The sequence below is a fragment of the Acinetobacter sp. YH12112 genome (assembly GCF_013418945.1).
Classification (GTDB): Bacteria; Pseudomonadota; Gammaproteobacteria; order Pseudomonadales; family Moraxellaceae; genus Acinetobacter; species Acinetobacter indicus.
Genome location: NZ_VPBA01000017.1, coordinates 1 through 57,242 on the forward strand (window position 1 = coordinate 1; position 57,242 = coordinate 57,242).

General features: G+C 42.9%; 59 protein-coding genes, 2 tRNA genes and 3 pseudogenes (1 of these 64 running past the window's edge). 26 read left to right on the top strand and 38 right to left on the bottom strand.

Translation table 11 applies throughout. The features are described 5' to 3' along the window. The first annotated feature begins 287 nt into the window (after positions 1–287). Both FTU50_RS07940 and FTU50_RS07945 read left to right on the top strand, forming a co-directional pair. The gene (locus FTU50_RS07940) at positions 288–896 is read left to right on the top strand and encodes a hypothetical protein (protein WP_127800678.1); all 609 of its coding nucleotides are present in this window, start codon (positions 288–290) and stop codon (positions 894–896) included. Between the two features lie 119 nt (positions 897–1,015). Further along, positions 1,016–2,014, top strand: a complete 999-nt coding sequence (locus FTU50_RS07945) for a pirin family protein (RefSeq protein ID WP_180046629.1) — start codon at positions 1,016–1,018, stop codon at positions 2,012–2,014. 191 nt (positions 2,015–2,205) lie between these two features. On the opposite strand, the gene FTU50_RS07950 is transcribed toward FTU50_RS07945, so the two are convergent. From FTU50_RS07950 to FTU50_RS08000, 11 genes are all read right to left on the bottom strand, one after another. Next, the gene (locus FTU50_RS07950; protein ID WP_180046631.1) at positions 2,206–2,688 is read right to left on the bottom strand and encodes a DUF2846 domain-containing protein; all 483 of its coding nucleotides are present in this window, start codon (positions 2,686–2,688) and stop codon (positions 2,206–2,208) included. Between the two features lie 135 nt (positions 2,689–2,823). Next, the gene (locus FTU50_RS07955; protein WP_005181432.1) at positions 2,824–3,243 is read right to left on the bottom strand and encodes a F0F1 ATP synthase subunit epsilon; all 420 of its coding nucleotides are present in this window, start codon (positions 3,241–3,243) and stop codon (positions 2,824–2,826) included. 26 nt (positions 3,244–3,269) lie between these two features. Next, entirely contained in the window at positions 3,270–4,664 is a 1,395-nt protein-coding gene (atpD, locus tag FTU50_RS07960) for a F0F1 ATP synthase subunit beta (RefSeq protein WP_005181429.1), read from the bottom strand. A 26-nt stretch (positions 4,665–4,690) separates the two neighbouring features. Next, positions 4,691–5,560: a F0F1 ATP synthase subunit gamma gene (gene atpG, locus FTU50_RS07965; protein WP_005181426.1), complete on the bottom strand. Its 870-nt coding sequence runs from the start codon at positions 5,558–5,560 to the stop codon at positions 4,691–4,693. Positions 5,561–5,646: 86 nt separating this feature from the next. Further along, positions 5,647–7,191 carry a F0F1 ATP synthase subunit alpha gene (gene atpA, locus FTU50_RS07970; RefSeq protein ID WP_005181412.1) on the bottom strand — a complete coding sequence of 515 codons (1,545 nt, stop codon included), beginning with the start codon at positions 7,189–7,191 and terminating at the stop codon, positions 5,647–5,649. Between the two features lie 46 nt (positions 7,192–7,237). Further along, entirely contained in the window at positions 7,238–7,774 is a 537-nt protein-coding gene (locus tag FTU50_RS07975; protein ID WP_075168156.1) for a F0F1 ATP synthase subunit delta, read from the bottom strand. A gap of 12 nt (positions 7,775–7,786) precedes the next feature. Then, on the bottom strand, positions 7,787–8,257 hold the full coding sequence (locus FTU50_RS07980) for a F0F1 ATP synthase subunit B (protein WP_005181403.1): 471 nt from the start codon (positions 8,255–8,257) through the stop codon (positions 7,787–7,789). Between the two features lie 40 nt (positions 8,258–8,297). Continuing rightward, a complete protein-coding gene (gene atpE / locus FTU50_RS07985) occupies positions 8,298–8,543 on the bottom strand; it encodes a F0F1 ATP synthase subunit C (RefSeq protein WP_000424060.1) in 246 nt (81 codons plus the stop codon). A gap of 86 nt (positions 8,544–8,629) precedes the next feature. Beyond that, complete coding sequence (gene atpB / locus FTU50_RS07990) at positions 8,630–9,505, bottom strand: F0F1 ATP synthase subunit A (RefSeq protein ID WP_004970145.1); 876 nt, start codon at positions 9,503–9,505, stop codon at positions 8,630–8,632. A gap of 101 nt (positions 9,506–9,606) precedes the next feature. Next, entirely contained in the window at positions 9,607–10,005 is a 399-nt protein-coding gene (locus FTU50_RS07995) for an ATP synthase subunit I (protein ID WP_005181400.1), read from the bottom strand. Between the two features lie 171 nt (positions 10,006–10,176). After that, positions 10,177–11,016: a metal ABC transporter solute-binding protein, Zn/Mn family gene (locus tag FTU50_RS08000; protein ID WP_016658982.1), complete on the bottom strand. Its 840-nt coding sequence runs from the start codon at positions 11,014–11,016 to the stop codon at positions 10,177–10,179. A gap of 136 nt (positions 11,017–11,152) precedes the next feature. Between FTU50_RS08000 and FTU50_RS08005 the strand changes: the two genes are divergently transcribed. The 3 genes from FTU50_RS08005 to znuB are packed head-to-tail and all read left to right on the top strand — an operon-like array spanning position 11,153 to position 13,218. Then, positions 11,153–11,650: a transcriptional repressor gene (locus FTU50_RS08005; RefSeq protein WP_005181393.1), complete on the top strand. Its 498-nt coding sequence runs from the start codon at positions 11,153–11,155 to the stop codon at positions 11,648–11,650. After that, positions 11,623–12,414, top strand: a complete 792-nt coding sequence (znuC, locus tag FTU50_RS08010; protein ID WP_016658981.1) for a zinc ABC transporter ATP-binding protein ZnuC — start codon at positions 11,623–11,625, stop codon at positions 12,412–12,414. Before FTU50_RS08005 ends, znuC begins: the two co-directional genes overlap by 28 nt. 3 nt (positions 12,415–12,417) lie before the next feature. Then, complete coding sequence (znuB, locus tag FTU50_RS08015) at positions 12,418–13,218, top strand: zinc ABC transporter permease subunit ZnuB (RefSeq protein WP_016658980.1); 801 nt, start codon at positions 12,418–12,420, stop codon at positions 13,216–13,218. 67 nt (positions 13,219–13,285) lie between these two features. Here the strand turns inward: znuB and FTU50_RS08020 are convergent, their stop codons facing one another. Beyond that, the gene (locus FTU50_RS08020; protein ID WP_005181385.1) at positions 13,286–13,906 is read right to left on the bottom strand and encodes a LysE family transporter; all 621 of its coding nucleotides are present in this window, start codon (positions 13,904–13,906) and stop codon (positions 13,286–13,288) included. Between the two features lie 158 nt (positions 13,907–14,064). Between FTU50_RS08020 and FTU50_RS08025 the strand changes: the two genes are divergently transcribed. Beyond that, positions 14,065–14,985 (top strand): Dyp-type peroxidase, encoded by a 921-nt coding sequence (locus FTU50_RS08025; protein WP_005181383.1) that lies wholly within the window; start codon positions 14,065–14,067, stop codon positions 14,983–14,985. Between the two features lie 97 nt (positions 14,986–15,082). Here FTU50_RS08025 and FTU50_RS08030 read toward each other — a convergent pair whose 3' ends face one another. The 6 genes from FTU50_RS08030 to FTU50_RS08055 all read right to left on the bottom strand — a co-directional run bounded on the left by FTU50_RS08030 (position 15,083) and on the right by FTU50_RS08055 (position 23,019). Further along, a complete protein-coding gene (locus FTU50_RS08030) occupies positions 15,083–15,481 on the bottom strand; it encodes a hypothetical protein (RefSeq protein WP_034598110.1) in 399 nt (132 codons plus the stop codon). Beyond that, positions 15,474–15,722 carry a hypothetical protein gene (locus FTU50_RS08035; protein ID WP_180046633.1) on the bottom strand — a complete coding sequence of 83 codons (249 nt, stop codon included), beginning with the start codon at positions 15,720–15,722 and terminating at the stop codon, positions 15,474–15,476. Before FTU50_RS08035 ends, FTU50_RS08030 begins: the two co-directional genes overlap by 8 nt. A 233-nt stretch (positions 15,723–15,955) precedes the next feature. Further along, the gene (locus FTU50_RS08040; RefSeq protein WP_180046635.1) at positions 15,956–16,660 is read right to left on the bottom strand and encodes a hypothetical protein; all 705 of its coding nucleotides are present in this window, start codon (positions 16,658–16,660) and stop codon (positions 15,956–15,958) included. Further along, positions 16,647–18,257 (bottom strand): glycoside hydrolase family 19 protein, encoded by a 1,611-nt coding sequence (locus FTU50_RS08045; protein ID WP_104511416.1) that lies wholly within the window; start codon positions 18,255–18,257, stop codon positions 16,647–16,649. Before FTU50_RS08045 ends, FTU50_RS08040 begins: the two co-directional genes overlap by 14 nt. Then, the gene (locus tag FTU50_RS08050; protein WP_180046637.1) at positions 18,254–21,148 is read right to left on the bottom strand and encodes a type VI secretion system Vgr family protein; all 2,895 of its coding nucleotides are present in this window, start codon (positions 21,146–21,148) and stop codon (positions 18,254–18,256) included. Before FTU50_RS08050 ends, FTU50_RS08045 begins: the two co-directional genes overlap by 4 nt. Before the next feature lie 170 nt (positions 21,149–21,318). Further along, a complete protein-coding gene (locus FTU50_RS08055; RefSeq protein ID WP_180046639.1) occupies positions 21,319–23,019 on the bottom strand; it encodes an NAD-dependent malic enzyme in 1,701 nt (566 codons plus the stop codon). 366 nt (positions 23,020–23,385) lie between these two features. Between FTU50_RS08055 and FTU50_RS08060 the strand changes: the two genes are divergently transcribed. Then, positions 23,386–23,991, top strand: a complete 606-nt coding sequence (locus FTU50_RS08060) for a hypothetical protein (protein ID WP_180046641.1) — start codon at positions 23,386–23,388, stop codon at positions 23,989–23,991. A 3-nt stretch (positions 23,992–23,994) separates the two neighbouring features. On the opposite strand, the gene FTU50_RS08065 is transcribed toward FTU50_RS08060, so the two are convergent. Next, entirely contained in the window at positions 23,995–24,273 is a 279-nt protein-coding gene (locus FTU50_RS08065) for a DUF2798 domain-containing protein (RefSeq protein WP_005181365.1), read from the bottom strand. 184 nt (positions 24,274–24,457) lie between these two features. On the opposite strand from FTU50_RS08065, the gene argS reads away from it, so the two are divergent. Next, positions 24,458–26,248 carry an arginine--tRNA ligase gene (argS, locus tag FTU50_RS08070; RefSeq protein ID WP_180046643.1) on the top strand — a complete coding sequence of 597 codons (1,791 nt, stop codon included), beginning with the start codon at positions 24,458–24,460 and terminating at the stop codon, positions 26,246–26,248. 85 nt (positions 26,249–26,333) lie between these two features. Then, positions 26,334–26,954, top strand: a complete 621-nt coding sequence (locus tag FTU50_RS08075) for an SPOR domain-containing protein (RefSeq protein ID WP_005181359.1) — start codon at positions 26,334–26,336, stop codon at positions 26,952–26,954. 45 nt (positions 26,955–26,999) lie between these two features. Here the strand turns inward: FTU50_RS08075 and FTU50_RS08080 are convergent, their stop codons facing one another. Both FTU50_RS08080 and FTU50_RS08085 read right to left on the bottom strand, forming a co-directional pair. Beyond that, on the bottom strand, positions 27,000–27,659 hold the full coding sequence (locus FTU50_RS08080) for a glutathione S-transferase family protein (protein ID WP_180046645.1): 660 nt from the start codon (positions 27,657–27,659) through the stop codon (positions 27,000–27,002). A gap of 131 nt (positions 27,660–27,790) precedes the next feature. After that, positions 27,791–28,738: a pirin family protein gene (locus FTU50_RS08085; RefSeq protein ID WP_168382056.1), complete on the bottom strand. Its 948-nt coding sequence runs from the start codon at positions 28,736–28,738 to the stop codon at positions 27,791–27,793. 318 nt (positions 28,739–29,056) lie between these two features. Between FTU50_RS08085 and FTU50_RS08090 the strand changes: the two genes are divergently transcribed. Then, positions 29,057–30,325 (top strand): GGDEF domain-containing protein, encoded by a 1,269-nt coding sequence (locus tag FTU50_RS08090; RefSeq protein WP_016658966.1) that lies wholly within the window; start codon positions 29,057–29,059, stop codon positions 30,323–30,325. Positions 30,326–30,361: 36 nt separating this feature from the next. Here the strand turns inward: FTU50_RS08090 and FTU50_RS08095 are convergent, their stop codons facing one another. The 3 genes from FTU50_RS08095 to FTU50_RS08105 all read right to left on the bottom strand — a co-directional run bounded on the left by FTU50_RS08095 (position 30,362) and on the right by FTU50_RS08105 (position 33,683). After that, positions 30,362–31,294, bottom strand: a complete 933-nt coding sequence (locus FTU50_RS08095) for a restriction endonuclease (RefSeq protein WP_104472473.1) — start codon at positions 31,292–31,294, stop codon at positions 30,362–30,364. 183 nt (positions 31,295–31,477) lie between these two features. Next, the gene (guaA, locus tag FTU50_RS08100; protein ID WP_016658965.1) at positions 31,478–33,046 is read right to left on the bottom strand and encodes a glutamine-hydrolyzing GMP synthase; all 1,569 of its coding nucleotides are present in this window, start codon (positions 33,044–33,046) and stop codon (positions 31,478–31,480) included. A gap of 220 nt (positions 33,047–33,266) precedes the next feature. Beyond that, the gene (locus FTU50_RS08105) at positions 33,267–33,683 is read right to left on the bottom strand and encodes a DoxX family protein (protein WP_168382057.1); all 417 of its coding nucleotides are present in this window, start codon (positions 33,681–33,683) and stop codon (positions 33,267–33,269) included. 193 nt (positions 33,684–33,876) lie between these two features. Here FTU50_RS08105 and FTU50_RS08110 point away from each other — a divergent pair, with 193 nt between their 5' ends. Then, on the top strand, positions 33,877–34,515 hold the full coding sequence (locus tag FTU50_RS08110; RefSeq protein ID WP_005181345.1) for a DedA family protein: 639 nt from the start codon (positions 33,877–33,879) through the stop codon (positions 34,513–34,515). Here FTU50_RS08110 and FTU50_RS08115 read toward each other — a convergent pair. The 5 genes from FTU50_RS08115 to FTU50_RS08135 form a co-directional block, all read right to left on the bottom strand. After that, the gene (locus FTU50_RS08115; RefSeq protein WP_168391291.1) at positions 34,512–35,105 is read right to left on the bottom strand and encodes a LysE family translocator; all 594 of its coding nucleotides are present in this window, start codon (positions 35,103–35,105) and stop codon (positions 34,512–34,514) included. The two genes, FTU50_RS08110 and FTU50_RS08115, sit on opposite strands and share 4 nt — an antisense overlap. A 219-nt stretch (positions 35,106–35,324) precedes the next feature. Then, positions 35,325–35,717 carry a hypothetical protein gene (locus FTU50_RS08120; protein ID WP_005181343.1) on the bottom strand — a complete coding sequence of 131 codons (393 nt, stop codon included), beginning with the start codon at positions 35,715–35,717 and terminating at the stop codon, positions 35,325–35,327. A gap of 7 nt (positions 35,718–35,724) precedes the next feature. After that, positions 35,725–36,567, bottom strand: coding sequence for a ParA family protein (locus FTU50_RS08125; RefSeq protein WP_005181342.1), 843 nt, complete (start codon positions 36,565–36,567; stop codon positions 35,725–35,727). Between the two features lie 80 nt (positions 36,568–36,647). Continuing rightward, entirely contained in the window at positions 36,648–37,040 is a 393-nt protein-coding gene (locus FTU50_RS08130; RefSeq protein ID WP_180046647.1) for a SirB2 family protein, read from the bottom strand. A 32-nt stretch (positions 37,041–37,072) separates the two neighbouring features. After that, positions 37,073–37,381 carry a BolA family transcriptional regulator gene (locus FTU50_RS08135; RefSeq protein ID WP_016658959.1) on the bottom strand — a complete coding sequence of 103 codons (309 nt, stop codon included), beginning with the start codon at positions 37,379–37,381 and terminating at the stop codon, positions 37,073–37,075. A 232-nt stretch (positions 37,382–37,613) separates the two neighbouring features. Here FTU50_RS08135 and FTU50_RS08140 point away from each other — a divergent pair. Next, positions 37,614–37,689, top strand: a tRNA-Gly gene (locus tag FTU50_RS08140). 45 nt (positions 37,690–37,734) lie between these two features. Beyond that, positions 37,735–37,810 (top strand) — tRNA-Gly (locus FTU50_RS08145). Between the two features lie 325 nt (positions 37,811–38,135). On the opposite strand, the gene FTU50_RS08150 is transcribed toward FTU50_RS08145, so the two are convergent. Continuing rightward, on the bottom strand, positions 38,136–38,363 hold the full coding sequence (locus tag FTU50_RS08150; RefSeq protein WP_004895349.1) for a helix-turn-helix transcriptional regulator: 228 nt from the start codon (positions 38,361–38,363) through the stop codon (positions 38,136–38,138). A 115-nt stretch (positions 38,364–38,478) separates the two neighbouring features. Here FTU50_RS08150 and FTU50_RS08155 point away from each other — a divergent pair, with 115 nt between their 5' ends. The 6 genes and pseudogenes from FTU50_RS08155 to FTU50_RS08180 form a co-directional block, all read left to right on the top strand. Further along, positions 38,479–38,688 (top strand): hypothetical protein, encoded by a 210-nt coding sequence (locus FTU50_RS08155; RefSeq protein WP_000122748.1) that lies wholly within the window; start codon positions 38,479–38,481, stop codon positions 38,686–38,688. A gap of 19 nt (positions 38,689–38,707) precedes the next feature. Further along, on the top strand, positions 38,708–39,889 hold the full coding sequence (locus tag FTU50_RS08160) for a site-specific integrase (protein ID WP_163169909.1): 1,182 nt from the start codon (positions 38,708–38,710) through the stop codon (positions 39,887–39,889). Next, on the top strand, positions 39,882–40,130 hold the full coding sequence (locus FTU50_RS08165) for a hypothetical protein (RefSeq protein WP_156188726.1): 249 nt from the start codon (positions 39,882–39,884) through the stop codon (positions 40,128–40,130). Before FTU50_RS08160 ends, FTU50_RS08165 begins: the two co-directional genes overlap by 8 nt. Before the next feature lie 68 nt (positions 40,131–40,198). Continuing rightward, positions 40,199–40,735: a DUF1376 domain-containing protein gene (locus tag FTU50_RS08170; RefSeq protein ID WP_180046649.1), complete on the top strand. Its 537-nt coding sequence runs from the start codon at positions 40,199–40,201 to the stop codon at positions 40,733–40,735. Positions 40,736–40,745: 10 nt separating this feature from the next. Continuing rightward, positions 40,746–41,489: an ATP-binding protein gene (locus FTU50_RS08175; protein ID WP_168382060.1), complete on the top strand. Its 744-nt coding sequence runs from the start codon at positions 40,746–40,748 to the stop codon at positions 41,487–41,489. Positions 41,490–41,608: 119 nt separating this feature from the next. Beyond that, positions 41,609–41,725 (top strand): annotated as a pseudogene (locus tag FTU50_RS08180) (IS5/IS1182 family transposase); the annotation flags it as partial. A 41-nt stretch (positions 41,726–41,766) separates the two neighbouring features. Here the strand turns inward: FTU50_RS08180 and FTU50_RS08185 are convergent. The 7 genes and pseudogenes from FTU50_RS08185 to FTU50_RS08210 all read right to left on the bottom strand — a co-directional run bounded on the left by FTU50_RS08185 (position 41,767) and on the right by FTU50_RS08210 (position 50,237). Then, entirely contained in the window at positions 41,767–44,643 is a 2,877-nt protein-coding gene (locus FTU50_RS08185; protein WP_163169906.1) for a type I restriction endonuclease subunit R, read from the bottom strand. Between the two features lie 40 nt (positions 44,644–44,683). Then, positions 44,684–45,610, bottom strand: coding sequence for a GIY-YIG nuclease family protein (locus tag FTU50_RS08190; protein ID WP_023897594.1), 927 nt, complete (start codon positions 45,608–45,610; stop codon positions 44,684–44,686). A gap of 10 nt (positions 45,611–45,620) precedes the next feature. Beyond that, positions 45,621–46,358 (bottom strand): annotated as a pseudogene (locus tag FTU50_RS15715) (restriction endonuclease subunit S); the annotation flags it as partial. Next, positions 46,341–46,811: pseudogene (locus FTU50_RS15720) on the bottom strand (restriction endonuclease subunit S); the annotation flags it as partial. The pseudogenes FTU50_RS15720 and FTU50_RS15715, both read right to left, overlap by 18 nt. Continuing rightward, on the bottom strand, positions 46,811–48,379 hold the full coding sequence (locus FTU50_RS08200; protein WP_180046653.1) for a type I restriction-modification system subunit M: 1,569 nt from the start codon (positions 48,377–48,379) through the stop codon (positions 46,811–46,813). The gene FTU50_RS08200 and the pseudogene FTU50_RS15720, both read right to left, overlap by 1 nt. A gap of 203 nt (positions 48,380–48,582) precedes the next feature. After that, entirely contained in the window at positions 48,583–49,644 is a 1,062-nt protein-coding gene (locus tag FTU50_RS08205) for an HNH endonuclease (protein ID WP_180046655.1), read from the bottom strand. 2 nt (positions 49,645–49,646) lie between these two features. Continuing rightward, entirely contained in the window at positions 49,647–50,237 is a 591-nt protein-coding gene (locus FTU50_RS08210) for a bifunctional 2-polyprenyl-6-hydroxyphenol methylase/3-demethylubiquinol 3-O-methyltransferase UbiG (RefSeq protein ID WP_016658949.1), read from the bottom strand. A gap of 151 nt (positions 50,238–50,388) precedes the next feature. Here FTU50_RS08210 and FTU50_RS08215 point away from each other — a divergent pair, with 151 nt between their 5' ends. Together FTU50_RS08215 and FTU50_RS08220 are read left to right on the top strand one after the other, a co-directional pair. Next, entirely contained in the window at positions 50,389–50,718 is a 330-nt protein-coding gene (locus tag FTU50_RS08215) for a DUF4236 domain-containing protein (protein WP_104489241.1), read from the top strand. 100 nt (positions 50,719–50,818) lie between these two features. Further along, complete coding sequence (locus FTU50_RS08220; protein WP_168419270.1) at positions 50,819–51,133, top strand: hypothetical protein; 315 nt, start codon at positions 50,819–50,821, stop codon at positions 51,131–51,133. Positions 51,134–51,202: 69 nt separating this feature from the next. On the opposite strand, the gene FTU50_RS08225 is transcribed toward FTU50_RS08220, so the two are convergent. Beyond that, entirely contained in the window at positions 51,203–51,466 is a 264-nt protein-coding gene (locus FTU50_RS08225; RefSeq protein ID WP_168406779.1) for a hypothetical protein, read from the bottom strand. 121 nt (positions 51,467–51,587) lie between these two features. On the opposite strand from FTU50_RS08225, the gene FTU50_RS08230 reads away from it, so the two are divergent. From FTU50_RS08230 to FTU50_RS08250, 5 genes are all read left to right on the top strand, one after another. Beyond that, positions 51,588–51,869, top strand: coding sequence for a type II toxin-antitoxin system RelB/DinJ family antitoxin (locus tag FTU50_RS08230; protein ID WP_071850378.1), 282 nt, complete (start codon positions 51,588–51,590; stop codon positions 51,867–51,869). Continuing rightward, positions 51,869–52,189, top strand: coding sequence for a type II toxin-antitoxin system PemK/MazF family toxin (locus tag FTU50_RS08235; protein ID WP_071850377.1), 321 nt, complete (start codon positions 51,869–51,871; stop codon positions 52,187–52,189). Before FTU50_RS08230 ends, FTU50_RS08235 begins: the two co-directional genes overlap by 1 nt. A gap of 388 nt (positions 52,190–52,577) precedes the next feature. Beyond that, positions 52,578–53,075, top strand: coding sequence for a hypothetical protein (locus tag FTU50_RS08240; RefSeq protein ID WP_163170502.1), 498 nt, complete (start codon positions 52,578–52,580; stop codon positions 53,073–53,075). After that, a complete protein-coding gene (locus FTU50_RS08245) occupies positions 53,072–55,252 on the top strand; it encodes a hypothetical protein (RefSeq protein ID WP_163169901.1) in 2,181 nt (726 codons plus the stop codon). Before FTU50_RS08240 ends, FTU50_RS08245 begins: the two co-directional genes overlap by 4 nt. Then, on the top strand, positions 55,249–57,242 hold the 5' portion of the coding sequence (locus tag FTU50_RS08250; RefSeq protein WP_180046659.1) for a site-specific integrase. The gene runs 964 nt beyond the window's last position; 1,994 of the gene's 2,958 nt are visible here — the first part of the coding sequence; the start codon lies at positions 55,249–55,251; the stop codon falls past the right edge of the window. Before FTU50_RS08245 ends, FTU50_RS08250 begins: the two co-directional genes overlap by 4 nt.

Sequence of the window (57,242 nt, forward strand, 5' to 3'; positions counted from 1 at the left end):
AATAATTCAAGTGAATTTGTTTGAAAGAAGAACTTTAAAAGCTTTATTTTCACCCGATAAAATACCCATAAAACAAGAGGAAGCTCAAATGAGCTTCCTCTTGTGAAAAATTGTGGGACAGCAATGGTCGCGGCCCTCTTTTTTTATAGATCTAGACATCCATAAGCCACGCTCATCACACCGCCTGTTTGCCCTGGAAAATTGTTATTGCTTTGCAACAATCTGTTTTTTATTTAATTAAAGCCCCTATATTAAACTGCAAGATAAAAATTGTGATTGATCTTGCCATGAAACGCGCCTTTTCCCATTTTCTCCTGCCCTTTGGCCTGCTGACTTCAGCTCTACTTCTGGTCGGTTGTGACCAGCCCAGCGCTCCGGTTTCGGAAGCCGATCCGGACACTGAAATCACCTCCCAGCAGCAAAGCCCTGCGCCACAAGCCGATTTAAAAAGCGGCAATATGTTTTATATTGTGCGCGATGTGGCCGATATGCAGCTGAAAGCCGGTGAGTATGTCGAGCAGTTACGCCAGACCCAGACCGAGCTGCAACAGGCCGTCAACAGTCAGGATCATCAACAGCTACAAAGCGCAGCCAGCAAATTGCAACAGCAATTACAGGGCTTTAATAGCGCCTTAAACAGTTTGAATTTAAAAAGTCAGGAAATTGACAATATTCGCCAGAACATTCTGCAAGCCAATGAACAGGTTCTGGCTTCGCCATTTTTAAATGGTCAGATTGACCTCAGCAAAGTCGACTTTGCCAAAATTCAGCAGCAGATGGGCACAGTACAATCTGAGATGGTGAAACTGGCCAGCATCCTGTTACAGTCAGAGAATGCTGAAAATACTGAAAGCGCAAACACTGACACTGAAAATCAGGCAGCAACTGAATCCTGATTTTCAGGCTCACTGCCCATCTGGGTGGTGAGTCTGCCTGATTCAGAGAATTTTTAGTCTGATTCTGATAGTTAAAATTTAAAAAAATAATGAGTTCATTTAAAAATAAGAGGTCTGCCATGCAGCATCCACTGATTTATTCTGTTGTACCGGTGACATTCCGTTTAGATCTGAAAGATCCATTTATCTTCTGTGCCCATCATCTGGATCATTTTCCGGCTGGCAATGCCCAACTGGGTCCGCAAACGCCACCACAAAATAAAGAATACAATATGTATTATGGCAATGTGGTGCCCGGTTTCCCTGAGCACCCACATACCGGTTTTGAAACCATTACCTTAGTGGAACAAGGTGTGGTCGATCATTTTGATTCACTCGGCAATGCCGGTCGCTATGCCGCTGGAGATGTGCAATGGCTGACCACCGGCAATGGCGTCGAACACTGCGAGATGTTTCCACTCGTGCATGAAGACCAAGCCAACCCAATGGAACTGTTCCAGATCTGGTTTAATTCATCGCCTGAGCAGAAGCAACAGCCAGCTGATTATAAAATGTTATGGCGCGAGCAGATTCCGCATGTAATTGAAGCCAATGCGGCAGGCCAGAAAGCTGATATCCGGGTAATTTCCGGCCAGTTTAAAGAAACTGATGCCCTACCACGTCCACCCCATTCATGGGCAGCGCCGGCTGAAAACAAGGTGAATATTTACCTGATTACCTTAGCGCCTGAAGCTGAGGTGACCATTCCAGCCACCAGCGCCAGTTCGACCCGCTTCTGTTATTTATATCAGGGTAAGAGTTTAGAGCTTGAAGGTCAGCAGATGGACGTGAAACATCTGGCCGAACTAAAACCGGATGTCGAGATTCATTTAAAAGGCGGACTACTTGAATCCCGGATTCTATGGCTTGAAGGTGAGCCAATTGGTGCACCGGTAGCCATGCGCGGACCGTTTGTACTGAATAGCGAAGATGAACTGAACGCTGCCTTTAAACGTTACCGCGACACCCATTTTGGTGAATGGCCATGGCCGAGTCCGGCACCGGTGTTTGAACGCAAGCAGCCACGTTTTGCGACTTATCAGGGTGGTGAGCATAAGGAATATCCTGAACAGCTCTAAATTCTATTTTTATGAGAACAGCTTGGCATGTTTCAGGCTATTTTTATGAAAAATTAAACAATGAAATTATCAGGGTTTGGAAAAATGGATATAGAGCTGGGTTAAGTAAAGATGAATGAAAGTCTTTAGATCAAAAGCAAGTGTTTGCGATTTACACCTTGCAGCAACCGCAAACACAGATGTGGAAATTATTATTTAGGAAGTTGAATAGAAGGCTTAGAACATTTGCCGCCTACTGCCAAACTGTATTTTTCAATCGCCTGCTGACCTTCAGTCTCATCAACCAATTTTACGTTTGCACCACCAACAAATACACCTGGTTTAATGTATTGTTGAACATAATAGTTTTTCCCACTTTGTGTAGTTACGTTCAGGTGATTAGGAGAAAACTCTGATTCTGTAGACACAATATGTGTTTTACCACCTTCTACCTCTGTATAAAAATAAACACCACGTGCAGTTTCACCCAAGCACTCACCGTTAACCCAAATATCTTTCTTGAGTCCTGCACCTACAACGCTATTCGAGCGGTACATATAGATTCCTGCTTGACCTGCTTGTGGCGCTTGAATCTTTTTTTGTTGCTGCACTGCTTGTGGATCTGCTTTCGGAACCGAAGCACAACCAACAAAACCTAATGATAATAATAGCGGTAAAATAATTTTATTTGACACCCCAAATTCCCCTTATTTATTTTTTAAGAGCATGAGATATAACAAATATATAAGTTATTTACTAATATATTCCATTAAATAGTATTCATAAAAAAACCACCCTTTCGGGTGGTTTCTTCAATCTTAAACCAGCAATTACATTGCGCGGTTTTTGATTTTGCGGATCGTTTCCAACTGTGCAGCAGTTTCTGCCAAAGCAGCCAAAGCAGCAGCAGCGTCCAAATCGCTCTTTTGATTCGCCAGCAATTGTTCAGCGTGTTTACGCGCTTCAATAATTGCCGCTTCATCCAAGTTTTCTGCACGGACTGCAGTATCTGCAAGAACCGTAACAACGTGCGGTTGAACTTCTAGAACACCACCAGATACATAGATTAATTCTTCTGTACCATTTTCCAAAATAACGCGGATCGCGCCAGGTTGGAGCAAAGTTACCAGCGGAGCGTGGCCAGGCATAATACCCAACTCACCGCCAGCACCTTTTGCAATTAGCATAGTTACAGTGCCAGAGTACAAAGACTCCTGAACACTTACAACGTCACATTGCATAGTCGCCATGAGAACCTCCTAAATTAGGTAGCTAATTAAAGTTTCTCGGCTTTAGCAATCACTTCGTCAATACCACCAACCATATAGAACGCTTGTTCTGGGATGTGATCGTATTCACCAGCTAGAAGACCTTTAAAGCCACGAATCGTTTCTTTAAGCGGTACAAGTTTACCAGGCGCGCCAGTAAATACTTCAGCTACGTGGAACGGTTGAGAGAAGAAACGTTGGATCTTACGTGCACGGTATACAGTAAGTTTGTCTTCTTCTGACAATTCGTCCATACCAAGAATTGCGATAATGTCTTTCAGTTCTTTATAGCGTTGTAGAACGTTTTGAACTGCACGAGCAATTTCGTAATGCTCAGTACCAACTACCAGTGGATCTAACTGACGTGAAGTTGAGTCAAGTGGATCGATCGCAGGGTAAATACCTTGAGAAGCGATGTCACGGCTCAATACAACAGTTGCGTCCAAGTGAGCGAACGTTGTAGCAGGCGATGGATCTGTTAAGTCATCGGCAGGTACGTATACCGCTTGGATAGACGTAATAGAACCAGACTTAGTTGATGTAATACGTTCTTGAAGAACACCCATCTCTTCTGCAAGTGTAGGCTGATAACCTACTGCAGATGGCATACGGCCTAGAAGTGCTGATACTTCAGTACCTGCTAGTGTATAACGGTAGATGTTGTCAACGAACAATAATACGTCACGGCCTTTACCGTTTTCGTCTTTTTGATCACGGAAGTACTCAGCCATCGTCAGACCAGTCAACGCTACGCGTAAACGGTTACCAGGTGGCTCGTTCATCTGACCGTAGACCATTGCTACTTTGTCTAGAACGTTAGAGTCTTTCATCTCGTGATAGAAGTCGTTACCTTCACGAGTACGCTCACCAACACCAGCGAATACAGATAAACCTGAGTGCGCTTTAGCGATGTTGTTGATCAACTCCATCATGTTTACAGTTTTACCAACACCGGCACCACCGAACAGACCAACTTTACCACCTTTCGCGAACGGGCAAAGTAAGTCAATGACTTTAATACCAGTTTCTAGAAGGTCAGTAGAAGCCGCTTGTTCTGCATAAGAAGGCGCTTGACGGTGAATTGGTAAACGCTCTTCAGTTGCAACTGGACCAGCTTCGTCGATAGGGCGACCAAGAACGTCCATGATACGACCAAGTGTCGCTGTACCTACTGGTACAGAGATCGGCGCGTTAGTGTTAGTTACGTTCAAACCACGTTTAAGACCTTCAGTAGATCCCATCGCAATTGTACGTACAACGCCGTCACCAAGTTGTTGCTGAACTTCTAAAGTAGTTTCAGTGCCATCAACGTGAAGAGCGTCATAGATCTTAGGAACGCTGTTGCGTTCAAACTCGACGTCGATAACCGCGCCGATGATCTGAATGATACGACCGCTACTCATTGCTGTCTCCTCAATTCAAAATAATGTTAAACGGCAGCGGCACCACCAACGATCTCAGAAATTTCCTGAGTAATCGCGGCTTGACGCAGCTTGTTATAAATAAGTTGTAGGTTCTTGATAAGCTCACCTGCGTTATCCGTCGCAGCTTTCATTGCGACCATACGTGCAGATTGCTCACAAGCGATGTTTTCAATCACACCTTGATACACCACAGACTCAATATAACGAACCAATAAACCATTCAGCAGTTCTTCTGCTTCTGGTTCATAGATATAGTCCCAACCGTATTGACGGTTCAGGGTCTTGTCTTCTTCAGCAGCTGCTAAAGGAACAAGTTGTTCGATTTTTTGATTTTGAGTCATGGCATTGACAAAGCCGTTGGACACCAGATAAATACGATCTAACTCGCCTTTATCATAAGCGTCTAACATCACCTGTACAGAACCAGATAACTGTTCAAGACTTGGTGTATCACCTACGTTTGTAGTTGCACCTAGTACTTTACCGCCGTAGTTTTTAAAAAACGAAACCGCTTTTTGACCAATTAAAGCAAATTGAACTTCAATTGACTGCTCTTGTTGCTGTTGTACGTGTTTGACCACTTTTTTGAACAGGTTAATGTTCAAACCGCCTGCCAAACCACGATCTGAAGAAACAATGATATAGCCAACGCGCTTCACAGGACGCTCAACCATATAACGGTGTTTATATTCAGGATTCGCTTGTACCAAATGAGCAATTACACGGTGCATATTTTCGGCATACGGACGGCCTTGAGCCATGCGCTCTTGCGCACGACGCATCTTAGAAGCAGCTACCATTTGCATCGCTCGAGTAATCTTCTGCGTGCTCTTGATACTAGCTACTTTGGCGCGAATTTCTTTTAAGTTTGCCATACGCTTAACCTAGTATTCGAAGGCCCTTTCGAGCCCTCGAAGGTTGATCCGTGAACCAAACCAACACTAATTAGCAAAGTGCTAAATTAGTAAGTTTGAGTCGCTTTAAAGCTTTCAATACCTGCTTTGATTGCAGCTTCGATGTCTTTGTTGTAATCACCAGTTTCATCGATTTGTTGCATTAACGCAGCGTGCTCTGAACGGAAGTAAGAAATTAACGCAGCATCAAAGTCTACGATTTTCTTCACTTCAACGTCAGCCATGTAGCCTTCGTTAGATGCATAAACTGAAACAGCCTGGTCAGCAATTGAGTAAGGCGCATATTGTTTCTGCTTCATTAACTCAGTTACGCGTTGACCATGTTCAAGTTGCTTACGAGTTGCTTCGTCAAGGTCAGAAGCGAACTGAGCAAACGCTGCCAATTCACGGTATTGCGCCAAAGCGGTACGGATACCACCAGACAATTTTTTGATGATCTTCGTTTGAGCCGAACCACCAACACGCGATACAGAAATACCGGCGTTCACCGCAGGACGAATACCCGCGTTGAATAATGATGTTTCAAGGAAGATCTGACCATCAGTAATCGAAATTACGTTAGTCGGTACGAATGCAGATACGTCACCTGCTTGAGTTTCAATAATCGGCAATGCCGTTAATGAACCAGTTTGGCCTTTAACTTCACCGTTAGTGAATTTCTCAACATAGTCAGCAGATACGCGAGAAGCACGTTCAAGTAGACGTGAATGTAGATAGAATACGTCACCTGGGTAAGCTTCACGACCTGGTGGACGACGAAGAAGCAATGAAATTTGACGGTAAGCAACAGCTTGCTTAGACAAATCATCATAAATAATTAACGCGTCTTCACCACGATCACGGAAGTATTCGCCCATTGTACAGCCAGCATAAGGCGCCAGATACAGCATTGCTGCTGGATCAGCTGCAGCTGCTGCTACAACAGTGGTATACGCCATAGCGCCAGTTTCTTCCAGCTTGCGTACTACGTTCGCGATAGTCGATTGTTTTTGACCAATTGCTACGTATACACACTTAATGCCAGAGTTTTTCTGAGCGATGATCGCATCGATCGCCATAGCTGTTTTACCAGTCTGACGGTCACCAATGATCAACTCACGCTGACCACGGCCAACTGGGATCATTGTATCTACTGATTTATAACCAGTTTGTACAGGTTGATCCACTGATTGACGCCAAATTACGCCTGGTGCTACTTTTTCTACAGCATCAGTTAATTTCGCATCAATTGGGCCTTTACCATCAATTGGGTTACCCAAAGCATCTACCACACGGCCTAAAAGTTCTGGACCAACCGGAACTTCTAATACACGACCTGTGCAACGAGCTTTTTGACCTTCTTGAAGGCCTAAGTAGTTACCTAAAACAACGACGCCCACTGAATCCTGTTCTAGGTTCAGTGCCATACCGTATAAGCCGCCGTCGAATTCGATCATTTCACCGTACATTGCATCAGCAAGACCGTGAATGCGCACAATACCGTCGGATACCATAACAATGGTACCTTCGTTTTTAGCGGTCGCGCTGGTGTCCAGATCGCCGATACGCTGTTTAATGAGCGCACTGATCTCGGATGGATTCAGTTGTTGCATTGCGCTATACCTCAATCTTTTTAAAGTTCAGTCTTCTTATATGCAATTACGCAAGAAGACGAGTCCGCATTTTTTCAAGCTTGTTAAGCGCAGAATCATCTATCACTTGGTCGCCTGCACGAATAACAACACCCGCGATTAACGCCGGGTTGACTTCTACTGCAATAGAAACCGTGCTGTTGAAACGCTTTTCCAGCGCCGCTTTCAACACTTGTTCTTGGTCAGCAGACAATGGGAAAGCCGATTCAATTACGACGTCCACATTGTTGTTATTCTGTGATTTGAGCTGTTCATATTCTGCTTGAATTTCAGGCATTAAAGACAAACGATCATTTTCAGCAAGCAAAGTCAAAAAATTTGACAATGCTGCAGTCTGGTCTTCACCTAAAACTTTTGCAAAAACACTCACCTGCTCTGCAGGAGTAAGCTCAGGGCGATTTAAGTAAGCTGAAAATGCTTCGTCTTGTACCGCAGCACTGAGCAATGCTAGTGCTTGTGACCAACTGTCAGTTGCACTTTGCTCAGAGGCATAAGCATATGCTGCTTTCGCATATGGGCGTGCCAACGTCAAGAGTTCAGCCATATTTCGCCTCGCTTAAAGTTTAGCAGCCAGCTGGTTCAGCATGGCATTGTGAGCTTCTGCGTCAACTTGCTGGCTAAGAATTTTCTCAGCACCGGCAACTGCCAAAGCAGCGACTTGTTGACGTAATTCTTCGCGAGCAGCATTGATTTCAGTATCAACAGCTTCTTTCGCCTGTTGACGGATACGCTCACCTTCAGCAGATGCTTGAGTACGCGCTTCTTCGACCAATTGTGCTGCACGACGGTTCGCTTGTTCGATCAATTGAGCCGCTTGTGCTTTCGCTGCGTCTAGCTCTGCCTTAACTTGTGCTTGCGCATCAGCAAGGTCAGCTTTTGCTTTTTCAGCAGCATTTAAGCCATCAGCGATGCGACGCTGACGCTCACTAATCGCATTGATTAGTGGTGGCCATACAAACTTCATGCAGAATGCGACGAAAATCGCAAATGCAATCGCTTGGCCAATCAATGTGAGGTTGATATTCATTGCTATTCCTCAAATAGTGGATTTTTGGGAATTAAGCTGATTAACCTACAAATGGATTAGCGAAGATGAAGAACAAGCCAATACCAACACCGATCATAGGCACAGCATCAAGAAGACCCGCGATTAAGAACATACGAGTTTGAAGTTGTGGAGCCAATTCTGGCTGACGTGCAACAGCTTCAAGGAAGCGACCGCCCAAAAGACCAAAACCAATCGCAGTACCTAAAGCACCGAAAGCGATCAAGATAGCAGATGCAATTGCAACTAGACCTAAAGTGAGTTCCATGAAAAATTCCTCAGAGGTTAGGTTTTATACCAAATTAAGTTAAAAAATTGTGTGCCCAACCGCCCGATGACAGTTAGGCCATACCATTAATGCTTTTCGCTTGCCATGCTCATGTACACGATTGTCAACATCATGAAAATGAATGCTTGTAGCGTAATAATCAAAATGTGGAAAATCGCCCAAGGCACAGACAATGCCCACTGGATCCAGAACGGTAATAACGCGATAAGAATGAAGATTAACTCACCCGCATACATGTTACCGAACAGTCGTAGAGCCAATGAAACTGGTCGCGCCAAGAAAGTAGTCAATTCCAACAATAAGTTGAATGGAATTAAAAGCACTTTAGCAACTGGATTACTTGGGTTAAATGGGTTAAGTGCCAACTCACCAACGAAGCCGCCAACACCTTTCTCACGAATACTATAGAAAATAATTAAGAAGAATACAGAAATAGACATACCTAAGGTAATGTTTGGATCTGTAGTCGGAACAATTTTAAAGTAAACCTGATGAGGGTCCACACCCAGCATAGATGCAATCGCCTGTTGAGCTACATAAGGAATAAAGTCAACAGGGATTAAATCCATCAAGTTCATGAGGAAAATCCACACGAAAATGGTTAATGCTAAGGGTGCAATTAATCGAGACTTCCCATGGAAGGTATCACGTACACTTGAATCTACAAACTCGATAATCACTTCAATTACTGACTGGAATTTACCAGGCACGCCTGAATTTGCAGCTTTCGCGACAATCCAGAACAATAAACAGAAGATCAGACCAAGTCCGATAGACCAACCCATTGAATCCAAGTGAATAGCAGTGAACCCCATCTGTTGAGCTTCTTCAGCAGACTCAGCCAACTTCCATGAACCGTCTGGCATTTTGCCGTACGTCATGTTGGTCAAGTGATGCTTGATATACTCGGTCGAAGTAAGGGCATGTTCTTCAGCAGCCATAAATCACACCTGGTCAATGTCAAAAACAAAAGAGGGAACGAATATCGCGTGCTGCTTGATATCTCGCTCATCTCCTAAAAACTTTTCAATTTTTGCTGCGCCTATACTCGTTTTTGTAGACGTGACACCCAAAACGGAGCGACCCACGACATGGCCTGAACGAGAATAAAACCACAAAACAATGCAACCGGAGACAACGGCTCGACATTGCTTAAAATTAAAATGAATCCTACGATCACAATCGCAAACTTACCGAGCATGCCCCTATACATGTTCGACAGAACTTGTTTAGATGCTCTCGCGCCTGCTGCGCGGAACGACTGCCAGGAAAAATAACAACTTGCAACCCAACATACCAATGCACCAAGTGCGGCACTCAAGGCGGCTGTAGCATCTTTGAATATCCAGGCAATCAATGCAGCAACAGGTATCATGAATGCTTGCAAGAAGACCAAAGCTTTCGCTAATCGTCGGTCAATCAAGCGACTAGTTCGGCTCATTTACTTTCCACTCACAGCATAAATGCTTGACAAGTTTAACTGATGATCGTTTTTTATCGCAGGCATTATAGAGTTACACCCCTGAACATGCAATCTTTTCCCGATCTTAGTCGTATTTTTTTGCACAACTGTAACCGTATTGTCATAATTCAAATTTGCCGCCAAAACGCGCTATTTTTGCGCATTTATTACACATTTTTGCGTTTGGGTAGCCAATTTCTGCCAGGCCTGCACAAAGTCCCCTGCCCCACTCATACTTTCGTCGACCATTTGAAACACAATCGGATTCAGGCGCTGATACTGGCTCTTGCTGGCATGACCTTCGGCCAGTAAACACATTTTCGTGTTTGGACGATGATCATTCATATATTTAATTTGCGCCACCGTCGGAGCGACATGCGGATCATGGGTCAGTGCGCCGGCAAACTTCAGGTTCAGCGGACGTTCCAGATATTGATAGGCATCATGATAAGACCAGTAGGCTTTGGCCGAGGCTTTGCTTTTAAACTTGTCTGCGGTCAGGAGCAGCTCTTGGGCAAAGGCACGGGCATTGGCCCAGTACTGTTCACGCTGCTCAGGCACCTGCTGGGAACGCAAGGCCGCAATAAAAAAGCCAATACGAATGGCATTGTTCGGATCAAGCCAGACATGGGAGTCAACTGTATCTTTTAATGCTGCACCACGAGGGCTACGCTGTGGTAGCGTTTGCAAAATGCCAGAATCTAGCAATGAAATAGCTTTGCTCTGATTGCTGAACAGTTTTTCTAGAGGCGCTTCATGCGCTTTGCCCAGCCAGATCACCAGACCTGCATCCTGAATGGTCTTGCGATGTGCAGGAGTCAAACTGACATCATGTCCGGTCTGGTCGGCCAATAATAAGGTCGGGGTTTCTATGCCTTGTGTAATTTCCTTGGCAATCAGATAAATCGGCTGTGTCGAAATAACAAGACTTTGAGACCAACTCAAGGTACTGAACAAAGCCAGAGCACAGAAGGCGAAAAAACGGGACATGAGCGCAAAATCATAAAACAGGATAGATGTTATATTATAACAAAATAACAAAAATACCTATGTATAATCGAATCTGACTATACTTCATGTTAAAATTTAATGTCCGATTTTCCTCCTACATTTCCTTGGGGTAGCTATGAGCTTATGTTCTCATGAACATCATGATGCATTACATGGCGTGCACGACCATCAAAATATTGAGCAGCGTCTTGCTGAAGCCGAAAGTCTCTGTGCCGCCACAGGTGCTCGCCTGACCCCACTTCGTCGTGAAGTGCTGGAACTGATTTTAAATGCCTCGGGCCCGATGGGGGCATACGACCTGTTGGCCAAAATTAAAAGTGAGTCAGATCGTCCGGCGGCACCACCAACCGTGTACCGCACCCTCGACTTTTTATTAGAAAAAGGGCTGATTCACCGTTTAACTTCTATTAATGCCTATATTCCCTGCTGCCATCCGCGCGAAGGCCATCAGGCGGCGTTTTTAATTTGCACCGAATGCAAAGTGGTCAAAGAAGCTTCTGCGCAGGGTTTACTGCAGCAACTGGCAGAGCTGTCGGCTTCGGACCACTTCACCGCCCATCACAGTATTATCGAGATTTCTGGTTTATGTCAGCACTGCGCCAGCAAACGCTAAGTCCTGCGCCGCTGATTCGCCTTGAACAGATTCAAGTCCGGATTGATGAGCGTGATATTTTAAAACAGGTCGATTTCTCTTTGCATGAGAAAGAAATTGTCACGCTCATTGGTCCGAATGGTGCCGGCAAATCGACGCTGATTAAAGTCATGCTCGGTATTGTCAAACCCACGGCTGGCAAAGTACTGGCCGATAAAAAACTAAAATTCTCCTATGTGCCGCAGAAATTCAATCCTTCACACAGCTTGCCGTTAAGGGTCAAGGATCTGCTGGCTTTAGAAAAATGTAGCAGCACGTTAAAAGCAGAAATTATCCGCGATACCGGTATTGCCAAGCTGGAAAATTCCAAAGTGCAGCAATTGTCAGGTGGTGAACGGCAGCGGGTATTACTGGCCCGCGCCTTATTGCGCCAACCCGATGTGCTGGTGCTGGATGAACCAATGCAGGGGCTGGATATCCAGTCGGAAGCCGAGCTGTATGACTATGTGCGTAGCCTACCAGAAAAATATGGCTGTGCCGTGCTGATGGTCTCACATGATCTGCAATGGGTCATGCAAGGCACGCATCGGGTGGTATGTTTAAATAAACACATTTGCTGTAGCGGCTTGCCCGAAAGCGTGCAGCAGCATCCGGAATATCAGGCCATTTTTGGCACCAACCGGGTGTTCTATCAGCATCATCATGATCATTGTGCGCATGGCGACCATGCCGAGCCGTGTCAGCATGATTCCCGTCCCCATATTCACCCTGAACCGGAAGTCTAAACCATGATGGATTGGTTATCGTTATTACTTCCGGCCTGGATCATGGGCACTTTACTGGTGTTTCTGACCGCGCCACTCGGCTGTCTGATGCTGTGGCGCCGGATGTCTTTTTTTGCCGATACCATGGCACATGGCACCTTATTAGGCGTGGCCATTGCCGGCGCCTTGAGCTTACCGCTGTGGATGGGCGTTACATTTTTAGCCTTATTACTGGTTGGTATTCTTTGGATTCTGCATGATCCGCGCTTACCGAATGATGCCCTGCTGGCCTTATGCTCTGCGACCCTGCTCTGCTCCGGTCTACTGTTTATCCAGCACATTCCAAGCCTGCGCCCGGAACTGCTCAGCTACCTGTTTGGTGATCTGCTCACGATCTCCTGGGCTGATTTACCCATCTTTGCGCTGGTGATTGTCGGTGCACTGCTGGTTCTATATAAGTATTGGCAAGCCCAGATTCAGATTGCCATTGATCCGGATATTGCTGCCAGTGAAGGTATTCATGCCCAGTGGCAACGTCTGATTTTTATGTTGCTGCTGGCCCTGTTTACGGTTCTGGCATTACGCGCGGTCGGCTCGCTATTGATGGGTGCGCTGCTGGTGATTCCGGCGCTCACGGCACGACTGCTGGCGCATTCTCCGAAACAGATGGTGATTTGGGCTTTTGTGATTGCACAAATTGGGGTAACGGTTGGTTTATGGTCCAGCGCCGGCTTAAATACCTCGACCGGTCTGACTATTGTGCTGACCATGGCGGTGATTTTTGCCCTGATCTTTACCATGCAGAAATTTAAAAAACTGGCCTAAACAATCAACCGAAAGGTTCCATCTAGCCCTCTCCTCTTTATCATTGAGAGGGGAAAATCAACATCTATTACTGATGCACCAGACTTAATAAAAATGCAGCACCAGCAAACAGACCGGCAAACGTCCGGTTCATGACTTTCTGCTGACGCGGTGACTTTAATAATCTTAAAACCTTAGCTGCCAGGCCGGTATAGCCCGCCATCACAATCAGATCAATCGTAATCATGGTTGCTGCCATAATCAGATATTGAATCCACTGCGGTTTGGATAAATCCAGAAATTGTGGCAAGACAGCCAGCAAAAATACAATCGCTTTCGGATTGCTCATATTCACCAGAAAACCGTTCAGCAGCAGTCGTCCAGCTGATTTCTGTGGTAAATCCTGCCGGATTTCAATCGAGTGTACCGGCGCTTTCCATTGCAGATAGGCCAGATACAGCAGATACGCTACCCCGAACCATTTCACTGCCAGAAAAGCCCAAGGCGTGGTCGCAAATAGCACGCCCGCGCCGGCCGCCACAATCGCAATCTGTACCAGCAGCGCCAGTTGCAGCCCGATGGCATTCCAGTAACCATGACGAAAACCGTAATTCAGCCCACTCGACATCGAGGCAATCGCACCTGCGCCCGGCGACACACTAATCACCCAACAGGCCAGCATATAGGCCAGCCAAATCTGATAAGACATGGTAATTCACCACAAAAATGACAGATTATTATATGACGATTCATCTTTTAAGTGCGCAGTAAAGAGGCAATAAAAATCTGATCCAGAGACTGTTAAGCTGCTACCGGTTCAGGCACAATAGTTTTAGTGATTGATTATTAAAAACTTAGGAGCCATGAATGACAGCTCAATCTGTAATCTTGCCATTACCTTCAGATCATGCCCGTTTTATTGTTTTACGTTTAAAAGATTTAACTCTTGAGCAATTAAAAGAAAAATTAGCTGATCTTTTTAATACCCGTGATCGCCTGATTACCCAGCATCCTCATGCACAAATTAAAACTGCCGTGGCCTTTGGACCTGAACTTTGGGCACAACTGTACTCCCAAACTCCAGCTGGCTTTAAGCAGCTACAACCGATTGAAGGCGCATTCCAGATGCCTGTCGTACCGGCAGATGTACTCATTCATATTGCCAGTGCCCGTGCGGATATCTGTTTTGCCCTGAGTCAGTCTTTCTTTGAGGGTATTCAGGATCAGGTTGATGTTCTGGATGAGCGGGTCTGCTTCCGCTATTTTGATGGCCGCGACATGACCGGCTTTATTGATGGCACAGAAAACCCGCAATTCCCGGATGACCGTGCTGAAGTCGCTTTACTGGGCGAAGATGCCGGCATTTTTGAAGATGGTTCCTTTGTCTTTGCCCAGCGTTATGCACATGATTTAGATAAATGGAAACGTCTGAAAGTCGATGCACAAGAACAAGTGATGGGTCGCACCAAACTTGAGTCGATTGAGCTAGATGATGAGGTGAAACCTGACAATGCCCACGTCGCCCGTACCGTAGTTGAAGATGATGAAGGTGAAGAAATGGAAATTCTGCGTCATTCCCTACCGTATGGGGATGGGCAAGGTGACCAAGGCTTATTCTTTATTGCCTATACCAAGGATTTAACCATTCTGGATGCGATGCTTGAGCGTATGTTTGGCACCTCGGGAGATGGTATTCATGACCGTTTACTGCATTTTGTCACCGCTTTAGATGGGGCTTACTACTTCGCTCCAAGTGAAGAGTTGCTGGAAACGGTGTTGGAAGGATAATTTATAAAGCCGACGAGAGTCGGCTTTTTTAGTAATAATTTAAAGTTATCAGCTAGCGTTTAATTTCTCAGAGTGATATTTAAATTAAATATTAATTTCAAAAACAGGTTGCGTTAATTTTATTTAAATTAAATCTAGTTTCATCGAGATCTTTAACTTCTTTATTAATTGGCGTATATGTTGCCCCCCAAAATTCATTACCTTTTGAGATAAACGTAAAACTGGCTACCTCTCTATTATCCTCTAATTCTTTATAGGTTGTTTCCAATGCTTTTGACTCATCATCATAAATAACAGTTTTTACTTCCTTTAACTTATGAAAGGAAGTAAAAGGTCTATGGATTATTCTAGAGTTGTATCTATCAAAAGCAATTTCTATCTTCGATGTATCATCCTTTAGACAATAGTATACTTCAGATATAAGTGTTTCACTTGTTTTTGCACAAGATATCATTGAAAATAAATAAATTATTATAAATATAAGCTTTTTAACCACTTAATTTTCTCCTAGCTAATACTTCTGCTTTTTCCTGTGTGTAGCCATATCTCTTAGGTGGTTTAAATTTTTGATTCTTGGAAAGTTCAATAAATCTTGCATAACCTTTTCTTGCTTCACTTAATGATTTTGTACATCCAATTTTCTTGTATTCAGGGTCATGCCACAACCCCCAACCAAATACCTCACCAACCATATCATTAACTATACTATTCTCTAATTTAAAATGGCTTTGTTGCATAAATATGTAAGCATCTGATTTAAATAAATTTAATTTTGGATCAAAAAATAATCAAAACCTTTAAAATCATATAGTTATGAAATCTTTGTGCAACAAAGCCCTTTATAGTAATAGAGTTCCTCTCCCCCCTTAAGGAGAAAACTAGAATAGGGAATTTTTAATTAATTACAATTCTTATTGATAATTCTTGGACTTATAAATTTCTTTAATTCATAAAATTTTAAAATGAAAAATCACAAAATATCAGATATCAATATATAACCTTTTACTACTTTCCCACCCATACTTAAATATTCAATATTTAAGTAAAATTCATCTTTATTTTTTACAATATTTTTTATCCTTACAATATCCCCATTAATTAAATAAGATCTTTTCTTATTAAAATATTGATCAAATAAAAAAGCCTTTCTTGAGGATACTTCAACTTTCTCGACTATTTTACCTAAGTCACTCTTCAATATATAAATATTATTAGGATTTGAAAAAAAAGTAGTTAAATTTAAGTTTGGAGCTAAAGTCCTCCATTCTTCTTTCAATATATATTTCCCAGACTCTAAAAGATATATTCTTTTATAGCTTATTGCTCCATCTTTAAACCTTTCAATAATTCTATTTTTTTTAAATTCTGGATCGTATAATGGACTCAAATAAAACTCTTTTACCTCTTTAGAAGATATCTCAAAAATCCTGTATTGACCACTTGGGTTGCAATCCTCTGTGTAATTCACCACCAAATATTTATACTTACTATTATTTATTTCCTCTAACCAAAAACCATTTTTATTATAACAGTAGTCATTACCATTGAATAAATAAAATTTTTCTCCCCCTTTCCTATAGTAAATATTATTATCTTCTTTTACTAAAATATCTTTTGCTGACAAATTACCTGAAAAAATCAATAATAAAAAAATGAAAAATTTATTTAAAACCATTCCTTTTCTCCACTTCTCTCAATATTTTTATAAATAACTTCTTTCTTTCCAACATCCCATTATTTCCACCATTTATTCTCTTACTCACAGACTCAACTACTTTTAAATGATGACTATCACTATAGTTACTATTTAAATCTGGATACCCTTTATAAATTAAATTATCTGCATTTTTAAATATATTAAATGCCCATACAGAACTTTCCACTGCATGAAATAAGTCATCACAAATTAATTCTGGGTTACTAACTACATCTATTCCTGAGTAGTTTTTATATTTTTTATATGCACTTTTCCAAGTTAGCTGAATTAGACCTCTTCCTTTATACTTAGGACCATCTCCAAAAGATGTATTTCCTTCAGCTAAGATTTGATTTCTTCTTCGACATGCTCGACTATTTTTAACGTCACAAACAGATGGCGGAAAGTTAGATATATCATAATCTTTCCCACTAGCATATTCAATTAAGGTATTAAAGTGGTCACACTCATGATAAATTTGTGCTAAAAAATGACATAACATTAATTTATCTTTTAAATTATGTTTTCTAAGACTTTTATTCAACTCAGGAACAAACTCTTCTGGCGTAGTATTTTGTGTTGATCTCCCATTCATTACGCGATGAGAAAATAGTTTTCTAGAACCATAAACAGCTTTAAAAAAGCTTAACGAAATAATATCTTCTGAATCATTATCAATCCTTTTATCTAAATTAGGTTTATTCTCCTCTGTGGTTCCTTCAATAATATCAACATCTAGATGTAATTTAACAGCTTCCTCTTTAACTCTTTTGGCCACATAACTTACTGGATCTAAAGGTTTTCCATCTGGTTTGAGTACAGTAAATTGTAATCTCTGCCCAACCATACTTATTAACGGCAGTTTTCCATTGGAAATCGAATAAACCTTTTTCTTCCCGGTAGCTACAATTAACATCTCAATATTTGTTTTTTCAATAACGTAATTACTACCTTCACGATCTACAAGCGTTAGTGTAGAAGTACTTTTAAACTTTTCATAGGGTTCATCTAATTGAATCAGAATAGGTTTTTCCGTGCCATTACCTGAATTAAGCGATCTTTTTAAAACAAACTCATCATTCGATGTTAAGGCTAAAAATTCAATATCACGATTAGCCGAAGAGAGGACTTCAACTCTTCCTTGATCATCTGTAATACGTTCAAAACTTTTCTTTCCCTTTGGTCGTGTTTGTATCGGAAAATTAGCCATAATCTTTCCATGAACATCAACCACTTGAAAAGGTGTTACCACCAAACCATTCTGAGAAATCGTACTATTCATTTGTCGATATTCTTCAATGGTGTTAGGTAACTGAATTTTTATAGGATGCTCTGAAGAGGAGAGTGTCGAAGAATTAATGACCTTCACCACAGTATAATCAGATGCCTTCGGTGGTTTTGCTAAAATTTCTACCATCCGATTAGGAGAAGCTTGAAAGACAAATAAGCCATCTGTATCTGTTTTCTTCAGATTCTCTCTCGATGAATTTTGATAACGTGATTTCACCTTCAGATTTCTGACATATCGTCCAGATTTATCATAAAACTTAGAGGTAATGGTCACCAGTTTACTCATGATTCAATATCCTCGTGTGTAGACACCTCATCCTCCTGATCTTCTTCTATTTCTTCGAGCAAATAATCAATCTGTTCATCACTCACTGCTCCACTCAAATGTGTACGCAAAGAGTTAAAGCCCAGTGCAATAAAGTCAGTTGACTGCGACGTATAGAACCTAAAAGTACTCAATTGATTTTGTTCATTTAATATGGATTTATTGGTTTTCAGAAGTTTTCCATCAGTTTGATCAATCACAAAAATTTCTTTTTCTCCTGCAGATGAGCTATTCCATTGATAATTAATCTGATTACTGAACAATGTTGCCATCTGAGGTAAGCTCATCTTCGGTTCAACCACATTTTGTGGCTGTAAAAACAGATGCTGCCCTGCTTTCACCTCGAACTTGCCACCCGTGGTCGGTAACACACCTGAACCACTAATCTCAATCTGACTTCCTCCAGCCACCAATATAATTTTTTTACTCGCCTTGACTTCAATCCTGTCTTCCGTCGAAATAATTTGCACCCCCTTTCTGGCAATAAGATCTGCACCATCACCCTGTGCCTGAATCTCAACCTTGCCTTTACCTACATACAGTCGTGCACCATCTTGTGCTGCAAATAAACTCAGTTTCTGGCTGGCATGTGCTATCAAAGACTGCTGCGTACTCAGGTTAATACTCTCTCCGGCACTGTGGCTGATCTGACCATCGGCAGAAAGGTGTACATCTTGCTGGCTACTTAAAGCAATAGAGTTTGGTGCACTGAGAATCATCAGTGCCTGTTTAAAAGCAGCGGCTTTGCTTTCATCCTGCTGTTCGATCTGCTCTAAAAAGTTCTTTAAGTTATCGAGAACTTCTAAAGGATCGGTCTGCTGGTTTTTGGCCACTTCACTTAAGGCTTGAGCATTGTTCAGGCTGCTTTCTAGCTGACTCTTGGCTTCACTGGCATCGAGATGATTGCCTTCGGCTTGTGCCTGTGGATGGGTGGAAATCAGTAAGCCTTCTCCAGCACGGACTGCACCCCACTGATCGGTTCTCAGTTCAAAACCTTCACCACGGCCATCACTTTCGGCACTGGCTTTGGGATGGCTCAAGTTCCCCAGGTTCAGTTGGGTAGAACCATGACTACTTTGCAGCTGGGCAGAAATCTGCTTCGGAGTATCATCAAAACGCAGCTGATTAAAACCACTGCCTTCAATTTCCTGTGAGCGGATCCCGCTGAGTTTTTTGGTGTCGGGTAGCTGGCCTAGGGTATCAAAGCGGGTTGGCGAGCGTTCTGCTTCATGTAAACGCCCCACCACAAATGGCCGGTCGATGTTACCGTCGAAGAAGTCGATCACCACAATTTCATTAATCCGTGGCAGGAAGCGGGCCCCATAGCCTTCTCCGGCCCAGGGGGTCAGTACATCCACCCAGGCGGAATCGGTGTCATTGTCATTACTGCCGGCCCCGCCATCATGCTGATGGTCATCACTGCGGGTAAACAGGAAACGGACTTTGATTCGGCCCCATTCATCGACATGGATGCTTTCGCCAGCAGGACCGACTACCCGGGCGCGCTGTGGATGAGCCGCCGGTCGGTGCCGTAGTGGATGATATTCCGGTACGGTGCGGATATTGCGGCGTTGTAAGGTTAAGGTATTGCCTTGACGTTCATCCGGGTGTTGTTCGTGTTTAACATTAATATGGCTATGCCAGTGGCTCTGGCTGAGTAGTTGGTTAATCTGCTGATTGAGGTCTTTGGGTAAGTTGTTCTGGTTATAGAACTGTTTGCCGGTAATTAGAAATTCTTTGTCGGCTGCGCTGTGCTGGTCAATTTCGGGATGTTCATTCAGTTCAAACCAGTAGCCGACCTGGGCATCACGGACGGTGGAATGGGCGCTGAAGTATTTGGATTGCAGGTCGTGGTAGTGACTGAGGTTCTGGTTCAGTTTGTCCAGCTGGTTATTAGAGGATGCGGTGGCCTGGTCTTCGCCATTTAAATCCTGCATCCAGGCCGGGCTGATCTGCCAGGCTTGTTCCAGACTTAAGCTGGCATTGTCCTGATTGTGGCTGTGCTGGTGTTTGCTTTGCACTGAACCGGCACCTTCTTCCTGGCTCAGGCTATCTGACTGCCAGCGTTGCAGATGTACGGCAGTGGGTTGCAGGCTGCGCTGGGCAATCAACTGGGTGATGCTATCTAATTGTTCGGTGGCACTGGAGCGATGAAAACGAATGCTGCGGCGGTTTAAAGCACTGTACTGGCTGTTATCATCAATCAGGCGCAGTTTCTGGGCCTGAATCGGGCTGCTGGAATGTACGACCTGTAACTGGGCTTCATCAATCAGCCAGTTAATGCCTTCACTGCGCCAGAGCCGGGTCAGGAAGTCATAGTCGGTTTCATTGGACTGCATGATAAAAGGACGCACATCCAGTTCCTGGGTCAGTCCGGTTAAGTCCAGGGTCAGGCTGGCGGCAAAGAGTGGGCTTTTGTTTTGCCATTCTTTAAATAAAATTTCACTGACTTCACGCACGCTTTTATTCATAAACACGCGGCTATTACGGCGTTTATGCCAGAGTGCGGTTGGATCTTCTAGCGTAAGTTTATAGAGGGTGAGTGAACCATCACTTTGGCCTTGCGCGGCTGCGGTGATAATACCGCTGCTGCGAAACAGCTGGCCCTGGTCAGTGACCTGATCGACGGCAACCTGCGCGCCGATAAACTGTTTTAACGGAATCTGCGCGTTGGTCGAAAGACAGATCAGTTCGGCATGTAAACCGTCATTGAGCTGGTGTTCACCATCGATGCGCTGTAAAAAAACATCGGTATTTAAGGCAGGCTGAGAAAATTGAATATGGAGGGCACGTTTTTGTGGGCTGAGGCCGGCCTGCTCCAAGGCAGTATGGATATGAACACGGGTTATCATTGTTATAAAAGCTATTGTTTTAATTTGCCCCGATTCTAAACAATGCTTATTTTTTAATCCAGTCTCCCGCTTTCATTTCGGGGCTACAAACCGCCTGTTTCCGACCAGTTGCGATCAACAGCTGCCCTAAAAAAAAGGAGCCGAAGCTCCTTGTTGTGTTTGTCTATATTTTAGAAGGTAATCCGGCGATAACTGCGGTATTCCGGTTTCCAGAAATTCGTCTCAATGGCCTCTGCCAGTAACTCGTCACTGATTACCGGTGCTACACCGGCCAGCATCGCCGCTTTAGCCACTTTAAAGGCAATAATTTTCGAAACCTTCTGGATTTCATTTAAATCCGGCAGCAGATCGGCCGCTGGATCGAGCAGCATCGGCGAACAGTCTGCCAGTGCATTACTCGACGCCATCAGCATACTGTCTGTGACTCGGGTCGCGCCGGAGGCGACTACACCCAAACCAATACCCGGGAAAATATAGGAGTTATTACACTGTGAGATATGATAAATCTTGCCATGATAATTCACCGGTGCAAATGGACTACCAGTTGCAATCAGCGCCTTACCTTCAGACCATTGCAGGATATCAGCCGGCACCGCCTCAACCCGTGAGGTTGGATTCGACAGTGGCATTACAATTGGTCGCTCACAATTTTCCGTTAGTGTGCGAATAATTTCTTCGGTAAACAGCCCCGGCTGACCCGATACACCAATCAATACCGTTGGTTTGGCATGTTTGACTACATCGAGTAGTGAAATCATGTCATCGGCATTGCCCCAGGCTGCAACCCGTTCAGGCGGCTGTGCCAGTTTGCGCTGGAAGTCCAGCAGATTCGGCTGGTTTTCGGTGATCAGGCCAAAACGGTCAACCATAAATACCCGCGCACGCGCTTCGGCATCGCTTAAACCTTCATACATCATCTGCGCAATAATCTGCTCGGCTATGCCGCTACCAGCGGAACCGGCACCGAGGAAAGCCACCACCTGATCTTTCAGCTGTTTACCAGCGGCACGTGAGGCAGCAATTAAACTGCCCACCGAAACGGCTGCGGTGCCCTGAATATCATCATTAAAACAGCAAATCTGGTCACGATATTTGTTTAACAATGGCATCGCATTGTTCTGAGCGAAATCCTCAAACTGGATCAGCGCTTTTGGCCAGCGGCGCTGGATCGCGGCAATCACTTCATCAACAAAGACATAGTATTCATCGCCGGTAATCCGCGGCTGATTCCAGCCCATATAAATTGGATCATTCAGCAGTTGCGGGTTGTTAGTACCTACATCTAAAGTAATTGGCAAGGTATAAGCCGGGCTGATCCCACCACATGCGGTATATAAGGATAATTTGCCAATCGGAATCCCCATCCCGCCAATCCCCTGATCACCAAGACCTAAGATGCGCTCGCCATCAGTGATTACAATCACCTTCACGTTTTTCTTGTTCACATTTTGCAGAATGTCATCAATATGGCCGCGGTCCGGATAGGCCAGGAAGATGCCACGATGACGGCGGTAAATATCAGAAAAACGCTGGCAGGCTTCGCCGACCGTCGGGGTATAAATAATCGGCATCATTTCACTTAAATGATGCTCAATTAAGTGATAGAACAGGGTTTCGTTGGTGTCCTGAATATTTCTTAAATAAATATGCTTGTTGATGGCATCGTTAAACGACACATACTGCTGATAGGAGCGCTGACTCTGTTCTTCAATGCTCTCGATGGCATGTGGAAGTAAACCGTGGAGATTAAAATGGCGGCGTTCCTCTTCTGTAAATGCACCGCCTTTATTAAGCAAAGGCAGCTCCAGAAGCGTGTTTCCGGCATAAGGGATGTAAAGCGGTTTTTTGGTGGCTGAATTCGCTGATGTCATTTCCGATCTCATTATTCGATGATCCAGAAGGAGGCTCAAAGCAAAAGTTCCTCTGGGAGATAAGCTAGCTTAGCCCGTTTTGAGGACAATGGGGTATTTAGAAAATTGATAATGATTTGTGGATAATTTAGGTACTGAATAAATTTGTCCAATCCGGCATCCAGTCACGAAATAACGCTTTCCCGAAGCTCAAAATGCGGTTTTTTATGCCCAAATCAATCCCCTGCCTGTTTAGCTTACAAATCCTCGACCCATCAGGATGTAGTTTTTCGCTGTTTTTCTGTTACATGCAGCCAGTGCAGATTTTTCAATTGGCCTCAATTTGGGTATGCTCTGGGGCAAAACACAACGACATATTTAAAAATCATGTATATCAAGCCATGGATTACACTGGGCGGTTTGGCCGCTGTGCTGGGGTTAGGCGGCTGCCAGACCCTTTCCAATACCACTGAAAAAGTCAGCGATCAGGTGACCGGTTTATTCTCCAGTAAAGACAAAGCGCCGAAAATCGACAAAGATGGCGTGGTGGATATCAGTAAAAAAACCCTGGAGCAACTGGAAAAATTTACTGCCAGCATGCCCACTCAACAATGGGTCTATATTGAAAATGAACAGCTGGGACGCTATCAGCTGAAAAACAAGGCTCAGGATGGAGTGATTCTGACTCTGGCCCTACACTGCAAGATCAGCAGCCAGCGACCGACCTTCTCGCTCAGCAACGCCGAGGGCAAGACATTGTTAAAGGCCTATGATCCGAATGCCGGACAGATCCAGTTCCTGCTCGACAATCAGAATTATGGCAATCCTTTTAATGTACATACCGATGAGCCATTGAAACGCTTCCAGGCAGCCATTGCGCAGGCCAAGGTGATCAAGATTTTTAATGCCTCCCGGCTTTATACCTTCCAGAATGGCAATGCCGATCTGCTGAGTAAACCGGTGTCCTGTCAGGAGTCTGGTGCATCGAGCTAAATATTATTTGGGTGCGCCCGGCATATCCACCAGCATCGCGGTAAACCGGCGCACCAGCGGCAACACCACCAGCACCACTGGAAAGGCAATGGCCCAGGAAATCATCCAGTTCTGGAACCACAGTGTGATCAGCCCCTCGACCCAGCCCAGCGCACGCAGCATATTGACCATTGAAATAATACCGCTCATCAGGCCAGACAGCAGCAGCGGCATAATAATGCCCGCCCATTTTGCTGGCAGTTTAGGAATATTGGCGATGATTACAGGACGTTTGGCGTGCATGCGTGCTCCTACAGCGGGACAAATCCGTCATTGATCAGGTCATTTCATGGCCATGGTAGCATTTTCAGGCTACAGATGGCGCAGAATGTCGGACAATCTTCATTCACTACAAATGCGTTCACCTAAAGACAGTGAAATTTGCTATATTTGCTGTTTTTCTGCGACATTTATTTTTCGACTGATTATGAATACGGCAATCCAAGCAGCTCTTGAACATGCAGTGCAATCCCTTCAAGCAGAAGGTGTCCTCCCAGCAGACTGGAACAACACCAGTAATTTGACGCGAACCAAAGACCGAAGCCACGGTGACTTTGCCTCAAATATCGCCATGATTGCCTCTAAAGCTGCGGGCATGAAGCCGCGTGTTCTGGCCGAAAAAATTCTGGCTGCATTGCCAGAAGTGGCAGATATCAGCAAAGCAGAAATTGCCGGTCCGGGTTTTATCAACTTCTTCTTAAATGCCGACCAGCGTTTTGCCATTCTTGATCAAATCCAGGCACAGCAAGACCAGTTTGGTCGCACCAAGGTCAACGCGGGCAAACGCATTCAGGTTGAATTCGTTTCTGCCAACCCGACGTCCAGCCTGCACGTGGGTCATGGTCGCGGTGCCGCTTATGGCATGACCGTTGCCAATCTGCTCGAAGCCACTGGCGCAACCGTAGATCGTGAATACTATGTGAACGATGCCGGCCGTCAAATGGATATTCTGGCAACATCAACTTACTTACGTTATCTGGAACTGACCGGTCAGGAACTGGTGTTCCCGAAAAATGCCTATCAGGGTGATTACGTCAAAGAAATCGCGCAAAGTATTATCGACCAGGATGGTGATGCTTATGTACGTCCAGTGGCCGATGTCTATAAAGATGTACCGGAAGATGTGCAGTATGCAGCTGAACCGGATGCAGAAGGCAACAAGGTGGTCCTGTCTGGCGACAAAGAAAAACACATTGATGGTCTGATTTTCAATTCACAAACTTTAATTGGCGAAGGCTATCGCGTATTCCATCAGGCGGCTTTAAAAGCCATTCTGGATGACATTAAAGATGACCTCGGTGAATTTGGCGTAACCTTTAACCAGTGGTTTAGCGAAGCCTCTTTAACTGAAAAAATTGATGAAGCGCTGCAAACACTGGATCAGCGTGGTTATCTGTATGAGCAAGATGGCAACATCTGGTTTAAATCGACTGAGTTTGGCGATGAAAAAGACCGCGTGGTCAAACGTCGTAATGGTCAAACCACTTATTTCGCTTCAGACATTGCGTATCACCTGAACAAATTACAACGTGGCTATACCGACCTGATTGATATCTGGGGTTCTGACCACCACGGTTATATCTCCCGTGTAAAAGCTGCAATTGATGCGATGGGTTATGACTCGAAAAAACTAACTGTTTTACTGGTGCAGTTTGTCAGCTTATGGCGCGGCGGCGAGATGGTTCAGATGTCTTCCCGTTCTGGCCAGTTCGTGACCTTGCGTGACCTGCGTAAAGAAGTCGGCAACGATGCAGCACGTTTCTACTACGTCATGCGTAAATCTGAACAGCACATCGACTTTGACCTGGATTTAGCAGTCTCACAAAGCAAAGACAATGCGGTGTATTACATCCAGTATGCACATGCGCGTATCTGCCGTATGCTGGAAAAAGCGGCCAGCACAGGCGTGAATTTTAATGCGCTTGACGCGCGTCAGTTTGCGGTCAAGCTGGAACTGGAGGCTGAAACTGAAATTCTGGCCAAGCTGGCGGCTTATCCTGAAATCGTGACCCGTGCTGCCAATGCCTGCGAACCCCATCAGGTTGGTAACTACTTGAAAGAATTAGCAGCTTTATTTCACGGCTGGTATAATGAACACAAAGTGCTCAATGATGATGCTGCGCTTACTCAAGCCCGCTTATTGCTTTCAGTAAACGTACAACAAACATTGCGCAATGGTTTAGAATTATTAGGTGTTTCTGCACCTGAAAGCATGTAAACCAAGACATTCTTCTGCTGGGCAGGCGTACCATCACGTGCCTGTCCAGCCAATCAGCCAATAATCAGAATAAAGAGGTTCCCTCGTGTTTGGAAAAACGCAGCGCGGTGTATCAGAACGACCAAATAAGCCCAAAAAACCACTCATTCCGACCTGGTTAGGCACACTGGTGGTGATTCTGGTCGTGTTATGTTTCGCAGTGGCCTTAATGCTGTGGAAGCCGTGGGAACCTGTGCCACCAAAAGGCCAGATCACTTCTGAACATTATCAGGAAGACACCAACAAGGATTACCGCTTCTATGACCTGCTGCCCCAGCAACAGGTAACACCAATTCCGGAGCAGGCCGTACCTGAAACCCAGGAACAGACGGCAGTGGTGATTGTCGAAGCGCCAATTGTTGAGCCGGCAGCGCCCGCAGCCGCCAGTGAAGCGACGGCGGGCATCACGCCAACTGAACCGCCCGTGGCCGCGCCTGCCAGCTATATTCTGCAGGTCCGCAGCTATACCGATCCGGATGCCGCCGATGCACGTCGAGCTGAAATTATTCTGAATGGTCTGTCCGCCGATGTGGTCAAAACCGTAGAAAGTGGTGAAACCTGGTATCGAGTAATTTCGGGGCCGTATACCTCTGCAGAGGCGGCGCTAATTGCCCAGCAAACCCTGCAACATAGCGGGATTGATTCGATTGTGGTGAAACGCCAATAATAAAAAAGATGCGCAAGCATCTTTTTTTATAGCTTCAAATTTTGTTTAGGCCAACTGTGCCTCTAGCTTCTGTTCACGAGCGAACGCCCGCTGATAGCCCTCGCGCTGTGCCAGTCGCTGTAGATAACGCTCAATCTGCGGATATTTGCCACTAGTACGGCTTTGCAAGGCCTGTAGCGGAAAGGCCATCTGAATATCGGCAAAGGAAAATGTGCCGGCAAAATAGTCATGTGTGGCCAGATAATCTTCCAGAAACTGGATATGATCTTTGAGTCGTGGCTGAATAAAACCCTGCCGGATACCTTCACTGACTTTTGTAGCTACCGGACGAATCAGCCAGGGTGCGCGCTGCGGCACTTTGCTGGCCACCAGCTGCATCACCAGCAATGGCATCAGTGAACCTTCGGCATAGTGCATCCAGTAACGGTACTGCTGCTGATCGGCCGGACGTGTTGGCTTGAACTGCTGCGCCGGATCATACTGTTCCTGTAAATACTCTAAAATCACCGCAGATTCGGCAATCGGCTGCCCACCATCTGTCAAAATTGGTGCCTTACCCAGCGGATGCACCCGTTTTAACTCGGGTGGTGCGGCAAAACTCGGTAAACGGCGATAAAATTCAATCTGATAAGGCTGGCCCAGTTCTTCTAAGGCCCACAAAATACGAAAGGAACGCGACTGTTCCAGATGATGCACAGTAATCATAATGACACTCTGATTGTTTTTCTTGAAATAAAGAACCACCGGCCACCTTGACCGGTTGCGGCAACTCAGCATCATCAGGCCCACCCATCGATCGCGACGCTTGGGCCTGAAGTTCAATTCATCATGCCTGCTTAACGTGAAGCACGCATTTTATCTGGCAGGGCCGGTGCTTCCAGCCGTGGCCCATTATAATCTGGAATGCTGCCAAAACGCGGGTCCTGATTGACCCACTGGTCACGTGCCTTGCTCAGCTCGTCCTGGGTACGTCCGACAAAGTTCCACCATAGTAAAATCGCGGATTCAAATGGCTCACCGCCCAGTAACAGTACGCGTGCACCCTGGTGCAGTTCAATCTCAATGTCCTGCAGACCCGGCTCCAGCACCACCATATTGTCTTCGTTCAGTTCATGCTGGTTAATATGCGCCGTGCCTTCTAGCGCCATAAAGCCATATTCAAAGGCCGGATTCAGCTGAAGCCGGGTGCGTACCGTTTCTGCCGCAGTTAAGTCCACTGCCAGTAACGGGCTATGCACCTCAACCGGCGAACGGGTTTCCAGAAACTCTCCGACCAGTACGGTAAATTCAACCCCATCTCGTGACACCACCGGTAATTCAGGATAATGGTCAAAACGCGGCGGCATATTGCGCTTGGCATCCGGCAAGGCAATCCAAAGCTGGGCCGCATGCATGTGGGTTTCCTGCTCTGGCGCGACTTCGGTATGCGAAATCCCCTGCCCGGCCGTCATCAGGTTAACCTGTTTCGGCCGGATCAATTGTTTGGAACCGACACTATCGGTATGCATGAGGGTGCCTTCAATCATCCAGGTAAAGGTTTGCAGGCCAATATGCGGATGTGGTCCGACATCTAGCCCGTCACCCTGCGGAAAGCTGACCGGACCGGCATGGTCTAAAAAGCACCAGGCGCCAATCATGCGTTTATGACGGCTGGGCAAGGCGCGTTTAATGACGGTGCCCTGCCCGATTTCTGCACGGCGCAGCGGCACTTCCTGAATAAACTGCTGGATATATTTTTCACAATCGTCTGAATGGGACAGTTCGGTATAGTTGGCATTGGTCATAGTTGTATCCTAACTCTGGCGATGTTCCATGTCGCTCATCTTGTTGTTTATCTTATACGCGGATGCTGCATGAGTTTGCTATAGTTCAGTTAATATGCAGCATTCTCCTGGCAGAACAATCAAAAAATCGCTTTTTGTTGTAAGGATTCATGTGAGCACCAGCGCACAATTTCCCCTCTTTTCCTGCCGTTTTCAGGCTTTTTTTCAGCAAATTACCCATATTTAGGGAGGTCTTTTTTTAATCGCGAAAGCTATACTATTACTTTGATTTTATTAAAGACTTGGGGCAATTCTATGAAGATAGGAAATCGGATTAGAATGTCGACGAATTCAACAGATCTTGCACCCGATGATTCGGATCGACATATTTTACAAGCGTCAGAGTGCGACCTGGAAAGTCGTCAGGCCCTGGAACAGGCCCTGCAAGATCCGGCTGCCCGTATTCCGCCCCAGTTTGAAGACTATTTTTATAAATTCCAGACCATTCACCAGAAGCTGTATTTACAACAGGTCAATCACATTGGCCAGCTGGCATTTTTACTGTACTTTTTCGCCGATTATTTTGTACTGCCCGATGTCAGTCTGCTCTCCGGTATCGCCAGAGTCATCGTGATTGTACTGGCCATCAGCATTAATTATTTCCTGTTCAAATATGTGAAAGATATCCGGATCCATGACCAGATTTTACCGGTCGGCACGCTGGTTTGTGCCGGCCTGTGGTTTTATCTGATGTCCTTGTCGAACAGCCCCTATATCGATATCTATATCTATGCCTCGGTCATTTTTGTGGTGCTGGCCAATTTATGTATTCAGGTACGCTTTAAGCCGGCGCTATATACCTCGTTTTTAATCAGTACTGTGGTGTTTTTAGGCGTATCTAACTTAACCAGCGCCATTGAAACCATTATTTTTGCGCTGGTCTATCTGCCAATCTGGCTGTTCAGTTTATATATCAGCTGGACCAATACCCTGAATGCACGGCGCAATTTTCTCAGAACCATGCTAAATGACTGGAATTTCCATATTCTGCAAGAGTTGGCGCATACCGACGAGCTGACCCAGCTCAGCAACCGCCGCCAGTTTGTGCATATTGCCGAGCATAAGGTACATGAATGGCCGCAGCATGCTTCGACCTGCCTGCTGATGTTTGATGTCGATTATTTCAAGCAGATTAATGACACCCATGGTCATGATGTCGGCGATCAGGTGCTGCAGACCATTGCTGATATTGCCCGTAAGGAAATGCGGCGCAAGGATATTCTGGCGCGTTTTGGTGGCGAGGAATTTACCGCTTTACTCACTGAAACCAGTCTGCAGGATGCACTGCTGATTGCCGAGCGTTTAAGAACCAAAATTGCCCAGCACCGGATTTATATTGGTCAGAATATCAGCCTGAATTTTACTGTTTCGATTGGCGTGTCTGAGCTTAAAGCCGAACAGCCCGATTTAACCACATTAATTAAAGAAGCTGATATTGCCTTATACGCGGCCAAACAGCATGGCCGTAATTGTGTGCTGCATTATGATATTGGCATGAGCGAACCGAAAAAACCGGCCTGCCCGTCCAATATTTCCTGGGTGGTTTAAATACAAAAAGAGCGCCGAGGCGCTCTGCAAAATGAATTAGAAATTATCTTCATCAAAACGGTCTTGGTCGATTTTATAGATATGGAAACTCCGTTCTATCTGTACCCCTAAACCAAATTCAATCATCAAGGAGGTCAGCTTATTGCCATCAATTAAAACAATACCTGATTTCTTCGCAGACTCAATTGCCTCTTTACTAAAACTTGAAGTTGTAATGAAAACACCCTTCTTGGCGACCTGATCTGCCAAAGCGCCTTTAAACTGCTGAATATCAGGACGCCCCACGGTATTTTCCCAGCGTTTTGCTTGAATATAAATTTTATCCAGACCTAAGCGATCTTCGCTGATTACACCATCAATTCCACCATCATTCGTTTTTCCAATTGCTTGCGCTGCATCTTGATGTGAACCGCCATACCCCATAGCGACAAGAAGATCGACAACAAGTCGTTCAAAAAATAAAGGAGATTTATCTTTTATGATCTGAAGTAAATCATTTTTCAAATTAGACTTTAATAATTCTGTCGTAGTCTGAATCGTTTCTTCAGGTGTTTGTGTTTCCGGATAAACATTTAAACTTTCTGCATCTGTTAAAGTTTTAACTTCCGATTCATCTTCATTTTTCTTGCCAAATTTAAAACTTTTAAACCCGTCAAATTGAGCTAAAAATTCATTGGTTATAGCATTTAAATTTTTTAAATCAATTGTTCTTCCTAAATCACTGATCTCACAATAGGCCCTTTTAGGCTGCTGAATTAAGCCTGCTTTGACTAAATATGTCTTTGCCCATGAAACTCTATCTTTAAATATATTTTTTCCACTTGGCAGTGTTTGATTTAAATCTTCTTCAGACAGATTTGAACGTTCAGCTAAAACATCAGCAGCATCTGAAATTTTAATGGGCTGATCTAATTCCGACAATAATCTCATTAAAGGAAGCATTAACTGATCGTATGTAGGTAAAGACATATTTTTAAACTTAAGATTTTATTTTTATTCAGTATAAATAAAAAAAGAGCGCTTAAGCGCTCTTTTTTAAATAATTTTGGGCTTTAAACGGCTGGGCACCTTGCGCCCATTTTAAAAGCAGTGCTTTAAAATGGGCTCATGGCGTAATTCAGGCGGACAGCAGTGCTGTCCGAAAGCCCTGAATTACTCCCATTCAATTGTTGCAGGTGGTTTAGACGATACGTCATACACCACACGTGAAACGTCTTTAATCTCGTTCATGATACGGGTTGAAATACGATCTACCAGATCATATGGCAAGTGCGCGAAACGTGCTGTCATAAAGTCAACTGTTTCAACGGCACGCAGGGCAACAACCCAGGCATAACGACGGCCATCACCCACCACACCAACAGATTTCACTGGTTGGAACACAGCAAAGGCTTGTGCCGTTTTGTCATACCAGCCGCTAGCACGCAGTTCCTGCATAAAGATGTCATCAGCCAGACGTAAAATGTCAGCATATTCTTTTTTCACTTCACCCAAAATACGCACGCCCAAACCTGGACCCGGGAATGGATGACGGTAAATCATGCTGTGTGGCAGACCTAAAGTGGTGCCCAGTTTACGTACTTCATCTTTAAACAGGTCACGTAACGGTTCAACCAGCTCAAAAGCCAAATCATCCGGTAAACCACCCACGTTGTGGTGTGATTTAATCACATGTGCCTTGCCCTGTTTGCTGGCGGCAGATTCAATCACGTCTGGATAAATCGTACCTTGTGCCAGGAATTTCACGCCATCTAATTTACGTGCTTCTTCGGCAAAAACTTCAATAAATTCACGGCCAATAATCTTACGTTTCGCTTCAGGATCAGTGACCCCTGCCAGTGCAGACAGGAAACGGTCTTCCGCATCGGCGCGAATCACGCGGATCCCCATGTTGTCAGCAAACATTTGCATAACCTGGTCGCCTTCGTTTAAACGCAGCAAACCGTTGTCTACGAATACACAGGTCAACTGATCGCCAATTGCTTTATGCAATAAGGCAGCAACCACAGAAGAATCCACACCGCCTGACAGACCCAGCAGTACTTTTTCATCGCCAATCTGTTCACGTAGCTGTTCTACACGCAGGTCGATAATGTGCTCTGGTGTCCACAGACCACGACAGCCACAAATCTGGTGTACGAAGTTCGACAGTAATTCTGCACCTTTAGAGGTATGCGTCACTTCCGGGTGGAACTGGATGCCGTAGAAACGACGTGTTTCGTCAGATACCATGGCAATTGGGCAGCTTGGGGTTTGCGCTGTCACCTGGAAACCTTCCGGAATACGGGCAACTTTATCGCCGTGGCTCATCCAGACATGCAGCTGGTTTTCACGGTCTTGCAGGTTACCAATCAGCTGGTCACGCACCACGATGTCTACTTCTGCATAGCCAAACTCATGGACAGTACCTGGCTCAACTTTACCGCCAAGCTGTTCGCACATGGTTTGCAGGCCATAACAAATGCCCAATACCGGCACACCCAGTTCAAACACCACTTGTGGTGCACGCGGGCTGCCTTCCTGGTGAACGCTTTCAGGTCCACCCGACAAGATGATACCGTTTGGATTAAATGCACGAATGTCTTCTTCAGACATGTCATAGGCATACATTTCAGAATATACGCCAGCTTCACGAACACGACGTGCGATGAGCTGACTATATTGAGAACCGAAATCCAGAATCAGGATACGATCTTCAGTAATTTGAGTATTGGTAGTCATGACAAACAACTATGAGAGGCAAACGAATATAAGCGCCGTATTCTAGCATTTTTTCTGCGCATTAAACACAAGATTCAGATCAGTCTGTGCGGATCCCCGAATCAGGCCGCTACCGGCAGATGTTCCCGACCCTCTTCTTTATTATCTATTTAGGCAAAAAATAAGGCAGCCGGAGCTGCCTGTACTGAATGACGGGAAAATTATTTCCCTGCATTGCGTCTTATTTTTCAATCAGATGATCCAGACTCAGTTTACCTGCACCTTGCAGCACCAATAGCAGGAAACCACCTGAAATCGCCAGGTTCTTCATCAGGTTAACCGCATCTTCCGGTGCACCATGGAACATAAATGCAGTCAGCAAACTGAATACTGCCAGTGCCAATGCCACCAGACGGGTTTGCAGACCCAGTAAAATTGCCAGACCACCACCCAGCTCCAGCAGAATCACCAGCGGTAACAGGCCACCCGGCACCCCCATCGCTTCCATATAGCCCACCGTTGCGCTATAGCCGGCAATTTTGCCCCAGCCCGACACAATAAAAATATAAGCCAGCAAGACACGCGCCAGTACCAGCGACAGGTTGTTTAAGGCAGGGATTTGAAAGATTTTGGCAACCACAGTATTTGGATTAAACATGAGAGAACCTAGAGCAGATCAGTAAAAAGATGCTGCTATCTTAGGGACTGGCCGAAGATCAAAAAATCACCATTTCAAAGATGTATCGTTGCAAATTTAGAATGATGACAGCGGAAATTTATTTACGTTTTTCTACTGACTTTCACCAACCGGACTGATAGGATTTGACTACATTTCTGCTTGTTTTTCCCTCATGGAACTGATTGATTTTATCCTGCATGTTGATGCGCATTTACTTGAGTTCATTACCAATTATGGGGTCTGGATTTATGCCATCCTGTTTCTGATTATTTTTGTTGAAACCGGTCTGGTGGTGATGCCCTTTTTACCGGGAGACAGCCTGTTATTTGCAGCCGGTGCGCTGGCGGCCTCGACCGGTGCCATGGACCCGTGGTTATTGGGCGGCTTACTGTTTATTGCCGCTGTCCTCGGCGATACCCTGAACTATCATATTGGTAAATATATTGGACCGCGGGTATTTGAAATTGAATCGCGCTTTATTAATAAAAAACACCTGATTGCCACCCAGCAATTCTTTGCCAAGCATGGCGGTAAAACTATTATTTTTGCCCGTTTTGTGCCTTTTGCCCGCACCTTTGCCCCTTTTGTTGCCGGTGCCGGGAGCATGAACTATAAATACTTTCTGACCTATAACGTAGTGGGCGCTTTCTGCTGGATTGGCTCATTTATTACCCTAGGTTATCTGTTTGGTAACATGCCAATTGTGAAAGAGAATTTTACCTATCTGATTTTTGGCATCATTATTTTAAGTGTCTTGCCGGGGGTGATTGGTTTTGCCCGCCAGAAGCTGAAAAAGCAGGTCCGCGCTTAAGCAAAAAAGCGCAGAATAACCGGAAAAGCACACAGCACCAGCAACATGGCCGATCCTTTATACAAGAGATCGGCTTTTATTTGCTTGGATTCTCCCGACAAAATCGCGCGACCAAAAGACATCCAGAACATTGCGGTCGGCAACAGCACCAGACAGAACACTGCATAAACCATCAAGAAATTGGTCGGATTATCCCAGGTTTCAGTCGGTAAAATCCCGGCAGCAAAAAGTAGTGCCTTGGGATTTTTTAAGGTGGCAAAAAACAGCTGATGCGGGCGGATAGACGGGTTGAGCTGGTTATGCTTGACCAGATGCGCATGCTTCCACAAATGAAAAGCCGTCCACAGCACATATAGTGCGCTCAAGCCATGCAGAATATGGCTTAAATACGGCCAGATTGGGACGGTCAGATGAATCAGCAGCGCCCACAAACTGATGGCATATAAATAGCCAAGCAGCTCGGCAGGCACAAATAAACTGGTTCTGGCAATTCCATGTTGATGTGCTGAACTTGCAAGCAAAGCATTGGTTGGTCCCGGAATAAGCAGAACCGCAATCATTGCCAGCACAAACAGCCAACTTTCAATCATAGACACCTGAGATTACCTGAAATTAGGCGCACACCTTATATTAATTTGATAAAAACTGACAAGCTTTTCTCACGACTGGGAGGATATTTGCACAGATAAAAAAGCCTTTATTTTTATTTAAATTTAAGATTTTTAATAATTTTTTCTGAAACATTTTGCTAAGATTTTTCACGCCGTGACTCGCATAAACTGCCAGCCCAGCGTGAAAAATGCGAAGCCTTAACTGGCCTGCTTGGTGCGTACAACAATTGGACAGCCTTTAAAACGCGCCGCCTGCACAATGGCTTCCTGCTCGCCCAGCACCCGTGCCAGTTCAGTATTTTTGGTATTCGATGATTGTCCCATATTGACCGAAACACTTGGGCCAATGCCCCAGCCGCCACGACTGCCCCAGCCTCCGCCAAGACCCACCCCCACACCAACACCGGTCCGTTTAGGCGCCTGTACGCCCTGATCAATATAGGACTGAATCCGGTTATATTCGCTTTGCAGCTGCTGACAGTTCAGCGCCTGATAATGTGTAGGCGAGACATAGGTCGGTTTAACCGTCGTGGCACAGGCACCCAGCAGCAAGGTTCCGGCAGCCAGCAGGCTGATATACAGTGTTTTCATGCCCATCTCAGGATTGTTTCTGTTCAATCTCATTGAACAACGATTGATAGGCCTGCGTCAATTTATGATCTGTAGCAAAATGAATAAGCGGCAGATTTTTATGATGCGACTCTTTCATGATGACTGAGGGTGGCAGCATGCTGTTAAATACCGGTAACTGCTCCTCTTTCAGCTGCTCGACCACTTCTCGTGGCAGCTTGGCCTGGGCCTGGAACTGGTTCACCACAATGCCTTCAATCTCCAGCTCGGCATTATGATCTTCCTGGGTTTCCAGCACATTTTCAATCAGGCTGTGCAGGGCACGTTTGGAAAATACATCGCAGTCAAACGGAATTAATACCCGGTCAGCCGCAATCAGTGCCGACAAGGTAAAGAAATTAAACGCCGGCGGTGTATCAATAAAGACCCGCTCATAACGCCCGGCCAGTGAGGCCAAGGCATCCCGCAATTTATAGATTTTATGTTTGCTTTCTAAGGCATGGGCCAGACTGCCCAGGTCCGGACTGGCTGGAATTACATCCAGATTTGGAAAGGGCGATTGATGCACATAGGCTTCCAGACCTTTGGCGCGGCTTTTTAAGATCGAGCCCAAGGCATTGCCAATTAAGCCTTTGCTTTGGGTATTGCCCAGCACTTCTTCAAAATAGTTCTGGATATTTGGCTCTAGTGCCGGCTTATGGGTGGAATAGGTGGCATCATCCCCGAGTAAATACTGGCTGGAGTTGGCTTGCGGGTCCAAATCAATGACCAGGGTTTTAAAGCCCTGATGGGCACTGATAGCGGCCAGATTGACCGTAATACTGGATTTTCCAACGCCGCCTTTCTGGTTAAAGACCACACGTGTTCGCATGTCTATCCCTCTGATTTTATATTCTAATTGGCTCAAGTGTAGCGAAGTATAGCCGAGAGATAGACATTATTGTCGAACAATTAACCAAAACTTGGCTTGATCATTACCAGCGCAATAATCGCCAGCAGTGCAACCAGGGCTATGCTCCAGCCGGCGCGACGTTGCACCAGTAAAATACTGTCCGTTTTACGGTAGGCTTTCATTAACGAAGACAGCATCACCAGGAATAAAATGATTTTGGCATAAAACCAGGTTTCGACCTGAAAATCCTTTAATGCCAGCAGCACAATTCCGGTTACTACTATCAGCGTAACCGATAAATGTTGTAGCACCACCCATAGTGTGCGTCCGGCCGGATTGGGCTGGTTGCCCTGCACGCCTTTAAATAAGGTCAGGCCACGGGCCAGCAGAATGACCAGCAATACGCTGATGCTGGTCATATGAATAATTTTAAGTAAAAGTTGGGTTTCCATGAACTGTTCTGATCTCTATTTCTTGTTCCGGGTTATTGTTTCGGGGCGTGGGCACATTCCGGGCTTGAGGTATCCTGTCCTTGCCATTCATCCTGAACAAAGGCATGAATTGCCAGCGCATGAATCTTGCTTGGACTTAACAGATCACCGACCGCGGCATAGACTTGTTGATGACGCTGCACCAGACGTAAACCGGCAAACTGTTCACTGACGATTACCACCTTAAAATGAGATTCCTTCCCCGGATAATAGCCGCCGTGACCAGAAGATTCATTCACCACGTCTAAATGTGTCGGGTTCAGGGTGTGTAAGCGTTCAATCAGTTGTTGTTCTATGCTCATGATCATGCATCCAAAAAGGCCTGAGATTGATCTTAGTATACCCTGTTCTTTTTGCGATATTGTGGCGACCGGCTGAAAACCAGCTTTTTCCTGCCTGAACCGCCGCTATGGGCTGATTTCACAGCAGAAATCATCTAAACCTTGGTCAAAATGGCTTTTATTTATGCAATCAGCATAAGTTTTTTCACAAAGTTATTGACCCTGTTTTTGCATAATGTATTATACACCGCATGCGGGAATAGCTCAGTTGGTAGAGCACAACCTTGCCAAGGTTGGGGTCGCGAGTTCGAGTCTCGTTTCCCGCTCCAAATTATTTTTTGTTCATTTTTTAAAGTAAAAAATTGATCGACCCTGCGGGAATAGCTCAGTTGGTAGAGCACAACCTTGCCAAGGTTGGGGTCGCGAGTTCGAGTCTCGTTTCCCGCTCCAAATTCAAAAAGCCCTAATCGAAAGATTGGGGCTTTTTTCTTGTTGATTTTATTATATTTTTTAAAAACTCTTCTTCCTTTGTTCTTCGATTCAATAAAAAATATTCTTAATGTAATTTGTATTTTGTGACCAAGATGTGACCATGGCGTGCCCACGACAATAAAAATGGTCTCAATTGACCTTAAATGTCCTCAATCGATCACCAATTTTAGAGCTTTTTTGAAGGCAAAAATCACCCAGTTCTCTTCCAAACAAGGTGTTTTTTTACCAAACGATCAAGGATTTGTGACCATTTCACTTTTTGATGTGACCATTTGTGACCAAACTATTCACTAACAGATTGTTCTTTATTGTCTTTTTCAAAAACAAACAAATCTCCTACCTGCACATCTAAATAATCGCAAATACGATCGATAGTCTCTAAATCAATTCGAGTCAATTCGCCATTATAAAGCTTATGCAAAGTTGTCTTATTAATACCTGTGCCACGAATTAAGTCAGCTACACGCATTTTTCTTTCGGCCAACAATATTGGTAGTTTACAAATAACCATTAATTTTTCCTCTAATACAATGAAAATTTAATTGCATTTAATTAAATTTGAGGTTATTTTAGGTCTAAGGATGAAAAATTCCTTACATCCGATGAATTACGTTAGGAATACAATTATGTCATATACCTATCTCACAGCCCAGCAACTGGCTGAAAAAATCCAGTACGACGCTCGTACCATTCGTAACCAACTGAAGGACAGTGTCTTTATTGAAGGTGTTCACTACATCCGTCCTTTCGGTGGTCGCAAAATTCTTTTTGTTTGGGAACGCATTGAAACTGAAATGCTTAAATTCACTGGTTTAAGCATGGATGCCTTGCAATAAGGCTTAGGAGGTTTAACTGATGGCTACCATCCGTGAACGAAGTGGAAAACTGATTGCAGACTTTCGCTACATGGGCATCCGTTGCAGAGAAACAACCAATCTTGAAGACAATGCTTATAACCGACGCATTTTGAAAAAACGTCTCGAGCAGCTTGAAGCTGAAATTACTTTGGGAACTTTTGAATACGAAAAGTACTTTCCCAAAAGTAACCGTGTTGAGGAGTTTAAGGAAAAAAGAAGTCAGCAAATTGCTGTACAGACCAAAGTTCCTCTTTTTAAAGAGTTTACTGAATTGTGGTTTAAGCAGAAACAAGTTGAATGGAGAACCTCATATCAGCAAAAGGTTTCAATTATTATCAAAAATTACTTGATTCCTGCTTTTGGTAATCAGGTTCTCTCGAAAATCAAGAAGTCAGACTTGCTGAACTTCCGTGCCTCTCTCGCCAAAGTGACACACGGAAAAGATCAGACAAGTCTGAAAGCATCGAGAATCAATCAAATCATGACGCCTTTACGTATGATACTCAATGATGCGGCTGAACGATACGAGTTTGAGTCGCCTTATAAAAATATTAACAATCTGAAAGAAAGTAAGATTGAAGTCACTCCCTTTTCTCTGGAAGAGGTACATAAAATTCTTACCACTGTTCGTGATGATTTTAAGCCTTATTACACTGTTCGCTTTTTTACAGGTATGCGCACCAGTGAAATCGATGGTCTGCAATGGAAAAATATCGACTTACAGCGTCGTGAAATCCATATCAGAGAGGCGTTAGTGAATGGTGTGCTTGGTGGAACCAAAACTTATGGTTCTGACCGCACGATCCAGATGAGTGATCGGGTTTATCAGGCCTTTCTGCAACAAAAAAGCTTAAATTCTGGAAAATCAGAATTTGTATTTTGTAATCGCGATGGTGGGCCGCTTGATTATCGCCTGGTCAATAAGCGTGTCTGGCATCCCCTGCTACGCTATTTAGGGCTAAAACCTCGTCGTGCTTATCAAACACGTCATACTGCAGCTACGCTCTGGTTGGCGGCAGGTGAAAATCCAGAATGGGTCGCTCGCCAATTGGGGCATTCAACCACTGAAATGTTGTTCCGGGTCTATAGCCGCTACATTCCGAATGTTACCCGTCGCGATGGCAGTGCATTTGAAGCCATGCTGGAAAAACTAAATACAGAGGAGCTTGCACATGAATAGTAAAGCTTTCTTTGGTGGTGTGGTCGTCAGCGCTGAAGCAGATATGGTCGCGCGTGAACTCATTCACGAGTTACACATTCCCAAACTGCACAATCTGGCCTTTTTGCTGGAAATCAATAAATGCTTCGATGATCACCAGGCGTTGAGACTCTGGTTACAGCGAATGCTGGATGAAGGGCAAGCTCATTACGATGACTTGGCTCAACAGGCCCGTCTCCGGTTAATGAGCCTAGCTCACTAATAAAACAAACATAAAAGGTCATCAAATCGATGACCTTAGCCCCTCTATATCTATAAAAAGGTGAACACATGCATAAAGATATTTCAATTTGGATGCCACTCTATATTGGCGACCTACAGGCAAAATTTGCACGAATGACGGCAGAACAAATTGGTGCGGCACTGCTGTTAATGATGGATTTCTGGAAAAATGGTGCCATCCCTCATGACCTAGCTACTGTATGTAGCATCACGAAATTACCTCAGCACACCAAGGCTAAAACTTTGTTGAATACGCTGATGGCTCTGGAATTGTTTGAAGTCGAGTCTGAGCAGATTCATTCAAGTTTTTTAACCAGTTTAAAAAGCCAGGCATTGCAAAATCAGCAAATGAAATCTGATAAAGCTAAAAATGCAGCTCAAGCACGCTGGAATAAATCCGCAAGTAATGCTCAAGCATCAACCAAGCAACGAAAAGTAAATGCTCAAGCAGCTCCTGAGAAGAGCTCGAGTATTACTCAAGCCATGCTTGAATCATGCCCTTCATCTTCATCTTCATCTTCATCTTCATCTTCAAACTTTGAAGAAAAAAATGAGGATTTTTTAGAAAGTTCCAAATGGATTTAGGAGAATAATCATGAATACCATGCTTAAAACACTCCAGTTTCGCGCAGAAACAACGGAAACACTTTGCCCTGTCCATCATATACCCCTGATGGAAATTGCAGGTCACAGGCTCTGTAAATTGTGTGCCAAAGAAACCGTCCATCACTCACATGCAGCCTATGAAGATGAATTGCAACAGCGATTGCTACAACAGAAAATCAAAAACTCAGGGCTCAATAAACGCTACCTGGATCGTGGCTTCAAGAATTATGTAGTTGCATGCCCTGCACAAGACAATACCATCAAACTATGTCAGGCCTTTGCACAGCAGATTATTTCTGACCACAACCCGAACATGTTGATGATTGGTACACCAGGTACAGGTAAAACCCATCTGAGTGCATCAATTATTCGCAACATTCTGCATAACAGTACAAAATCTGCACGCTACTATACCAGTGCAGAAATTGCTCAAAAAATGATGGACACTTGGTCAGATGCTTCACGCTCTGAAAAGGAAGTCATCGACCATTTCTCCAGCTTTGATTTATTAGTGATTGATGAATATGGCCTGCATGACCGGCATGAAAAACGCCTGGAGATGGTGCATAAGGTCTTATATAGTCGTTATGACAATATGAAATCTACCCTGCTGATTTCCAATTTCACAGTCCAAAATATGCAGCGGGATTTAGGTGTCCGATTATGGTCAAGGTTGCATGAAAATAGCCTGATCATTGTTCCATGCTACTGGGCAGATCAAAGGATTACTTAATACTGCTTGCAAAAAAGAGCCTTGTTAGACGGCTCTTTTTAACTTATCTCTTTTTTAAATTAAGTGGCTTTGTTGCACAAACCTATCTGTAAAGGGTTTTTCAGCGATATAATTTTCAAATGAAGAAGCCTACACACAAAATCTACCGCACAACCAATTGGCCCGCATATAACCGAGCACTCATGAGTCGCGGAAATATTGCCATTTGGTTTGATCCTGCTACGCAATGGTATGCGCCCCTTCTAAGCTAGGTTTGTGCAACAAAGCCTTACCTCAATTAAAATCCCACATAAAACTTTTCAATCAACTGGCGTGTCTTGACCAGCAAATTGCTAAACACGTTCTCCCGCTCAAACAGCTTAACCTTATAGTTTGGTAAGTCCTTCAACTCTTCTTTACGTGGTAGGCGTTTGGTGAACTCATAATGCTCCAGAACCTGCTTCATGGCTTCTGGTTTCAGGTTTTCTTCTTTACAAAGATGCTGATAGGCCTGTTCTTTTTCAGCATCCCAGAATTCAGAAAAAGCCGTTTGGACGCTCTGCCCATTGATCATCTTCGGCATGTTTTCTTCAATGAACTTCTGAATCAGTTCCTGCTTGTCATGCAAGGTAACTTCATTACCAATTAGATCATGTATCTGTGCTTCGTATTTCTTGCGTTTGGCCTCATCCCCGCTATCCAGAGCCATTTGCAGCAAATTGATAATATAGCCCACATTGATCCGGTCACTATGTAGCAGATCCAATTGGAAATCGACATCATCCAGTACAGAGACTTTTTCTTTTTTCGTAGTCTTGCGTACATCACGACATAAGTCAGCATACTTGGAAGCAAAATTGGCAAAGTGCTGTTTATCTAAAGCGGTCTGGTTCTGATCGTATTCGATAAAGGTTTGCAGCTGAGCGTTATAACGCATCACTTCACGGAAGGCCTTAATAAACTCCAACTGCTGATCTTCTGTCATGAGATCATCCACGCTTTGATAATCAGGCGTGATCTTGAGCAACTTCTGAACAGCAGCATCATAATCCTGCTTAATTTCCTCAAAGCTTGGAACCAGTACCACCTTTTGCGCATCTTTATTGGAAAATAGCGCCAGTGCTTCATCTGTGGCGCGTTTCAGATTGCGGAAACAGATGATATTGCCAAATGGTTTTTTATCGTTATAGACACGGTTGGTACGAGAGAATGCTTGAATCAAGCCATGATATTTTAGGTTTTTATCGACATACAAGGTATTTAGCGGCTTAGAGTCAAAGCCCGTGAGGAACATATTGACCACGATTAGAATATCAATCTGTCTGTTTTTTACGCGCTGTGCGATATCGCGGTAGTACGCATAAAATTGATCACCTGAATTGTAGTTGGTTTTGAACTGTCGATTGTAATTCGCAATGTATCGATCTAGCTTATCCCGACTGGATGAATTGACCTGACTTGGAATATCTGCGGCTTCTTCGTGAATCAAGCCAGTTAAGTCATCAGTCGGTACAGCCTCATTTGCCGCATAGGAAAAGATGGTGGCAATGGTTAACGGTTTAAATATCCGACCTTGTGCTTCATCTTCAATTTGCTTTTCAGCCTGCACTTTTTCAAAAAGGTCGTAATATTGGGTCAGTGTTTCGACCGAACTGACACAAAACATTGCGGTAAATTCACGATTACGGGTTTTAGTATCGTGGATATTGACAATGTAGCGAGCAATCATTTCTAGGCGTTGCGGATTGTCATACAGTTCTTTGGTATCGATGCCTTCTACATCTTCCTCATAACTTTCATTGGTCGCCATGCCTTTGGCGGTGTATTTGCCACGATAATCAATCTGGAACTGCAATACGTTACGGTCACGGATGGCATCGACAATCACGTATTTATGCAAACACTCATTAAACAGGTAGTCTGTGGTGAGTTTTAAACCTGCTTTGCTTTGGCTGTTCTTTTCAAAAATAGGCGTACCGGTAAAACCAAACATTTGTGCATTGCTGAAAAATTTTTTGATGTTCTGATGGGTCTCACCAAATTGACTGCGATGACATTCATCAAAAATAAAGACCACTTTTTTATTTTTAAGATAATCAATCGATTCTAAATATCGGTCTGTGCTAATCGCACGATTTAACTTTTGGATGGTGGTCACAATCAGTTTGTCATGACGTTGATCGAGCTGTTTTACCAAGGTCGATGTGTTATCGGTGCTGTCGACGCTGTCGGCTTTAAAAGCATTAAATTCGCGTGAGGTTTGCGTATCGAGGTCGTTACGATCGACCACAAACAGAACTTTTTCTACATCAGGCATTTGCATGATGATCTGACTGGCTTTAAATGAGGTCAGGGTTTTGCCTGAACCTGTAGTGTGCCAAATATAGCCGTTCTGATCGGAGTTTTGCACATGCTCCACAATTTTCTGTACTGCATAAATCTGATAGGGACGCAGCACCATCAGGCTTTTGGTGGTTTCCAGCAGTACCATGTACTGGGTCAGCATTTGGGTTAGATGCTGCTGATTTAAAAAAGCTTCGGCAAAGTCGACAATTTCATTGATATGTTTGTTATGGACATCTGCCCAGGGAAAGGCAAACTCGATGCCTGTGGTGCCGTTGGAGTAATAACGGGTATTGGCACCATTACTAATCACAAAAAGCTGAATAAAACCAAACAGCCCTTGCCCAGCCCAATAGGCTTCACGAATATAGCGTTGCGTTTGATTAAAAGCTTCGGCTATTTCCATGCCGCGCTTTTTCAGCTCGATCTGAACCAGTGGCAGACCATTGACCAATAAGGTCACATCAAAACGGCTGGTTCTGCCATTATAATCACGGTGATCAATGGTGATCTGGTTGGTGACCTGATAGATATTTTTGCTTGGGTCATCGGACAGAAAAAAGATGTGTTTGCTTGTACCATCATCAAATTTGACTGGGAACAGATCACGCAGATTTTTGGCGCGCTCAAATAATGTGCCCGTATTTAAAAAACTGATGACCTGTTTCCATTCCGTTTCTGACAGAGGCGCTAGTCCATTGGCGCGTTCGACTTGGGTTTTGAGGTTAGACAGTAGCTGGCTTTCGTCCTTGATGGTCACCGCAGCATATCCCAATTGCTTGAGCTGGCTAATCAGTTCGTTTTCAAGTTGGTATTCGCTTTGTACGGTCATTTTTACTCCCCCCAAAAAATATTTCTTTAGCTGATTGATTCTATAGTTCTTCTTTCAGCTCAATGCTATCAACCTGATTTTCTAACCATTGACCATAAGTAATATTTGTTCCGACCTGCCTCCAGTCTTTGCGACCATTACTTGCTCGACCCAAAATTACCCCTCCAGCCGCCGAAGGGCTCGAAAATAAATAGTCTTGATTAAAGGTATATGTATCTGAATCGATAATGTTATTTTCAAATAACTGAGGACGTAGATTTTTAGTATAGGTATGCTTGGTATCCGTAACCTCTCTTCTTACTTGAGATCCAGCCAACACGTAAAATTCCCCATCAATGACTTTTGCATTCGCATTTGTATCTTTAGTTGCAAGATAAAACTCAGTTTCTTCTGCAATTTCACTAGAAATAGTTGTAGCCAGCGTTTGTGATTTTTGGCTTGGTTTCTTCATTTCTTTGAGGAAATCAAAACCCAGTACTGGTAATACGACCTGTATTTGTTCCAGAAAATACTCCATATCGGCAGTATCAGATTCAGGTAATCTATTGTATTGATGCGAAGTTCCATTGATCAATTGACATTGACCGCCTCGTTTTGCAATTTCAATTAAACGACTCTCTAAGTATTTGATATGAGTCTTGGTAATATTTTGATCTTTACCAGTGACAAGACACACTTTTTCCCAGAAGTCTTTGCCTCCAGATTCCTCTGTTCGATTATGCTGTTTAAGACGATTGGCTACATCATCCGACTCGCCGATATATACGCTTGGCAATGAATTTTCCGGATCATGACCAACGAGGAAATATACGCCGGTTCTTGCACACTCTTCTCTTTGAATAAGTTCAGACAGTTTAGTACGAGGCGCTGAGAGCACATGACCTGTCCAATTAATGATTTCAGCTGTCAAAATTCCATTAGGAGAACCATCTGTTAAAAACAGCTTAATACTTTTGCCGTGAGCCATAATTCCCCCCCTACACAAACATCTGCTGCAACAAGCCTTTTTTCCACTGTTTGGCTTGTTCAATTTGTTGTGCCACGACTTCAATTTTTTGATCAATAGTCGAAAGGAAGTTGGCGATTTTGGTTTGTTCTTCTAGGCAAGGATATAAAATAGGCATGTCGAAAAAATCTTTATTAGTAATATTCATTCGATCATGTCTAGCACCTGAATTTGCCACACCTTTGACGTAATCATGCCAGAAATTACTATCAAAAAAGTATTCCAAATACGCCAAGTTTCCTTCGACCACTGTGAAGACTGTATAAAGTGGCGACATAACACCTAAACACTTTTTATTTCGTTTGATTGGTCCAACAGGCGCATGAACAGATATTCGAGGGTTATATACAAAGTCATCTAAATTTACGATGTAATAACCGTTTAAATTTGATTCAGTAACTATTTCTCTTTCAAAGTAATTACCTTGTTTAATAATTCCCTGAGTAGCAGAGTTTGTTAAAACCTCAGAAATACTTCCATCTTTATTTTTGCCCGATCTTTTTGAAGCAATTTCATTTAGAGGTTTATCCTCCCACTCCCCAAACTCACTCCCATCATCCGCTTTAAAACGAATCTGCTGACTAAACAACTTCTGCATCATGCCTTGTTTATATTGGCTCAGCAGTTCATGTTTTTGCGTGAGTTGGCTGATCTTTTCATCGACTGCGGAAAGAAAAGAGGCGATTTTGGTTTGTTCTGCTTTACTTGGCAAATGAATTTCATATGGTTCGATATGTTTATTATTTATCTGAGGAATTGTAGAAGTATCAGCAATTCTATAAAGTTCAACTTTATTAATTAAATAATATAAATATTCAGCATCCAAAGTATTTTGTGGAATAAGAGCCATAAGATTGCTATCTAATAAAGAATCGACTTTAAGGATACGAACTTTATTATTTAGAATAGCTGCCCCTCTTTTTGGAAAAATTACACTTTTTTTAGGAATTACATCAGCACAAGTTTCAGTATAAAATCTTGAATATTCTTGATATTTATTACTGTTGTTTAACTCTTCGACTTTTAAAAATGGTATTTCACCATTTTCGTGTAACTCGTATTTGCTAGGAGAATAACCGCTTTTAATCTGGACAATATTACCCAGAACTTCAACATTCCAATTTTCATCAAACTCTTTAAAGCGTAACTTAGGTACAGACATTACTTCACCTCCGAAAACGGTGAAACAATGCCTAGCTCTTTGCAGAAATCTGCAATGATGGCATCGGTTTTTTGGCTGTCGTGTTCCAAAGCTTGAAGCTGTTTTGCAATCGCATCTAAATCAATCTCGGCTTCCGCTTCAAAGGTATCCACATAACGCGGAATATTCAGGTTGTAATCGTTATCTTTCACTTCTTGTAAAGTTGCGACATGCGCATACTTTTCAATATTTTCACGCTTTTCAAATGCCGCAACAATCTTATCCAAATGCTCAGGCAATAACTTGTTTTGGTTCTTCTGCTTTTCAAAATCATTGCTGGCATCAATAAACAGAATATTGCCGCTCTGCTCACGATTTTTCTTCAACACCAAAATACAGGTCGGAATAGACGTGCCATAGAAAATATTGGCGGGTAGACCAATAATCGCATCCACCACGTTCATCTGCTCAATCAAATACTGACGAATCACGCCCTCACTCGAACCACGGAACAATACGCCATGCGGTAACACCACCGCCATCGTGCCATTGTCATCCAGTTGATACAGCATGTGCTGTACAAAAGCCATATCGGCTTTAGAACTTGGCGCCAGTTTTCCATACGCAGCAAAGCGTTCATCTTGTAAAAATAACGGATCGGCAGACCATTTTGCGGAAAATGGCGGATTCGCCACCACTGCATCAAACTTTTTATCTAAATGCTGCGGGCGGGTTAAAGTATTTTCCTGCTTGATGTCGAACTTGGCAAAATGCACATCATGCAGAATCATGTTCATCCGCGCCAAGTTGTAGGTGGTACGGTTCATCTCCTGACCGTAAATCATATCGACATCTTTCACTTTACGTTTTACCCGTAGCAATAACGAACCTGAACCGCAAGTCGGGTCATAGACTGAACGTAAACGGTCTTTGCCTTGGGTGACAATCTTTGCCAGTAGAGTCGATACCGTTTGTGGGGTATAGAATTCTCCTGCTTTTTTGCCCGCACCTGAGGCAAATTCGCCAATCAGGTATTCGTAGGCATCACCCAGCACATCGGCTTCGGTATTACTAATATCAAAATCAATATCATCTAAATGACTCAGGACTTTCGCCACCAGTGCATTACGGTCACTGGCATTATTGCCAAGCTTGGTCGAGTTTAGATCCAAATCTTCAAACAGGTTGGCAAAGTCATCGGCAGAGTCGGTACCTAAAGTGCTTTGTTCAATCGATTTTAAGGTCGCAGTTAAATCATCCAAAATGAATTCGCCCTGACGACCACGCTCGGCTAAGGTATGGAATAGCTGTTTTGGTGTGAGCGCATAACCGACTTCGGCAATGGCATTTTTTTTAATTTCTTCGATGTATGGCACATGCTCAGGATTATTTTCATCTAACTCTAAAAAGCTGAGGTCTTCGCCATCGAGCAATTCATTGGCAAAGTTCACCGACTTTTCTGATAAATATTTAAAGAAAATAAAACCCAGAATGTAATCACGGAATTCATCGGCGCCCATGGTGCCGCGCAAAGTATTGGCAATATTCCAAAGTTGTTTTTGTAATTGTTGCAGTTGTACTTGGGTCATTGTTATGGAAGTCCAAATAAGTAAATCATTAATAAAATGATTTTACCTAAAATTCTAAAACATGCAGCAGTAAAAAGGTGGAAAAGGACATGAATTGTCGTGCTCAAGCGATGTAATCTATCAATTCAAGCGCTAGACAGATACATGATCTAAATTTTATAGCAGCCTACTCCAGTAATCTGCACTACAGAAAAACAAAGACATCAAAATACTCCAGATATGGGAGAAACTAATATCTGTTTATCTTTTCCACCCAGCCAGACTAAATACTCATTCTCTATTGCCTGCTTATACGCCCAGTCGGCAACCCGATGCGAGCGCTGAATATCTGTTAAGAAACCGAATTGAGAAATTTCCCGAACAATAGATTGATCATGTAGATAATTCCGCTCCTGCCACTTTTGCAAAAACTGTTCCGACGCCAAATAATTACTTTTCTGAGAATTACATTTGTCATCTGCCAGAACAAAGTTATGTCCAGTATCGGCAGGATATAGAGACCAGGGGATAAAATGATCTACAGCATATTTTGAGTTTTTTAGGCTTTTTCCACAGTAAAAACACTGGCATTGCTGTAAATCAATTAAGAAGTCCGCGACCTGCCCCAGTTGATTGCGACTCGGGGCAAACATGAATTCATCCAAGTCAGGCAAACCATCCAGTATCACCAGATTCTGCTTATTCAGTCGGACAAAATCAATCCAGCGCTTCTGGCACAACTCTTCAATAATTTCACTAAACTGTCTCAAGCAATACATCACTTTGGGTAAAAGCTTGAGGGACTGTTTGCAATCTTCCAAATGGTAAAGAAACTCCACCGCTTGACCATTCAGGTTCTGTAAATACACCACCGGCATTTGCTTGACGGTTACTGCAACCACTTTCTTAAGCTGATTCCAGTGCAACTGGTCTTTTCTCAACGCAGCCAAAGTCTTGAATTGTTGCTGTGCATTCTGAATTTCACTGATGATCTTTGCCTGCTTACCAGTGCTTTGATGAATAGTAAAAGGCTCATACTGGTTAAACTGAAACGGCAGTGACTGTTTCCAGTACAGGTCAATAAACTTTTCAGCAATATCCTGATATTCCAAATGCAAGGCAGCACCGGTATCTTGACCCTGTTCAATCGCCAGACGCGTGATACTTATCAGCAAAGCAAACTTATATGTCGAAGTAAAAGTCCCTGACTGCAAAATCTGCTGAATATGCTTTAAGAATTTCAACTGTTCTTGAGGGGTTGGTATTTCGGCTATACTGAATAACATATCTAAGCCTGCACTTTTCTAATCAGAATATTCATCCACTCTTCTGTACGCTCTGGACGTTTATCTACAGTAATCCATTGTTGTAACAGTAAAGCCTGATCGATCTGCTTAAGTAAGTCATGAGCTTGCTGTTCATTCAAGTCAGTAAAGCTACGCCCCTCTATCTCACGGTCTGTATTGCCATACTTAAAAGACATGTAACACACACCATTTAGCTTTAATGCTTTGAATATAAGCCCCAGCACTTCAGTTAGGCGATCTCTTTCACAATGTAAAAGAGATGCACAAGCCCAAATACCATCGTATTTATTATTCTCAGCTAGGTCATAAAAACTTTGCTGACGTACTTCAATATTGGTCAGCTCCCTGGCCTTTTTAACCAGCTCGGCAGAATAATCAATTGCCTCAACTTGATAGCCTTTTTTCTTAAATGCCAAAGTGTCCCGCCCCGAGCCACAGCCCAAATCTAGGATCAATGCCTGTTCCGGCAAATATCTTAGAAATGGTGCGTAAAGACTTTCCATTTCAACCTGATAGGTATTTTCAAAAAATGCTTGAGCATGTTGATTGTAATAATTTGATGTTTGATTCATTGTCTAAAAGCCAATATCTTATGTTAAAGAACATACTGATTTTTCACTAGATAAGTCAAATGATCAGTCCTATGAATGAATCAAACTCTTATTTCACTGTATCCGGACAACTGAGATAGAAACCAAACTGGTTCTTGTAAATGGAAAAAATATGGGCTTCAGATTTCGCAAGAGTATTAAACTGCTACCTGGATTAAAAATTAATCTGACACACAAAGGTATAAGCAGTGCAAGCATTGGCAAACCTGGTGCTTCCTTAAATATTGGCAAAAAAGGCACCCGAACCAGCGTTGGTATTCCTGGCACAGGCCTATCCTATTCAAAACACCAGCCCTATAAGAACAGAGCTGGCAACCAAGAGAATCCTGTTCAGGAACAACAACCGTTCTATACATCACATACTGAGCAACCCAAATCGAATGTCTGGATTTGGGTGATTTTTGGATTATTTTGTTTTATTGTCGGGGCAATTCTTTTTTAGAATTCACCGCTCTTTTTACCGATAATATTCCTCCTGCTAGGCAAAATCTGATTCATTCATTACTATGGATGGATGTTAAGTACAATAAAGGTTGCCTCTGATGTCAGACAATCACCATACTCACGATTATGATGAAAATGATTTAATCGACTCTCCCTTATCTCAAGTTTTACAGGAACATAATCAGCAGGTCGAAATTCTCATTTATCGACTGCCTGACAGTGATTGGACACTGGAAGTAGTGAGTCAAAGTGGTACTTCTACGGTATGGGATGAAACATTCCCGTCAGATCAGGAAGCTCTATCTGTCGCTTTAGATGAAATTAAAGCCGCAGGCGGTATTCAAGCATTTTCCGAACTCAGTGACCTCGAAGCAAAGAAAAATATTTTTCCTGAATCCCTTACTCGCCATTAAAAATGAAGCTGCTGGCGTGGATCTGAATCAGTATTTTCTGGATTCTTAGAACCTATCGCGATGATAGGTTCACCTCAACCCAAACCCATCTAGGGTTGAAGGGTCAAAATTTTCATCAAACATAAACTCATCTGCTCGCTCTTTTTTTAATGTCGCAAGTGCATAAAAAAAACATTTCTCACATAACTGCAATTCATATCTTTCCCCGTCATGCTTGGAACCATACCCCCAATGTGCGGATAAAGTTCCAAATTTCAGTTTCGTTGATTGGTTGCATACATCACATACAACATCTGTAACGACTTCTACCTGTTTCAGTTGTTTAATTTCCATATGCGGCTCCTTTTATCAATCAAGTTGCAGAATTAACAGCTACTTGGACACCAATTCTTATTTACTTGTTTTATACCATTTTGTGCCGTAAAATGGCATTAATAAGATTGAGAGGTGTTAAATGTCTACGCTAATTAAAAAAAGAGTTCAATATACTGTGGATGAGGCAATCTCAGAATCAGCAGAGTACGTCATCAAAAAAGTTGGGCTAACCCCTGCATCTGTTTTTAGTATGGTTATGGCTGAAATTGCCAAAACAGGTCGAATTCCTGTGAGCAATCAAGTAAGTGATGATGATTTTAATACGGCACAACTCATAGCACTTAGCCATAATATTCCGAGTGTAAAAGTATCCAATATAAAATCTGCTCAAGAGTTTTTAAATGATGATGGTGGATACTAATGGCTCAGGATTTGTATTGGGCTTACGTTGGTTTTACAGACATAGCAGATGGTAAAACTCGCCCTGTTTTATATATTCGACAAACAAAAAAAGACTACATCGTATTCCGTTTAAGTAGTCAATATGACAATAAATCTGACTTTATTAAAAGTAAATATATTGAAATTACCGATTGGAAATCGGTTGGACTAAGTAAAAAATCATGGATTGATACCGTACAAACATATCAGTTGCCAATTGATAAGACAAAATTAACTTACATTGGTAAACTTTCTAAAAATGACTATGAACGATTAATTAATCATCTTAAAGAGCAATAACTGTTTATTCAACTAGCCGAATAATATATGTCCAAGTTAGATTAAAATAGCTGTTCATCTATTTGTTATATTTAGTATCCATTAAGATAGGAATATGCAATCAAGTTAAATTTGTCTATATACTTATCAAAAATTGATTCCTGTTTGGTTTTAATTACCATTAAAAAAAGATCAAAAATACTATATATAGGGTTTTTATAATTTTACAACACAATATACGGCATATTCAGCCATTGCTCCCCTACTTAAAAAAATATGAATATATTGTTTTAATTTTAGCTGTTTAGCACATATGGGAAAGCATCATTGTATGTCTGGAAAGAAGAAAAACACACCAAATTACCGCGTGTCTGCAAAAAACCTGCAATTAATGTGTTATCCAAACTGTATGCATGCCTATCAAATCTGGATCGCTTTATTTTTCCAACTGAATAAAAAAAAGCAAGACTATCATTTGAATTTAGCTTTTTCACAGAAAATAGACATTCCCCTTATTCCTACGGATAAACCCGATCACTATTTTTTTAGTAGCCATTTCAGCTGGATCTATGCTTATTATTACAATAAGAATAAAACTCAATTTAAGTTTAAAGCTTACGAGAAAAATAATTCATATGAATCCATCATTCAGGCTCTAAATGAAGTAAGAAGCTTACTCAGTTCTGGTTTGCATCACTCAATTCAGGGCTTAGATATCATTGCATACTGGCTGAATGAACAATACCGACCTGACCATCTTCAAGAAGTTTTCGGTCATAAAATTTTAACTATCAACCAACTGCGAGAATTATCAGGACTATCCAAATCCCAAAGCCCGGTAAGTTCTTTTTCAGATTATGCAGGTCCAATTTCATTAGAAAAAATTCTGGTGGGAATTTCATCATGAATGGATATAGTTATTTAGAAGATACTCAAGAATTAAAGCTTGAGCCGTTTCGAAACTTCTACCAAGTATTGGCAGAAGCAAAGCTGGAAAATTATCAGAACTCAATCAAGCTCAACGACCTCATTCAACAATATGAAATTACTAAACTTAATACTTTTATAGCTCAAAGCCTGACTGATAAAAAAGTCAGCGAGTATCCTCTGGTTCATTACCTTATTGCAGTCATCAACACTCCATCAGCATATCAATCAAACGCGCTGAAATGGGCTATTTTCAATACTCAATGTATTGAATCACTTAACAGCAAAGGACATTCAGCTACCATAGTTAATCTTTGTAGGCGTTTTCGTTTAGCTAGCACAAAACAGAAATATTATTGGCTTTACAATTTCTTACCTACTCTTCCAATGGAATTAGAAGAGCTAGTTAAACTTCTAAAAGAAGCTGAAACAGAAAATAAAGAGCTAATTAATCGCTCAATACCAAATTTAGATGAAGAACGAATTAGCCAGCTGGCAAATCTGCGTGTGATCTATCAATATGTCTTTACTCAGTCTGAACGTTTAAAACGAAATCGCCAAAGCAGTTCGGGCTCCAAAGAACCTCCTCAAACTGATGTTCAAAAGACATCAAGAATATCTCTCGATGATGAACAAACGCATCAGACTCATTTTGAACAAGGTACGGCCAAACAACCGCGCGAAGATAAAACTATAGAAAAAGTTGAAGATCATAATTTTGAATTTAATCCACTTGAGCAATACTCTATTACAGCTCAGGTCAATAATCTCAAGAACAAAGTTCTGCATCAAAACAAGAATCAGTTAATGAGCAAGTCAAATCCTCGTGTCTTTGATTTGCCTACCGCACAGCATATTATGCGAATTTTGTTTGAACAGGCAAAGACCTCTCCAATTCATGCCTTGCTTTTATTTTCAGTACTCAGTTTGACGCATTATGAAGAGCTATTAGTATTTCGGAAACATTTCCGTCTGAGTTCAAAAAGAAAAGAAATTACTTTTAGTCCTGAAAATTTCTATTTTCGGCAAAGCTTTGATAGCTCCAAGTTTAAAGATGCTTTATTAAAAGAATATATGATGAATCAGGGAAACTCTTTTACAATCCCATTACCCAAAGTTTATTTTGATCAGATTTTTCAACTAAAAAAGTGGGATAAAGCTGATATTGCTTCCGATGTACAAGAATATTTACGTAGAATCAGTGACGGCCTTACTTTTCATTTAACAGCTCGAAACCTTCCTCGTTTAATCAGCGATATCACGTTGAATGAACTCGGATATGAATTGGAAAGTAAATTACTTAGCGGAGAAAACGTTAATAACTACACCCCAGGCCATTACTATTCAATGAAAATTGTTGATATCCTCGATATTTATAGCCAAACACTTTATCTGGTTTGCCCGCAGCTCGACACTAGTTATATCGAAGAATTTAAGTCCCCTGTTACTTTTGGTAGTCAGCAAACGCCAGACCTGCCTCTGGTTAAATCCTTTTTCAAACAGCTTGACCAGCAAGTTCGGGGTAACCCTAACCCTTTCAAAACACTGAAATATTATTCAATTTGGCTATGGTACGTTTGCATGATTATGACATCTGCCCGACCAAATGAAGCCTTTCCCCCGAATCTCGATTATCTTGATCTCGACAACCGTTTGGTGGCTGTTGCAGATAAAGAGCAACGTTATTCGGGTACCATTGGGCGCTACCTGCCATTTAATAATTTTCTTCGAGATGAAATACAGTCTTATCTAAATTACTTAAAACAATTTCAGCACCTTATGAAGGCTTGTGCTAGCCAAGTTAAAACAGAACTAATTCAAGAAATTTTTGATGGTAAGCGCCCTTTCCTATTAGGTTTTGGGCCTGAGGGATATATCCGAAATTTAGAACTTGCCGATATTGAAAAGAACAGTCCAGAAATAGGTTTGCAACGTAATTGGACTCGCCATTTCGCTCGCTATTTTTTTGCACAGCACTGCGATGAAGATATGCTGAATGGCATCTTTGGTCACGATGGGCCCATGCAGGAACTTTTTGACCGCTATTCGGGTTTTCAGGCAATCGATTACGATCACATTCGAGCAGCGCAAGACAAGCTGGTCGGACTCTTAAAGCTTAAAAGTATGTCTACATTTAACGGATTCCTGATTGAATGAGTAAACACCCACACTCCCTCAAAAGAATAAAAAAGCATAGAAAAAACAAAGCATTTCTTCTGAACTTGTTTAGTGAGAAATGTATAGAACTGACGCCTGAGAACTATTCGGAAATTTGTCGTCAAGTTGATAATCAGCTTTTAGAATACTGTAAGTCAAACATCCGTAGCTATCAGATGGCACGTATAGAATTTGCTAAATATATCAAGCGCTTTAATCTTTCATCGAATCAGTACTATCCAGTGCCTGCCGCTCCCGTAAGGTACGAAAGGTCTCTGCCACTACAAAATATTGAAACCTTAAAACATGGTAAAAAAGTTACTCAATTTGCCCAAAATATGATTGCTTACTGGACAAAACGAAATGACTTCAGTCCGACTCAATCCCTCGGCTTTTGTTTGATCAGTTCAATATTATTTAATGGCATTTATAACCATGCCGAATTGCAATTTTTTTTAAAAATCATTTTAAAAACAAAGAAATTTCAAAGTTTTTTAAACCTAAATCATATGGTAACACTCGAAATCCCGAACCGGAATTTCGGTAATCAGCGTATAAATGACCCTGATTTTTCAGTCAGCTATACAAAAACGTTTGTGCTACACGACATTGTGAAATGCTGGATTTACAGACTTAAACATCAAAAGTTTGATTTATTTTCGGATATTGAAGATGCAGAACATCTGATTAACGCTTGTATTATTGAATGCTTCCCTGAGGAAAAGGTACGTTGTAAAGACCTGTTAAAATACGGTTTTTACTATACACAGTTCCTGAAAAACAGCGGACTGGATCAAATGTCCATTTGTATCCTAAAAAATGAAATTTACAGTTCCAGCCCTCTCGAAAAACAATTAGCAGCCTATTTTATTCAGTCTGAACCCACGCCTACCCATACAGTTCAGAATATTTGTGAAAAACTTCAGAAAAAGCCTACGGTCACTATTACGTTAGATGAAGTCGATATTTTAGTAGAAATACGTCAAGCTATTCGTGCAAAAAACTATAGCGATCAACTCATAGAATTATATGCTAAAAAACAATCTCCAGCCTTGGAACGTTTGCTGCTGTGGAGCATTCTACGCTCAAAATTAACGGAACCTCAACTGGACCTTCTCAATCATATTATTCAGCAGCAGCAACGATTTAAGCGCAAGCTTATACGTGCAGATTTTCAGCCGGTCAAGCAAAGTTCTCTGAAGACCATGTTTTCACAGTTTGCAGTCCATTGGCTGCAGGCAACGCAAAACAAAGACATTTCATCATTTTCAAATGCCGATTTTGAAGATATGTATGGAGAAATGCTTTTATTAAAGAAAGAAACAACTAGAGAGACTTTACAAAAACGTCTACAGGAGTTTCATCACAAACAGACCTTATTTTTTAACGCACCCACTATCGATCTAGATAATTTAATCCAGGTAAAAATCTGCAGAACCGCATTGATCTCGCCCCATATTTTTCACCATATGCTAGAGCAACTCGAAAATACTCAAGGTATTTCAGTTCAGGATAAAAATATGTTTAAACTGATTTTTATTCTGGGTTTCAGAGCCGGACTACGGATCAATGAAACATTGAATATCTTCGTACGTGATCTATTTATTAGTGAAGATGCTGTGATACTCACCATTCGCAACAATCGCAATAAAAATCAAAAAAGCTACTCAGCTTACCGCAAGATTCCTCTGCATCATCTACTTAAAGCAGAAGAATTACATGCATTTAAAACATATAGTCAGAATAGAAAACGCCTGCTAAAAGAACAAGGGAAATCAGTTACACAACCGCTATTTTTAAAACAGTCGCTAGAAGAAACTCATGAAAATGAAGTCAATGCTCTATTGAAACAATTGATCCAGCCAGCTTTTGGAGAGCACAATTTTACTTACCATAGTCTGCGTCATTCTGCATTTAATCATCTTTACCTGATTTTAAAAAACTCAACACTTGCAGATGCATTTACTGACTATAGCCCACATGAGCAATT

Bases quoted from the DNA above. Each gene is read 5' to 3' on its own strand.
- FTU50_RS08245 (WP_163169901.1), top strand. From the start codon at position 53,072: ATGAATGGATATAGTTATTTAGAAGATACTCAAGAATTAAAGCTTGAG.
- FTU50_RS08120 (WP_005181343.1), bottom strand. From the start codon at position 35,717: ATGAAAACACTGTATATCAGCCTGCTGGCTGCCGGAACCTTGCTGCTG.
- FTU50_RS08165 (WP_156188726.1), top strand. From the start codon at position 39,882: ATGAATAGTAAAGCTTTCTTTGGTGGTGTGGTCGTCAGCGCTGAAGCA.
- FTU50_RS08090 (WP_016658966.1), top strand. From the start codon at position 29,057: ATGTCGACGAATTCAACAGATCTTGCACCCGATGATTCGGATCGACAT.
- FTU50_RS08200 (WP_180046653.1), bottom strand. From the start codon at position 48,379: ATGACCCAAGTACAACTGCAACAATTACAAAAACAACTTTGGAATATT.
- argS (WP_180046643.1), top strand. From the start codon at position 24,458: ATGAATACGGCAATCCAAGCAGCTCTTGAACATGCAGTGCAATCCCTT.
- FTU50_RS08125 (WP_005181342.1), bottom strand. From the start codon at position 36,567: ATGCGAACACGTGTGGTCTTTAACCAGAAAGGCGGCGTTGGAAAATCC.
- FTU50_RS08220 (WP_168419270.1), top strand. From the start codon at position 50,819: ATGTCAGACAATCACCATACTCACGATTATGATGAAAATGATTTAATC.
- FTU50_RS08065 (WP_005181365.1), bottom strand. From the start codon at position 24,273: ATGCACGCCAAACGTCCTGTAATCATCGCCAATATTCCTAAACTGCCA.
- FTU50_RS07995 (WP_005181400.1), bottom strand. From the start codon at position 10,005: ATGAGCCGAACTAGTCGCTTGATTGACCGACGATTAGCGAAAGCTTTG.
- FTU50_RS07955 (WP_005181432.1), bottom strand. From the start codon at position 3,243: ATGGCGACTATGCAATGTGACGTTGTAAGTGTTCAGGAGTCTTTGTAC.
- FTU50_RS08150 (WP_004895349.1), bottom strand. From the start codon at position 38,363: ATGGTTATTTGTAAACTACCAATATTGTTGGCCGAAAGAAAAATGCGT.
- FTU50_RS08230 (WP_071850378.1), top strand. From the start codon at position 51,588: ATGTCTACGCTAATTAAAAAAAGAGTTCAATATACTGTGGATGAGGCA.
- FTU50_RS08035 (WP_180046633.1), bottom strand. From the start codon at position 15,722: ATGCAACAAAGCCATTTTAAATTAGAGAATAGTATAGTTAATGATATG.
- atpA (WP_005181412.1), bottom strand. From the start codon at position 7,191: ATGCAACAACTGAATCCATCCGAGATCAGTGCGCTCATTAAACAGCGT.
- FTU50_RS08105 (WP_168382057.1), bottom strand. From the start codon at position 33,683: ATGTTTAATCCAAATACTGTGGTTGCCAAAATCTTTCAAATCCCTGCC.
- FTU50_RS07940 (WP_127800678.1), top strand. From the start codon at position 288: ATGAAACGCGCCTTTTCCCATTTTCTCCTGCCCTTTGGCCTGCTGACT.
- FTU50_RS08005 (WP_005181393.1), top strand. From the start codon at position 11,153: ATGAGCTTATGTTCTCATGAACATCATGATGCATTACATGGCGTGCAC.
- znuB (WP_016658980.1), top strand. From the start codon at position 12,418: ATGATGGATTGGTTATCGTTATTACTTCCGGCCTGGATCATGGGCACT.
- FTU50_RS08190 (WP_023897594.1), bottom strand. From the start codon at position 45,610: ATGGCTCACGGCAAAAGTATTAAGCTGTTTTTAACAGATGGTTCTCCT.
- FTU50_RS08235 (WP_071850377.1), top strand. From the start codon at position 51,869: ATGGCTCAGGATTTGTATTGGGCTTACGTTGGTTTTACAGACATAGCA.
- atpG (WP_005181426.1), bottom strand. From the start codon at position 5,560: ATGGCAAACTTAAAAGAAATTCGCGCCAAAGTAGCTAGTATCAAGAGC.
- FTU50_RS08110 (WP_005181345.1), top strand. From the start codon at position 33,877: ATGGAACTGATTGATTTTATCCTGCATGTTGATGCGCATTTACTTGAG.
- FTU50_RS08185 (WP_163169906.1), bottom strand. From the start codon at position 44,643: ATGACCGTACAAAGCGAATACCAACTTGAAAACGAACTGATTAGCCAG.
- FTU50_RS08175 (WP_168382060.1), top strand. From the start codon at position 40,746: ATGAATACCATGCTTAAAACACTCCAGTTTCGCGCAGAAACAACGGAA.
- FTU50_RS08020 (WP_005181385.1), bottom strand. From the start codon at position 13,906: ATGTCTTATCAGATTTGGCTGGCCTATATGCTGGCCTGTTGGGTGATT.
- atpB (WP_004970145.1), bottom strand. From the start codon at position 9,505: ATGGCTGCTGAAGAACATGCCCTTACTTCGACCGAGTATATCAAGCAT.
- atpE (WP_000424060.1), bottom strand. From the start codon at position 8,543: ATGGAACTCACTTTAGGTCTAGTTGCAATTGCATCTGCTATCTTGATC.
- FTU50_RS08055 (WP_180046639.1), bottom strand. From the start codon at position 23,019: ATGACATCAGCGAATTCAGCCACCAAAAAACCGCTTTACATCCCTTAT.
- FTU50_RS08040 (WP_180046635.1), bottom strand. From the start codon at position 16,660: ATGGTTTTAAATAAATTTTTCATTTTTTTATTATTGATTTTTTCAGGT.
- FTU50_RS07945 (WP_180046629.1), top strand. From the start codon at position 1,016: ATGCAGCATCCACTGATTTATTCTGTTGTACCGGTGACATTCCGTTTA.
- FTU50_RS07980 (WP_005181403.1), bottom strand. From the start codon at position 8,257: ATGAATATCAACCTCACATTGATTGGCCAAGCGATTGCATTTGCGATT.
- FTU50_RS08060 (WP_180046641.1), top strand. From the start codon at position 23,386: ATGTATATCAAGCCATGGATTACACTGGGCGGTTTGGCCGCTGTGCTG.
- FTU50_RS08205 (WP_180046655.1), bottom strand. From the start codon at position 49,644: ATGTTATTCAGTATAGCCGAAATACCAACCCCTCAAGAACAGTTGAAA.
- FTU50_RS08115 (WP_168391291.1), bottom strand. From the start codon at position 35,105: ATGATTGAAAGTTGGCTGTTTGTGCTGGCAATGATTGCGGTTCTGCTT.
- FTU50_RS08045 (WP_104511416.1), bottom strand. From the start codon at position 18,257: ATGAGTAAACTGGTGACCATTACCTCTAAGTTTTATGATAAATCTGGA.
- FTU50_RS08050 (WP_180046637.1), bottom strand. From the start codon at position 21,148: ATGATAACCCGTGTTCATATCCATACTGCCTTGGAGCAGGCCGGCCTC.
- FTU50_RS08000 (WP_016658982.1), bottom strand. From the start codon at position 11,016: ATGTCCCGTTTTTTCGCCTTCTGTGCTCTGGCTTTGTTCAGTACCTTG.
- FTU50_RS08225 (WP_168406779.1), bottom strand. From the start codon at position 51,466: ATGGAAATTAAACAACTGAAACAGGTAGAAGTCGTTACAGATGTTGTA.
- FTU50_RS07975 (WP_075168156.1), bottom strand. From the start codon at position 7,774: ATGGCTGAACTCTTGACGTTGGCACGCCCATATGCGAAAGCAGCATAT.
- FTU50_RS08160 (WP_163169909.1), top strand. From the start codon at position 38,708: ATGGCTACCATCCGTGAACGAAGTGGAAAACTGATTGCAGACTTTCGC.
- FTU50_RS08135 (WP_016658959.1), bottom strand. From the start codon at position 37,381: ATGAGCATAGAACAACAACTGATTGAACGCTTACACACCCTGAACCCG.
- FTU50_RS08025 (WP_005181383.1), top strand. From the start codon at position 14,065: ATGACAGCTCAATCTGTAATCTTGCCATTACCTTCAGATCATGCCCGT.
- FTU50_RS08080 (WP_180046645.1), bottom strand. From the start codon at position 27,659: ATGATTACTGTGCATCATCTGGAACAGTCGCGTTCCTTTCGTATTTTG.
- FTU50_RS08240 (WP_163170502.1), top strand. From the start codon at position 52,578: ATGCATGCCTATCAAATCTGGATCGCTTTATTTTTCCAACTGAATAAA.
- FTU50_RS08095 (WP_104472473.1), bottom strand. From the start codon at position 31,294: ATGTCTTTACCTACATACGATCAGTTAATGCTTCCTTTAATGAGATTA.
- FTU50_RS08210 (WP_016658949.1), bottom strand. From the start codon at position 50,237: ATGAATCAAACATCAAATTATTACAATCAACATGCTCAAGCATTTTTT.
- guaA (WP_016658965.1), bottom strand. From the start codon at position 33,046: ATGACTACCAATACTCAAATTACTGAAGATCGTATCCTGATTCTGGAT.
- FTU50_RS08085 (WP_168382056.1), bottom strand. From the start codon at position 28,738: ATGACCAATGCCAACTATACCGAACTGTCCCATTCAGACGATTGTGAA.
- znuC (WP_016658981.1), top strand. From the start codon at position 11,623: ATGTCAGCACTGCGCCAGCAAACGCTAAGTCCTGCGCCGCTGATTCGC.
- FTU50_RS08155 (WP_000122748.1), top strand. From the start codon at position 38,479: ATGTCATATACCTATCTCACAGCCCAGCAACTGGCTGAAAAAATCCAG.
- FTU50_RS08215 (WP_104489241.1), top strand. From the start codon at position 50,389: ATGGGCTTCAGATTTCGCAAGAGTATTAAACTGCTACCTGGATTAAAA.
- FTU50_RS08130 (WP_180046647.1), bottom strand. From the start codon at position 37,040: ATGGAAACCCAACTTTTACTTAAAATTATTCATATGACCAGCATCAGC.
- atpD (WP_005181429.1), bottom strand. From the start codon at position 4,664: ATGAGTAGCGGTCGTATCATTCAGATCATCGGCGCGGTTATCGACGTC.
- FTU50_RS08170 (WP_180046649.1), top strand. From the start codon at position 40,199: ATGCATAAAGATATTTCAATTTGGATGCCACTCTATATTGGCGACCTA.